General features: G+C 64.4%; 53 protein-coding genes, 2 tRNA genes, 2 pseudogenes and 1 riboswitch (1 of these 58 only partly in view). Of the genes and pseudogenes, 27 read left to right on the forward strand and 30 right to left on the reverse strand.

Annotation, left to right across the window (positions count from 1 at the left end; genetic code table 11):
* The 3 genes and pseudogenes from LB553_RS21235 to LB553_RS21245 all read left to right on the forward strand — a co-directional run.
* Window positions 1–270 (forward strand): annotated as a pseudogene (locus LB553_RS21235) (succinate--CoA ligase subunit alpha); the annotation flags it as partial.
* Window positions 267–440: a hypothetical protein gene (locus LB553_RS21240; protein WP_224516270.1), complete on the forward strand. Its 174-nt coding sequence runs from the start codon at window positions 267–269 to the stop codon at window positions 438–440. The pseudogene LB553_RS21235 and the gene LB553_RS21240, both read left to right, overlap by 4 nt.
* A gap of 40 nt (window positions 441–480) precedes the next feature.
* On the forward strand, window positions 481–3,165 hold the full coding sequence (locus LB553_RS21245) for a phosphoenolpyruvate carboxylase (protein WP_224516271.1): 2,685 nt from the start codon (window positions 481–483) through the stop codon (window positions 3,163–3,165).
* Between the two features lie 149 nt (window positions 3,166–3,314).
* Here the strand turns inward: LB553_RS21245 and LB553_RS21250 are convergent.
* Window positions 3,315–3,399, reverse strand: a tRNA-Leu gene (locus LB553_RS21250).
* A 238-nt stretch (window positions 3,400–3,637) separates the two neighbouring features.
* On the opposite strand from LB553_RS21250, the gene lipB reads away from it, so the two are divergent.
* Complete coding sequence (lipB, locus tag LB553_RS21255; RefSeq protein WP_224516272.1) at window positions 3,638–4,381, forward strand: lipoyl(octanoyl) transferase LipB; 744 nt, start codon at window positions 3,638–3,640, stop codon at window positions 4,379–4,381.
* A gap of 493 nt (window positions 4,382–4,874) precedes the next feature.
* Complete coding sequence (locus LB553_RS21260; protein WP_224516273.1) at window positions 4,875–5,018, forward strand: hypothetical protein; 144 nt, start codon at window positions 4,875–4,877, stop codon at window positions 5,016–5,018.
* A gap of 224 nt (window positions 5,019–5,242) precedes the next feature.
* Here LB553_RS21260 and LB553_RS21265 read toward each other — a convergent pair whose 3' ends face one another.
* From LB553_RS21265 to LB553_RS21370, 22 genes are all read right to left on the reverse strand, one after another.
* Complete coding sequence (locus LB553_RS21265; protein ID WP_224516274.1) at window positions 5,243–5,926, reverse strand: ABC transporter ATP-binding protein; 684 nt, start codon at window positions 5,924–5,926, stop codon at window positions 5,243–5,245.
* On the reverse strand, window positions 5,923–7,209 hold the full coding sequence (locus tag LB553_RS21270; protein WP_224516275.1) for a lipoprotein-releasing ABC transporter permease subunit: 1,287 nt from the start codon (window positions 7,207–7,209) through the stop codon (window positions 5,923–5,925). Before LB553_RS21270 ends, LB553_RS21265 begins: the two co-directional genes overlap by 4 nt.
* On the reverse strand, window positions 7,206–8,534 hold the full coding sequence (gene proS / locus LB553_RS21275; RefSeq protein WP_224516276.1) for a proline--tRNA ligase: 1,329 nt from the start codon (window positions 8,532–8,534) through the stop codon (window positions 7,206–7,208). The genes LB553_RS21270 and proS overlap by 4 nt, the downstream gene beginning before the upstream one ends.
* Window positions 8,535–9,107: 573 nt before the next feature.
* Entirely contained in the window at window positions 9,108–9,392 is a 285-nt protein-coding gene (locus tag LB553_RS21280) for a DUF1467 family protein (protein WP_224516277.1), read from the reverse strand.
* Window positions 9,389–9,793 carry a methylmalonyl-CoA epimerase gene (mce, locus tag LB553_RS21285; RefSeq protein ID WP_224516278.1) on the reverse strand — a complete coding sequence of 135 codons (405 nt, stop codon included), beginning with the start codon at window positions 9,791–9,793 and terminating at the stop codon, window positions 9,389–9,391. Before mce ends, LB553_RS21280 begins: the two co-directional genes overlap by 4 nt.
* A gap of 109 nt (window positions 9,794–9,902) precedes the next feature.
* Window positions 9,903–11,573, reverse strand: coding sequence for a ribonuclease J (locus tag LB553_RS21290; protein WP_224516279.1), 1,671 nt, complete (start codon window positions 11,571–11,573; stop codon window positions 9,903–9,905).
* Window positions 11,574–11,669: 96 nt separating this feature from the next.
* Window positions 11,670–12,491, reverse strand: coding sequence for a biotin--[acetyl-CoA-carboxylase] ligase (locus tag LB553_RS21295; RefSeq protein ID WP_224516280.1), 822 nt, complete (start codon window positions 12,489–12,491; stop codon window positions 11,670–11,672).
* Between the two features lie 4 nt (window positions 12,492–12,495).
* Window positions 12,496–13,932, reverse strand: coding sequence for an NADH-quinone oxidoreductase subunit NuoN (nuoN, locus tag LB553_RS21300; RefSeq protein ID WP_224516281.1), 1,437 nt, complete (start codon window positions 13,930–13,932; stop codon window positions 12,496–12,498).
* 13 nt (window positions 13,933–13,945) lie between these two features.
* Window positions 13,946–15,451 (reverse strand): NADH-quinone oxidoreductase subunit M, encoded by a 1,506-nt coding sequence (locus LB553_RS21305; protein ID WP_224516282.1) that lies wholly within the window; start codon window positions 15,449–15,451, stop codon window positions 13,946–13,948.
* Window positions 15,451–17,424, reverse strand: a complete 1,974-nt coding sequence (nuoL, locus tag LB553_RS21310; protein WP_224516283.1) for an NADH-quinone oxidoreductase subunit L — start codon at window positions 17,422–17,424, stop codon at window positions 15,451–15,453. The genes LB553_RS21305 and nuoL overlap by 1 nt, the downstream gene beginning before the upstream one ends.
* Before the next feature lie 11 nt (window positions 17,425–17,435).
* Window positions 17,436–17,744 (reverse strand): NADH-quinone oxidoreductase subunit NuoK, encoded by a 309-nt coding sequence (nuoK, locus tag LB553_RS21315; protein WP_224516284.1) that lies wholly within the window; start codon window positions 17,742–17,744, stop codon window positions 17,436–17,438.
* Between the two features lies 1 nt (window position 17,745).
* Entirely contained in the window at window positions 17,746–18,366 is a 621-nt protein-coding gene (locus LB553_RS21320) for an NADH-quinone oxidoreductase subunit J (RefSeq protein ID WP_140545674.1), read from the reverse strand.
* Between the two features lie 240 nt (window positions 18,367–18,606).
* Window positions 18,607–19,098 (reverse strand): NADH-quinone oxidoreductase subunit NuoI, encoded by a 492-nt coding sequence (nuoI, locus tag LB553_RS21325; protein ID WP_095764866.1) that lies wholly within the window; start codon window positions 19,096–19,098, stop codon window positions 18,607–18,609.
* Window positions 19,098–20,141, reverse strand: coding sequence for an NADH-quinone oxidoreductase subunit NuoH (nuoH, locus tag LB553_RS21330; protein ID WP_224516285.1), 1,044 nt, complete (start codon window positions 20,139–20,141; stop codon window positions 19,098–19,100). Before nuoH ends, nuoI begins: the two co-directional genes overlap by 1 nt.
* A gap of 2 nt (window positions 20,142–20,143) precedes the next feature.
* A complete protein-coding gene (gene nuoG, locus LB553_RS21335; RefSeq protein ID WP_224516286.1) occupies window positions 20,144–22,225 on the reverse strand; it encodes an NADH-quinone oxidoreductase subunit NuoG in 2,082 nt (693 codons plus the stop codon).
* 74 nt (window positions 22,226–22,299) lie between these two features.
* On the reverse strand, window positions 22,300–22,983 hold the full coding sequence (locus LB553_RS21340; RefSeq protein ID WP_224516287.1) for an NADH-ubiquinone dehydrogenase: 684 nt from the start codon (window positions 22,981–22,983) through the stop codon (window positions 22,300–22,302).
* Window positions 22,984–23,060: 77 nt separating this feature from the next.
* Window positions 23,061–24,365 (reverse strand): NADH-quinone oxidoreductase subunit NuoF, encoded by a 1,305-nt coding sequence (gene nuoF, locus LB553_RS21345; RefSeq protein WP_224516288.1) that lies wholly within the window; start codon window positions 24,363–24,365, stop codon window positions 23,061–23,063.
* A 10-nt stretch (window positions 24,366–24,375) separates the two neighbouring features.
* Entirely contained in the window at window positions 24,376–25,698 is a 1,323-nt protein-coding gene (locus tag LB553_RS21350) for an NADH-quinone oxidoreductase subunit E (protein ID WP_224516289.1), read from the reverse strand.
* A complete protein-coding gene (locus LB553_RS21355) occupies window positions 25,699–26,889 on the reverse strand; it encodes an NADH-quinone oxidoreductase subunit D (RefSeq protein ID WP_224516290.1) in 1,191 nt (396 codons plus the stop codon).
* Between the two features lie 8 nt (window positions 26,890–26,897).
* Complete coding sequence (locus LB553_RS21360) at window positions 26,898–27,500, reverse strand: NADH-quinone oxidoreductase subunit C (protein WP_224516291.1); 603 nt, start codon at window positions 27,498–27,500, stop codon at window positions 26,898–26,900.
* A gap of 4 nt (window positions 27,501–27,504) precedes the next feature.
* On the reverse strand, window positions 27,505–28,086 hold the full coding sequence (locus LB553_RS21365; RefSeq protein WP_015317338.1) for a NuoB/complex I 20 kDa subunit family protein: 582 nt from the start codon (window positions 28,084–28,086) through the stop codon (window positions 27,505–27,507).
* A complete protein-coding gene (locus LB553_RS21370; RefSeq protein WP_040982049.1) occupies window positions 28,077–28,442 on the reverse strand; it encodes an NADH-quinone oxidoreductase subunit A in 366 nt (121 codons plus the stop codon). Before LB553_RS21370 ends, LB553_RS21365 begins: the two co-directional genes overlap by 10 nt.
* Before the next feature lie 314 nt (window positions 28,443–28,756).
* Here LB553_RS21370 and LB553_RS21375 point away from each other — a divergent pair, with 314 nt between their 5' ends.
* The 8 genes from LB553_RS21375 (at window position 28,757) to LB553_RS21410 (ending at window position 38,930) form a co-directional block, all read left to right on the forward strand.
* The gene (locus LB553_RS21375; protein WP_224516292.1) at window positions 28,757–29,956 is read left to right on the forward strand and encodes a winged helix-turn-helix domain-containing protein; all 1,200 of its coding nucleotides are present in this window, start codon (window positions 28,757–28,759) and stop codon (window positions 29,954–29,956) included.
* A 30-nt stretch (window positions 29,957–29,986) separates the two neighbouring features.
* Window positions 29,987–30,190: riboswitch (cobalamin riboswitch) on the forward strand.
* 39 nt (window positions 30,191–30,229) lie between these two features.
* Window positions 30,230–30,655, forward strand: a complete 426-nt coding sequence (locus LB553_RS21380) for a DUF1636 family protein (RefSeq protein WP_224516370.1) — start codon at window positions 30,230–30,232, stop codon at window positions 30,653–30,655.
* 2 nt (window positions 30,656–30,657) lie between these two features.
* Window positions 30,658–31,695, forward strand: coding sequence for a cobalamin biosynthesis protein CobW (gene cobW, locus LB553_RS21385; protein WP_224516293.1), 1,038 nt, complete (start codon window positions 30,658–30,660; stop codon window positions 31,693–31,695).
* 17 nt (window positions 31,696–31,712) lie between these two features.
* Entirely contained in the window at window positions 31,713–35,321 is a 3,609-nt protein-coding gene (cobN, locus tag LB553_RS21390) for a cobaltochelatase subunit CobN (protein WP_224516294.1), read from the forward strand.
* Window positions 35,318–36,793 carry a precorrin-3B synthase gene (cobG, locus tag LB553_RS21395; RefSeq protein WP_224516295.1) on the forward strand — a complete coding sequence of 492 codons (1,476 nt, stop codon included), beginning with the start codon at window positions 35,318–35,320 and terminating at the stop codon, window positions 36,791–36,793. Before cobN ends, cobG begins: the two co-directional genes overlap by 4 nt.
* On the forward strand, window positions 36,794–37,426 hold the full coding sequence (locus LB553_RS21400) for a precorrin-8X methylmutase (RefSeq protein ID WP_224516296.1): 633 nt from the start codon (window positions 36,794–36,796) through the stop codon (window positions 37,424–37,426).
* Complete coding sequence (locus LB553_RS21405; protein WP_224516297.1) at window positions 37,423–38,172, forward strand: precorrin-2 C(20)-methyltransferase; 750 nt, start codon at window positions 37,423–37,425, stop codon at window positions 38,170–38,172. Before LB553_RS21400 ends, LB553_RS21405 begins: the two co-directional genes overlap by 4 nt.
* Complete coding sequence (locus tag LB553_RS21410) at window positions 38,169–38,930, forward strand: precorrin-3B C(17)-methyltransferase (RefSeq protein WP_224516298.1); 762 nt, start codon at window positions 38,169–38,171, stop codon at window positions 38,928–38,930. Before LB553_RS21405 ends, LB553_RS21410 begins: the two co-directional genes overlap by 4 nt.
* Here the strand turns inward: LB553_RS21410 and LB553_RS21415 are convergent.
* Window positions 38,897–39,664, reverse strand: a complete 768-nt coding sequence (locus LB553_RS21415) for a cobalt-precorrin-6A reductase (RefSeq protein WP_224516299.1) — start codon at window positions 39,662–39,664, stop codon at window positions 38,897–38,899. The two genes, LB553_RS21410 and LB553_RS21415, sit on opposite strands and share 34 nt — an antisense overlap.
* 1 nt (window position 39,665) lies before the next feature.
* Here LB553_RS21415 and cbiE point away from each other — a divergent pair, with 1 nt between their 5' ends.
* From cbiE to LB553_RS30825, 9 genes and pseudogenes are all read left to right on the forward strand, one after another.
* Entirely contained in the window at window positions 39,666–40,907 is a 1,242-nt protein-coding gene (cbiE, locus tag LB553_RS21420) for a precorrin-6y C5,15-methyltransferase (decarboxylating) subunit CbiE (protein WP_224516300.1), read from the forward strand.
* Window positions 40,904–41,290 carry a cobalamin biosynthesis protein gene (locus LB553_RS21425; protein WP_224516301.1) on the forward strand — a complete coding sequence of 129 codons (387 nt, stop codon included), beginning with the start codon at window positions 40,904–40,906 and terminating at the stop codon, window positions 41,288–41,290. Before cbiE ends, LB553_RS21425 begins: the two co-directional genes overlap by 4 nt.
* Window positions 41,287–42,051, forward strand: a complete 765-nt coding sequence (cobM, locus tag LB553_RS21430; protein ID WP_224516302.1) for a precorrin-4 C(11)-methyltransferase — start codon at window positions 41,287–41,289, stop codon at window positions 42,049–42,051. Before LB553_RS21425 ends, cobM begins: the two co-directional genes overlap by 4 nt.
* Window positions 42,048–42,863 (forward strand): uroporphyrinogen-III C-methyltransferase, encoded by an 816-nt coding sequence (gene cobA, locus LB553_RS21435; RefSeq protein ID WP_224516303.1) that lies wholly within the window; start codon window positions 42,048–42,050, stop codon window positions 42,861–42,863. The genes cobM and cobA overlap by 4 nt, the downstream gene beginning before the upstream one ends.
* Complete coding sequence (locus LB553_RS21440) at window positions 42,860–44,176, forward strand: cobyrinate a,c-diamide synthase (protein ID WP_224516304.1); 1,317 nt, start codon at window positions 42,860–42,862, stop codon at window positions 44,174–44,176. The genes cobA and LB553_RS21440 overlap by 4 nt, the downstream gene beginning before the upstream one ends.
* Window positions 44,173–44,940 (forward strand): adenosylcobinamide-GDP ribazoletransferase, encoded by a 768-nt coding sequence (cobS, locus tag LB553_RS21445; protein WP_224516305.1) that lies wholly within the window; start codon window positions 44,173–44,175, stop codon window positions 44,938–44,940. The genes LB553_RS21440 and cobS overlap by 4 nt, the downstream gene beginning before the upstream one ends.
* 25 nt (window positions 44,941–44,965) lie before the next feature.
* Window positions 44,966–45,991, forward strand: coding sequence for a nicotinate-nucleotide--dimethylbenzimidazole phosphoribosyltransferase (cobT, locus tag LB553_RS21450; RefSeq protein WP_224516306.1), 1,026 nt, complete (start codon window positions 44,966–44,968; stop codon window positions 45,989–45,991).
* Between the two features lie 24 nt (window positions 45,992–46,015).
* A complete protein-coding gene (locus LB553_RS21455; protein ID WP_224516307.1) occupies window positions 46,016–46,756 on the forward strand; it encodes a hypothetical protein in 741 nt (246 codons plus the stop codon).
* 11 nt (window positions 46,757–46,767) lie between these two features.
* Window positions 46,768–46,906, forward strand: a pseudogene (locus LB553_RS30825) (nicotinate-nucleotide--dimethylbenzimidazole phosphoribosyltransferase); the annotation flags it as partial.
* Window positions 46,907–47,073: 167 nt separating this feature from the next.
* Here LB553_RS30825 and LB553_RS21460 read toward each other — a convergent pair.
* From LB553_RS21460 to LB553_RS21470, 3 genes are all read right to left on the reverse strand, one after another.
* On the reverse strand, window positions 47,074–47,829 hold the full coding sequence (locus LB553_RS21460; protein WP_224516308.1) for a hypothetical protein: 756 nt from the start codon (window positions 47,827–47,829) through the stop codon (window positions 47,074–47,076).
* Window positions 47,830–47,996: 167 nt separating this feature from the next.
* Window positions 47,997–48,072 (reverse strand) — tRNA-Lys (locus LB553_RS21465).
* Between the two features lie 106 nt (window positions 48,073–48,178).
* A complete protein-coding gene (locus tag LB553_RS21470; protein ID WP_224516309.1) occupies window positions 48,179–49,081 on the reverse strand; it encodes a PhzF family phenazine biosynthesis protein in 903 nt (300 codons plus the stop codon).
* Between the two features lie 132 nt (window positions 49,082–49,213).
* On the opposite strand from LB553_RS21470, the gene LB553_RS21475 reads away from it, so the two are divergent.
* Genes LB553_RS21475 through LB553_RS21485 form a run of 3 tightly spaced genes read left to right on the forward strand, consistent with a single transcriptional unit; the run spans window position 49,214 to window position 52,426 of the window.
* Window positions 49,214–50,500: an efflux RND transporter periplasmic adaptor subunit gene (locus LB553_RS21475; RefSeq protein WP_224516310.1), complete on the forward strand. Its 1,287-nt coding sequence runs from the start codon at window positions 49,214–49,216 to the stop codon at window positions 50,498–50,500.
* A 4-nt stretch (window positions 50,501–50,504) separates the two neighbouring features.
* Complete coding sequence (locus LB553_RS21480) at window positions 50,505–51,212, forward strand: ABC transporter ATP-binding protein (protein ID WP_095764811.1); 708 nt, start codon at window positions 50,505–50,507, stop codon at window positions 51,210–51,212.
* On the forward strand, window positions 51,209–52,426 hold the full coding sequence (locus LB553_RS21485; RefSeq protein ID WP_095764810.1) for an ABC transporter permease: 1,218 nt from the start codon (window positions 51,209–51,211) through the stop codon (window positions 52,424–52,426). The genes LB553_RS21480 and LB553_RS21485 overlap by 4 nt, the downstream gene beginning before the upstream one ends.
* Before the next feature lie 71 nt (window positions 52,427–52,497).
* Here LB553_RS21485 and LB553_RS21490 read toward each other — a convergent pair whose 3' ends face one another.
* Window positions 52,498–53,214 carry a hypothetical protein gene (locus tag LB553_RS21490; RefSeq protein ID WP_224516371.1) on the reverse strand — a complete coding sequence of 239 codons (717 nt, stop codon included), beginning with the start codon at window positions 53,212–53,214 and terminating at the stop codon, window positions 52,498–52,500.
* A gap of 5 nt (window positions 53,215–53,219) precedes the next feature.
* Window positions 53,220–54,332 (reverse strand): endonuclease/exonuclease/phosphatase family protein, encoded by a 1,113-nt coding sequence (locus LB553_RS21495; protein ID WP_224516311.1) that lies wholly within the window; start codon window positions 54,330–54,332, stop codon window positions 53,220–53,222.
* 165 nt (window positions 54,333–54,497) lie between these two features.
* On the opposite strand from LB553_RS21495, the gene LB553_RS21500 reads away from it, so the two are divergent.
* A complete protein-coding gene (locus LB553_RS21500) occupies window positions 54,498–55,082 on the forward strand; it encodes a BA14K family protein (protein WP_224516312.1) in 585 nt (194 codons plus the stop codon).
* A 171-nt stretch (window positions 55,083–55,253) separates the two neighbouring features.
* Entirely contained in the window at window positions 55,254–55,538 is a 285-nt protein-coding gene (locus LB553_RS21505; RefSeq protein WP_224516372.1) for a PilZ domain-containing protein, read from the forward strand.
* Window positions 55,539–55,718: 180 nt separating this feature from the next.
* On the opposite strand, the gene ilvC is transcribed toward LB553_RS21505, so the two are convergent.
* Window positions 55,719–56,727 carry the 3' portion of a ketol-acid reductoisomerase gene (ilvC, locus tag LB553_RS21510; RefSeq protein ID WP_224516313.1) on the reverse strand. Its footprint extends 11 nt past the window's final position, so the window shows 1,009 of its 1,020 coding nt (coding positions 12–1,020); its start codon lies beyond the right edge, outside the window — the gene reads right to left on this strand; its stop codon occupies window positions 55,719–55,721.

A 56,727-nucleotide genomic window follows, 5' to 3' on the forward strand; every position in this document is an offset into this window, starting at 1 on the left:
ATCGGCGAGATCGGCGGCCCGCAGGAAGCCGAAGCCGCGATCTGGGCGCGCGACAATATGAGGAAGCCGCTGATCGCCTACATCGCCGGCCTCTCCGCCCCGAAAGGCCGCCGCATGGGCCATGCCGGCGCCATCATCTCCGCGTTCGGCGAGTCGGCGCAGGAAAAGGTCGAGATCCTCAAGGAAGCCGGCGTCGTCATCGTGCCGACCCCTGCGTCCTTCGGCGAAGTGGTGGCCGATACGCTGGCACGGACGAAGAAGGCGGCTTGACGGCCGACCAGGCGAAAGTCGGGGAAGCAGAAAGTGAAGCCAGTCTCGTGCCGGCGATCTTCGCGATCGCCGGCCCCCGATCGGCTCGCCTTGCGGTCGACGCCGCCCTGGCAAAAAAGCAATTCCAGGAAACTGCGCAGCAATTTTTGTCGGGAATTGCGAACACTTAGCGGCTACAGCGGCGATCGACGAACGTTCGGACCAGCGGCTTTGGAACAGAGCAAACCCATCAAGTTTCGTGAGGACGAGCGCAGCCTGCTGTTGCGCCTGCTGCTTCAGGTCGCAAGCGCGCGTGAGCCCGAGATCGCCGCGGTCCTGAACGGACGCAGGTCACTCGTCTCGCTGGCTCCCGAGCAGCGCATCCCGGCGCTCCAGGCGAGCGGCGTGTGGTTCCAGTTGCTGACCATTGTCGACGAGTTGCTTGCCATGCGGGCGCGGCGCGAGCTCGAGCAAGGCGCGGGCGCCGACGAAGTGCCTGGGTCGTTCGCCAGCGTGATTGCCGAGATGGCGGCGAGCGGCCACTCGGCGGACGATGTCCAGGCGATGCTCGACGAACTTTGCGTCGGCCCCACCATGACCGCGCATCCGACGGAAGCCAAACGCGTCACCGTGCTGGAGATCCACCGCCGCATCTATCGCAAGCTGACCGAGCTCGATCAGCCGCGCTGGGCGCCGCGCGAGCGCGATCTCCTGGTCGCCGATCTGGAGAGCGAGATCGAGCTTTTGTGGATGACGGGCGAGTTGCGGCTGGAGCGGCCGACGGTCGAGCGCGAGATCGCCTGGGGACTGCATTTCTTCCGCGAAGTCATCTTCGAGGCAACGCCACAGCTCTATGGCAAGCTTCAGAGCGCCTGCGAGCGCCACTATCCGGGCGAGCCGATCCGAATTCCTTCCTTCATGCGCTATGCCTCCTGGATCGGTGGCGACCGCGATGGTAATCCGAACGTGACGGTTGCGGTCACGGTCCATGCCATGGCCGAATACCGCAACACCGCCATAGGCTGGTATCTGGCGCAGCTGCAGCGGCTGGTGACGGTGCTCAGCGCCAGTTCGAACGTCATCGACCTGCCGGCCGGCTTCAGGCGGGTGCTGCAAACAGCGCTGGATAAGAGTGGAGAGGCGCAAGAGATAGCCGCCCGCAACCCTGACGAGCCGCTCCGCCAGTTCGCTTCGGCCCTGCTTGCCCGGCTGGTCGCCACGCGCGACGGCGGCAAGGCGGCGTACCTCTCGGCGGAGGCGTTTCGGGCCGACCTCAACGCGCTGTCTTCGGTTCTGGAAGCGATCGGCGGGCGCGCGGTGGCCAGGCGTTTCGTCCAGCCGCTGCTTTGGCACGTCGGAAGCTTCGGTTTCCGCACCGTCTCGCTCGACATCCGGCAGAACTCCACAGTCGTCAACCGGGTGGTGGCCGAACTGTTCGCGCTGACAGATCCGGCCGATCCCATCGCCCCCGGCACATCGCAATGGTCGGCGCGCATTCGCGCGGCCCTCAGCCAGGGCGAGCGGCTGGAGATCGACGAAGGATGGCTCTCGCCGGAAGCAGCCGAGCTGCTTTCGACATTCTCGGTTATCGCCAAGCAGATCTCGGGCTCCGATGCCGATGCGGTCGGCTCTTTCGTGCTCAGCATGACCCGCTCGGCCGACGATCTGCTCGCGGTCTACCTGCTGGCGCAATATTGCGGACTGTCGACCGCGCCCGGTGGCGGCGGCACGATCAGGCTGCGGATCGTGCCGTTGTTCGAGACCATCGCCGATCTGCAGGCAGCCCCTGCCATCCTGAACGGGTTGCTCGGCGTCTCGCTGGTGCGGCGGACGGTGCGCGATTTCGGCGCGCGCCAGGAAATCATGCTTGGCTATTCGGATTCCAACAAGGATGGCGGCTTCCTCGCTTCGAATTGGGAGTTGGCAAAAGCGCAAAAGCGCCTCGCCGCCATCGGCCGCAAGCACAACACCAGGATCAGCTTCTTTCACGGCCGCGGCGGCTCCGTCAGCCGCGGCGGCGCGCCGACCGGCCGGGCGATCGCGGCGCAGCCGCAGGGCACCGTCGCCGGATCCATGCGGGTGACCGAGCAGGGCGAGGTCGTGTCGTCGAAATTCGCCAATCGCGGCACCGGCCTCAACCAGCTCGAGGTTCTCGCCGCCGCCGTGCTGGCGCATGGTGTCCGATCCACCGGCGATGCTAGGCCTAAGGAGACGCCGGAGTTCGACGAAGCGCTGGAAGCGCTGGCGGGCATGTCGCAGGCGTCCTACGCCGGATTGATGGCCGAGCCGGGCTTCCTCGACTATTTCAACCAGGCGAGCCCGGTCGCGGAACTGGCGCTCTTGAAAATGGGCTCACGCCCGGATCGTCGCTTCGGCGCCAGCGGCATTGCCGACCTGCGCGCCATTCCATGGGTGTTCGCCTGGAGCCAGAACCGTCATCTGTTGACCGGCTGGTATGGCATCGGCAGCGCGTTGAACGCCTTCGTCACGGTGCGCGGCGAGGCCGGGCGCGAGCTTCTGGCCCGCATGTTCGAGCACTCGCGCTTCTTCCGCCTGATCGTCGACGAGGCCGAGAAGACGCTCTACCAATCCGACATGGAAATCGCCCGGCTCTATGCCGGCCTGGTGTCCGACGGCGATGCCGCGCGGCGAATCCACACCCGCATCGCCGCCGAATATGAGCTGACGCGACGCCTGATTGGCGACCTCACGGGGGGCGATCTTTCCGCGCGATTCCCGATGTTCAAGCGGCGTTTCGACAATCTGCGCCGGCAGATGGACGATATTCACCGGCTGCAGGTCAATCTGCTGCGCGAAGCTCGGGCAGGCACCGGGACAGCGGGTCAGAAGCGGGCGACCGACGCCCTGCTGGTGTCGATCAACTGCATCTCGGCTGGACTGGGGTGGACGGGGTAGGCACCGTTTGCCGAGTTGCCCGGATCGCCTCGCGTCAAAGCCTTCGGCGGTGTGGTCTCATCGCCCGCCGCCGCTTGACTTTGATCCAATGAACCGCAGGCAGCAACGAGAACGGTCGCGCCGATGCCAATCTACAGGGTCAGGGAGAATGGTGCGGTCGAGAAGACTCGAACTTCCACGGGTTGCCCCACAGCGACCTCAACGCTGCGCGTCTACCAATTCCGCCACGACCGCACGTGGTAGGAGCCGGAACCGTCCGGCCCGGGGCCTGTAGCAAATCGTTTCCGGCGAAACAAGTGTGCTGAGCGGAATATTCGCGAATGCGTATCACCCACAACTGCACAGCGGTTTTGGGAGGCCGACGTGCATCGGACACAGCGGCTGGCACAAGCCACCGTGGCCCGGCTCACGTTGGCGGAACTGGACGTTTTGGCCGATTGCCGCCATATGAGAGCAGCATCGAGAAAGTTCCATGACAGAACGCAGCCAGATCGCCACGTCGTTCCTTCCCCTGCCTGGTTCGGCGCCGGTGGAATGGGTGATCGAACCCGGCCTTACGTCCTATCCGGATGCGCTCGCCTTCATGGAGGCACGCGCGGAGGCGATCCGCAGCGGTGCCGCCGGCGAGATGGTCTGGTTGGTCGAGCATCCGCCGCTCTACACCGCCGGAACCAGCGCGCGAATTGAAGACCTGATCGATCCCGACCGCTTTCCCGTCTTTGCCGCGGGCCGCGGCGGCGAATACACCTATCACGGTCCCGGCCAGCGCGTGGCCTATGTGATGCTCGACCTGAAGCGCCGGCGCGAGGATGTGCGCGCCTTCGTCGCGGCGCTGGAGCAATGGATCATCGCCACGCTCGCCGCCTTCAACGTGCGCGGCGAGCGGCGCGAGGATCGTGTCGGCGTCTGGGTGGTACGGCCGGACCGGCCGGCCCTGCCCGACGGCTCACCCGCCGAAGACAAGATCGCGGCCATCGGTATCCGGCTGCGGCGCTGGGTGAGCTTTCACGGCATCGCCATCAATGTCGAGCCGGATCTCGGCCATTTCAGCGGCATCGTGCCCTGCGGCGTCTCGGACCATGGCGTGACCAGCCTCGTCGATCTTGGCATTCCCGTCACCATGGCCGATCTCGACCTGGCGCTGAAATCCGCTTTCGAGGATCTGTTCGGGCCTGCCGCTGTTCCGGCTGCGGAGCCTGCTCGCAAGGTCGGCTGAGGCAACCCGCTCGCCAGGACAATCTGACCAGTGCCGTCCCTTCGCCGTCCAAGGGCTCGGCGGAGAGGATTTCGCCGGACCATCCCGCATTGCCGCCGAATGGCGTCAACCTTTCCTTAACCCTGCCCAAACGGATCGCCCGAAATCAATCTGGCGCACCCAGGCGGTCGTTGACATTCGAACAAAATTAGAACAAATTACGAACATTCCAACAACGGAGGCAGTTATGTCTGATCTGGTTCAGGATGTCGTCTCGCTGGTTTGCATGAGCACCTTTCTCGTTTCCATGGCGATTTGGATCGGCGCCATGTGATCGGGCGGCTTCGCCGCTACCGGGACGGGCACGGCCCGCCCGTTGTTCGGGCGGGTAACAAGACCGCTCGTAGGACAGGCAAAGCCCGCCTGGGACGGGCAAGAGCCCGTCCATTATTGTTAAGTCTTTCTTGGCCGGGCTGACGCTAGGCTGCTCCTTCAAGACAGAGAGCCAAGGCAAGTGTCGGTCACCCTCGTGGCCGGCAATCTCGGACTGATCTTCCTTTTGATGACCGTGCCGCTCGGATTGCGCACGGTCACCGTCAGCCGCGTGATCAAGGCCGATCGCCAACGCCTCTGGCAGGCGCTGTGGCCGGCGGATTAGGCTCGTTGCGCAGAGCCAGGGCAAGCCGAGATTCGGATCAGGCTGAGCCGAGGACGGTAGGTTCCGAGAACCGGCCTACGCCGGCCGTAGCCTTCATAAAGCAAAGACGCTTATGAGGGCTTCGGCCGGCGAAGGCCGGAACGAAGCGTACTCAAAGTACGTGAGTACCGGAAGCGCAGGAACCTGCCGTCCGCAGGCCAGCCTTATCCGAACATCGGTTTGACCTATAGCGGCACGACCCTGCCCTCGGCCAACGTCACCCGCCGGTCCATCCGTCCGGCGAGCTCGTGGTTGTGGGTGGCGATCAGCGCCGCAAGGCCCGACTGCCTGACCAGCGCCTCCAGCGCATCGAAGACATAGGAAGCGGTGACCGGATCGAGATTGCCGGTCGGCTCGTCGGCCAGGAGCACCAGAGGCGCGTTGGCGACGGCGCGGGCAATGGCGACGCGCTGCTGCTCGCCGCCGGAAAGCTCGGCCGGCCGGTGCTGCGCGCGCTTGCCGATCTGCATATAGTCGAGGAGCTGCGCCGCCCGCTCGGATGCTTCCTTGCGGCCGAGCCCCTTGATCAGCTGCGGCATCATGATGTTTTCGAGCGCGGAGAACTCCGGCAGCAAATGATGGAACTGATAGACGAAGCCGACATCGTTGCGGCGGATCGCGGTGCGCTCCTCGTCCGACAGCCGTCCGCAGGCACGGCCGGCAAGGATCACGTCACCCGCGTCGGGGCGCTCCAGCAGGCCGGCCGTGTGCAAAAGGGTCGACTTGCCGGTGCCCGACGGCGCCACCAGAGCCACCATCTCGCCGCGCCTGAGCGAAAAGTCGGCGCCGTTCAGAATGGTGAGCTTGCGCGGCCCCTGGACATAGTGCCGCTCGACGCCCTTCAACTCGATAATGGCCTCGGCCATCATTCGTACCTCAAGGCTTCGACGGGATCGAGCCGGGCGGCACGCCAGGCCGGGAACACCGTCGCGAGGAACGACAGGCCAAGCGCCATGATGACGACATAGGTCGTCTCGCGCGGGTCCATCTTCGCCGGCAACTGGCTGAGGAAATAGAGCTCGGGATTGAACAGGATCCTGCCGGTCATCCACGAGAAGAACTGCCGGATCGACTCGATGTTGAGGCAGATGACGACGCCGAGCAGCACGCCGGCGATCGTGCCGGTGACGCCGATTGCCGCGCCCGTCATCAGGAAGATGCGCAGGATCGCGCCGCGCGAGGCGCCCATGGTGCGCAGGATGGCGATGTCGTGGCCCTTGTCCTTCACCAGCATGATGAGGCCGGAAATGATGTTGAGCGCCGCCACCAGGACGATCAGCGTGAGAATCATGAACATGACGTTGCGCTCGACCTGCAGCGCCGAGAAGAAGGTCTCGTTGCGCTGGCGCCAGTCGACGAGGTCGACCGGCCGCTGCGCCGCCTGCTCGACCAGCGGTTTCAGTGCATCGACATTGTCGGGATTGTCGACATAGATCTCGATGGTCTGCGCGCGCCCGTCCATGTTGAAATAGAGCTGCGCTTCAGAGAACGGCATGTAGACGATCGAGCTGTCATATTCCGACATGCCGACCTCGAAGATCGCCGCCACCTTATAGCCCTTCATGCGCGGCGTGGTGCCGAGCGGCGTCACGTCGCCGTCCGGCGAGATCAGCGTGATGGTGTCGCCGAGCACCAGCCCGAGGCTTTCGGCCATCCGCTTGCCGATCGCCACACCGTCGCCGGTGTCGAAACCATCGAGCGTGCCCTGCTTGATGTTGCTGGCGACGATCGAAATCTTCCCGAGATCCTCGCCGCGGATGCCGCGCACCAGGGCGCCCGTGCCGCCGCCGACATTGCCTTGCGCCAGCACCTGGCCGTCGATCAGCGGGATGGCGTATTTGACGCCCGCGACTCCGTTGATGCGGCTCGCCACCTGGGCGTAATCCTCCAGGGGCGAATCGAGCGGCTGCACGATGAGATGGCCGTTGACGCCGAGGATGCGGGTCAGCAATTCGGCGCGGAACCCGTTCATTACGGCCATGACGACGATCAGCGTCGCGACGCCGAGCATGATGCCGAGGAAAGAGATCGAGGCGATGACCGAGATCACCGTCTCCTTACGGCGCGAGCGCAGGTAACGCCACGCCACCATGCGCTCGAAGCCGGAGAAAGCGCCTGCCGCTGATCTGGCCGCTGCCGCCGGCTTACTCATGCGGCGATACCCAGACGCTTCTTGGCCTCGGCGATCGGCAGCGTCTCGCGCTCGCCCGATTTGCGGTTCTTGATCTCGACCTCGCCGGCGGCCACGCCGCGCGGGCCGACGATCACCTGCCAGGGCAGGCCGATCAGGTCGGCGGTGGCGAATTTGCCGCCGGGACGCTGGTCGGTGTCGTCATAAAGCACGTCCTTGCCCGCCGAAGTCAGAGCCGTATAGAGCTCGGCGCAGACGCGGTCGCATTCGCCGTCGCCGACCTTCATGTTGATCAGGCCGATATCGAAGGGCGCCACCGCTTCCGGCCAGATGATGCCGTTCTCGTCATGGCTCGCCTCGATGATCGCCGCGACCAGCCGCGACGGACCGATGCCGTAGGAGCCGCCAGAGGCGAAGTGATCCTTGCCGTCGGGTCCGGTCACCTTGGCGTTCATCGGCTTGGAGTATTTCTCGCCGAAATGGAAGATGTGGCCGACCTCGATGCCGCGCGCCGAGACCTGCTCGCTTGGCGGAACGTTCGCCCAGGCCGCCTCGTCATGCATCTCGTCGGTGGCGGCATAAGGCGTCGTCCACTTCTTCACGATATCGCCGATCTCGGCGTCGTTTGAGAAGTTCGTTCCGGCGCCCGGCACGTCGAGCGTGAGATAGGCGCGGTCGCAGAACACCTGGCTCTCGCCGGTTTCGGCCAGGATGATGAACTCATGGCTGAGATCGCCGCCGATCGGACCGGTATCGGCCCGCATTGGAATGGCCTGCAGGCCCATGCGCGTGAACGTCCTGAGATAGGAGACGAACATGCGGTTGTAGGCGGCCTTGGCGCCCTCGAAATCGAGGTCGAACGAATAGGCGTCCTTCATCAGGAATTCTCTGCTGCGCATGACGCCGAAACGCGGGCGCACCTCGTCGCGGAACTTCCACTGGATATGGTAGAGGTTGAGCGGCAGGTCCTTGTAGGACTTCACGTAGCCGCGAAAAATCTCGGTGACCATCTCTTCGTTGGTCGGCCCGTAGAGCATGTCGCGGTCCTGGCGATCCTTGATGCGCAGCATCTCCTTGCCGTAGTCGTTGTAACGGCCGCTCTCGCGCCAAAGATCAGCCGACTGGATGGTCGGCATCAGGATTTCCAGCGCGCCGGCGCGGTTCTGTTCCTCGCGGATGATCTGGCAGACCTTGTCCAGCACGCGCTTGCCCAACGGCAGCCACGAAAAGCTGCCCTGCCCCTGCTGGCGGATCATGCCGGCGCGCAGCATCAGCCGGTGCGAGACGATCTCGGCCTCGCGGGGATTTTCTTTGAGAATGGGCAGGAAGTAGCGCGACAAACGCATGGACTGGTCCGTGAATGAAATGGTGGCGCGGGGAATCGGCGCGCCTAAGGCTGCTTGCCCGGGCTTCATAGCCATTTCATGGCCGAATGGAAACCCGAGTGCCCCAAAGTATCGGGCCTTCTGCACCTTACCAAAAAGGCGATTTTGGCCGCGAAGTGCCGCAAATCGCTATTTGATCGATTCACAAGCAAGCCCTGCCGCACTATTGTGCAGTGCAGCACGATATTGCCCGTTTCGGGGCAAAATTCTTCGTGACATTTTCACCTGCCTTGGTCTAGTGTGCGCCGATAACCGAGAGGGCGGAGAAAAATCTGCTCTCCTACGCGGTCAAAGTCTTGGGAGGATGCGATCTAGGCGCGGTAACTCGCTGCCGCCGGACACCGGAAACGGATCGGACGCGTTTAAATTGCAAGGCCTCGTGCCTTGCATTTTTTTTGTGCAATCATCTGCTTAGCACGACCATCTGCCAAACAGCATCAGTCATTCGTTAGCCAGCGAATTCGGAAGCCGGCTTCCGATTCAACTTTGGCGCGCGCATGCTGCTTAATACTTGGGGAGACTGTATTCTCGGCGTCAGTGATGGGCATTCGGACTAAAGTCCGGCATGATCCGCATGATGTCGTCGAAGCTAAATCCCAGCCCTATCGTAAGACCGTAGAGAATGCCCATGACGACCACTGTCACGATCGTCGCGCGGATGAAAGCGCGCAGCATATGCGGGCCGCGCGGCGCGCTGGAAACGGTCCCAAGCGTAACATCCTGATCGTCGTCCTGCGTGCGCAGGCTGAACGGCAGAACAACGAACAGCACCAGCCACCAGGTGACGAAGAACAGCGCGGCCAACAGGATCCAGTTCATGCCTGCTCCAGTTCGACCAGCGTGCCGAAGAAATCCTTGGGATGCAGGAACAACACCGGCTTGCCGTGCGCGCCGATCTTCGGATTGCCGTCGCCCAGCACGCGCGCCCCGCTTGCCTTCAAATGATCGCGGGCAGCCAGGATATCGTCGACCTCATAGCAGACGTGATGCATGCCGCCCGAAGGGTTCTTCTCGAGGAACGCCGCGATGGGCGACGTCTCGCCCAGCGGCTCCAGCAACTCGATCTTGGTGTTGCCGACATCGACGAACACCACGGTCACGCCATGCTCCGGCAGCGCCTGCGGCTCGCCCACTCGCGCGCCCAGCGTATCGCGATAGGCGGCCACCGCCGCGGCCAGATCCGGCACGGCAAGCGCGACATGGTTCAGGCGTCCAAGCATAAAGCGCTCCGCTTTAGGGAGTAAGGGCAGTAAGGGAATAGGGGAAAAACAGGCAACTGCTCGTTCTTCCCTACTTCCCTACTGCCTTACTCCCCTATTCCCTCATTCGTCACCGCGTGACGAACACCGTCACCAGCGGCTTCTTGCCCCAGGCTTCGTTGGCGGCGCCGCGCACGGCGCGGCGCACCGCCTCCTGCACCAGGTCGAGGTCTTTTCGGCGCTGGCGCGGAATGGAATCCACCGCGCCGATTGCCGCATCGAGCATCAGGTCCTCCAGCGTCTCGCCGCTGGCATCCGCCTCGGCGACGCCGATCGCCACCAGATCAGGATCACCGGCAAGCTCATATTTATCGTCGAGCACGACATTGACCGCGACATGCCCGGCGAAGGACAGCTTGCGGCGGTCGCGTATGCCCATCGCCTGGTCGGTGCCGATCAACAGGCCGTCCTTGTATAGCCGGCCGAACGGCACCTGGTCGATGATCGTCGCCGGGCCGGGCCACAGTCTCAACATATCGCCGTCGCGCACCTGCGCCACCTGGCCGATGCCCGACATCGACATAAGCGAGCCCTGCGCCACCAGATGCGCCGCCTCGCCATGCACGGGAACGCCGATCTGCGGCCGGACCCATTCATACATCTTGCGCAATTCGCTGCGGCGCGGGTGGCCGGAGACATGCACCAGCGCGTCGCCGTCCTCGATGATCTTCATGCCGAGATCGATCAGCCGGTTCTTGATCTCGAGAATTCCTTTTTCGTTGCCGGGAATGGTGCGCGAGGAAAACACCACCGTGTCGCCGGCCGTCAGCGCCACCGACTTCATCTCGTCGCGTGAAAGCTTTGCCAGCGCCGCCAGCGGCTCGCCCTGGCTGCCGGTGCAGATGATCACCAGGTTCTCGCGCGGGATGTAGCCGTAATCTTCCTCGGCGATGAACTCCGGCAGGCCGTCCATGTAACCGAGCTCGCCCGCCACATCGATGACGCGCTTCAGTGAGCGGCCGAGCACCAGGCACTGCCGGCCGGCATCGCGCGCCGCCCTGGCAATCGAGACGATGCGCCCGACATTGGAGGAGAAGGTGGTGACCGCGACACGACCCTTCGCGCTCTCGATGACGCCCTTCAGACCTTCGCCGACAGCGACTTCCGACGGCGACTCCCCTTCCCTCAGCGCGTTGGTGGAATCGCAGATCAGCGCCAGCACGCCCTTGTCGCCATAGGCGCGGAAGCGTGCCTCGTCGGTCTTCGGGCCGACTGTCGGCGCCGGGTCTATTTTCCAGTCGCCGGTGTGGATGACGGTGCCGGCGGGCGTGGTGATCGCCAGTGACATCGGCTCGGGAATCGAATGCGCCACCGGAATGGCCTCGATCTCGAAAGGTCCGATGGTGAATTTCTCGCCGGCCCGATAGATCGACGCCGGGATCTTCGGCGCGCCCTGTTCGCCCTGCCGCTTGGCCTCGAGCAGGCCGGCGGTGAAAGGCGTCATCCAGACCGGCGACTTGAGCTTCGGCCAGATGTCGAGCAGCGCGCCGTAATGGTCTTCATGCGCGTGGGTGATGACGATGCCGCGCAGCCCGTCGATATTCTCCTCGATGAAGCGCGTATCGGGCAGGATCAGGTCGACGCCGGGATGCGCGCTGTCGGGGAAGGTCACGCCTACATCGACGATGATCCATTCGCGTGCGTCGGCAGGCCCATAGCCATAAAGGGCGAAGTTCATGCCGATCTCGCCGACGCCGCCCAGCGGCGCGAAGACGAGCTCGGCGTTTTCTCTATTCGCCATCAATTCTTTCCTTCCTGGCCGCTTTGGCCAAGCCGTTGGCGCAATTCCGGGAAAAGCGCGTCACGGCTTTCCGTCCGGAATTGCACAAAAACAAAATTATACCCGGGCCGAGGCGACCGCGCCGAAATGCACGTCGCCGGCCGCGATCGTCAAAACCGATCCATCATCGTCGCGGATCACAAAACGGCAGTCCTCGTCAATGGTTTCGAAGACGCCGCGCACCACATTGCCGTCAATTCTGACAGCAACCTCGCCGCCGAGCCCTGCCGCGCGGGCAAGCCAGCGCTTTCTGATGGCATCGAGCCCACGCCCGTCATCCCACAGCCTGGCATTCTCGCTCCAGGCATCCGAAAGCGCCAGGAACAGCGTTTCGGCATCGCAAGTGGCGCCGAGCGCCTGCAGCGATGTCGCCGGATAAGGCAAATCCTCAGGATAAGCCACGACATTGACGCCGATGCCGATAGCGACGGCAAAGCGCCCGCCATCGAGCATCGCCGACTCCAACAGGATGCCGGCAAGCTTGGCGCCAGAGGCCAGCACGTCGTTCGGCCATTTCAATTCGAAGCGGTTGCGGCCCTGGCCTGCGCCATCCAGGGCGACGGCGATCCGGCCTTTCGGCACGACGGCGTCGAGCGCGTCGGCCAGCGCAAGCCCCGCGACGAAGCCGAGCGTCGCGGCCAGCCGAAGCTCGCCGCCGGGAACCAGGAGCAGCGTCGCCGCGAGATTGCCTTCCGGCGTCGCCCAGGCACGGCCACGCCGGCCGCGACCGCTCTCCTGCTTCTTCGACACGACCCAGAGCTTGCCGGGATCGCCGGCGCGCGCGTGTTCCAGCGCCAGCGCGTTGGTGGAGCCGACGCTGCCATGCGCCTCGAGCCGGAACCCCTCCGACGCCGCGGTTGGAGCCAGTCGAAACGCCATCCCGTCAGAAGAAGGTCTTCGCGGCGGCTTCGGCATAATTGCCGATCGGCCCGCCGATCAGCACATAGAACAGCACGAAGGCGCCGCTGACGCCGAGCACCAGGCGCAGCTCGCTCGCCATCGGCACGAAGCCGCCGACCGGCTCGTCGAACCACATGATCTTGATGATGCGCAGGTAATAATAGGCGCCCACCACCGAGGCCAGCACGCCGATGATTGCCAGCGCGTAGAGATGCGCGTTGATGGCGGCCAGGAACACGTACCACTTCCCCCAGAAGCCGGCGAGCGGCGGGATGCCGGCCAGCGAGAACATCAGGATGGTGAGGATGGTGGCCATGATCGGGTTGGTCGATGCGAGACCGGAGAGATCGCTGATCTGCTCGACATTGCCTTCCTTGCGCCGCATGGCGAGGATGAAGGCGAAGGTGCCGAGCGTCATCACCAGATAGATCAGCATGTAGATGGCGACGCCGCGCACGCCGGCCTGGCTGTTGGCGGCAAGGCCGACCAGCGCGTAGCCCATATGGCCGATCGAGGAATAGGCCATCAGGCGCTTGATGTTGGTCTGGCCAATGGCCGCGAAAGCGCCAAGCGCCATGGAGGCGATCGAGATGAAGACGACGATCTGCTGCCAGTCCGACGCGATCGGCTTGAAGGCGCCCATGGTGACGCGCACGATCAGCGCCATCGCCGCCATTTTCGGCGCGGCGGCCAAGAAGGCGGTGATCGGCGTCGGCGCGCCCTCATAGACGTCCGGCGTCCACATATGGAACGGCACGGCCGAAATCTTGAAGGCGAGGCCGGCAAGCACGAAAACCAGGCCGAAGACCAGGCCGAGCTGACGCTCGCCGTTGCCAAGCGCCGTTGCGATCTCCTGGAAGCCGGTGTTGCCGGTGTAGCCATAAACGAGGCTGATGCCGTAAAGCAGCATGCCCGACGACAGCGCGCCGAGGACGAAATATTTCAGACCCGCCTCGGTCGAACGCAGATTGTCGCGGTTGATCGCCGCCAGCACATAGATCGCCAGCGACTGCAGCTCGAGCCCGAGATAGAGCCCGATCATGCCGTTGGCCGAGATCATCAGCATCATGCCGAGCGTGCACAAGAGCACCAGAACCGGAAATTCGAACTTGTCGAAATGTTCTTGGCGCGCAAAGCGCATCGACATGACCAGCGTCACCGCCGAGCCGATCAGCGCCAGCATCTTCATGAAGGCGCTGAAGGAATCCTGCACGAAGGCGCCGCCATAAGCAGCGCCCTGCGTGCCGGAGAAGGCGAGCCACAGGCCGGTCACCACCAGCACGATGACGGCCAGGCCGGTCACGGTCATGGTGCTGTTGGAGCGCGAATAGGCCCCGATCATCAGGAGCACCAGCGCACCGACGGCGAGGATCAGTTCCGGCGTCGAGAGCGAAAGGCTGGAGAGAAGGTCCGGCGTCATGTCTATTCCCCAGTCAGTTCGCCGCCGCGGTCTGCGCGGAATTGATGGATGCGGTGACGTTGGTGACGAGCGTCTTGACCGATTGGGCCGTCGCGTCGAACACCGGCGCCGGATAGACGCCGAAGAAGATGACCAGCACCACCAGCGGATAGACGATCGCCTTCTCGCGCGGCGAGAGATCCAGCAGGTTCTTCAAGCTGTCCTTGGTCAGCGCGCCGAAGATCACCCGGCGGTAAAGCCACAGCGCGTAGGCCGCCGACAGGATGACGCCGGTGGCGGCGAAGAACGCCACCCAGGTGTTGACCTTGAACACGCCGAGCATAGTCAGGAACTCGCCCACGAACCCGCTGGTGCCGGGAAGACCGACATTGGCCATGGTGAAGATCATGAACACCGTGGCATATTTCGGCATGTTGTTGACGAGGCCGCCATAGGCGTCGATCTCGCGCGTATGCATGCGGTCATAGATGACGCCGACGCACAGGAACAGCGCGCCCGAGACGAGGCCGTGGCTGAGCATCTGGAAGATCGCGCCCTGCACGCCTTCCTGGTTCATCGCGAAGATGCCCATGGTGACGAAGCCCATATGGGCGACCGACGAATACGCGATCAGCTTCTTCATGTCCTCCTGCATCAGCGCCACCAGCGAGGTGTAGATGATGGCAACGACCGAGAGCGTGAACACGAGCGGCGCAAACATCGCCGACGCTTCCGGGAACATCGGCAGCGAGAACCGTAGGAAACCGTACCCGCCCATCTTCAGGAGGATGCCGGCCAGGATGACGGAGCCCGCGGTCGGCGCCTCGACATGCGCGTCGGGCAGCCAGGTATGCACCGGCCACATCGGCATCTTCACCGCGAAGGAGGCGAAGAAGGCGAGCCACAACCAGGTCTGCATGTTGGCCGGGAAGTGATGCGTCAACAGCGTCGGTATATCGGTCGTACCCGACTGGAAGAACATCGCCATGATGGCGAGCAGCATCAGCACCGAGCCGGCGAGCGTATAGAGGAAGAACTTGAACGAGGCATAGACGCGCCGCTTGCCGCCCCAGACGCCGATGATGATGAACATCGGGATCAGGCCGGCCTCGAAGAAGACGTAGAACAGGACGATGTCGAGCGCGCAGAACACGCCGATCATCAGCGTCTCGAGGATCAGGAAGGCGATCATATAGGCCTTGACCCGCTTCTCGATCGCATCCCACGAGGCCAGGATGCAGAGCGGCATCAGGAAGGTGGTCAGGATGACGAACAGCATCGATATGCCGTCGACGCCCATATGGTAGGAAATGCCCGAATCCAGCCAGGCGTGCTTCTCGACGAACTGGAAGCCGGCCTGCGAATTGTCGAAGCCCGTCCAGATGAACAGCGAGACGACGAAGGTGAACGCTGTCGTGATGAAGGCGATGGCGCGGATGTTGCGGCGCGCGTTTTCGCTGTCGTCGCTGATGAACAGGATGAGCAGAACACCAACCAGCGGCAGGAAGGTGACCAGCGAGAGGATTGGCCAGTCGGTCATCAGAGCATCATCCAGGTGACGAGAGCGGCCACGCCTATCAGCATGGCGAAGGCATAGTGGTAGAGATAGCCGGTCTGCAGCTTGACGACGCGGTTGGTGACGTCGACGACGCGCGCCGAGATGCCGTCGGGGCCAAGACCGTCGATGACGGCACCGTCACCGGTCTTCCATAGGAACCTGCCGAGGCGTTTGGCCGGCCGCACGAAGAGGAAGTCGTAGAGCTCGTCGAAATACCACTTGTTGAGCAGGAAAGCATAAAGCAGCCGATGGTTGGCGGCGACGCTTCGGGGAAGTTCCGGCGAACGAATATAGAATTTCCAGGCCACCGCGAGGCCGATAAGCATGGCGACGAAGGGCGCCAGTTCCACCCAGAGCGGCAGCTCGTGGATCTCGTGCAGGATGTGATTGTCCGGCAGCATGAACAGCGACGCCTTCCAGAATTCGGCATAGCCCTCGCCGATGAAGGCACCGTGGAAGAGAACGCCCGCAAACAGCGCGCCGGCGGCCAGCACATAGAGCGGCACCAGCATCACCGGCGGCGATTCATGGACATGGTGCATGACCTCGTGGCTGGCGCGCGGCTCGCCGTGGAAGGTCATGAAGATCAGCCGCCAGGAATAGAAGCTGGTGAAGCAGGCGGCGACAACCAGCAGGATAAAGGCGAAGCCGGCGACCGCATTGTGGCTGGCGAAGGAGGTCGCGATGATGGCGTCCTTGGAGAAGAAGCCGGCGGTGCCGATCACCGTTGCCGGAATGCCGACGCCGGTCAGCGCCAGCGTGCCGACGATCATCATCCAATAGGTTGCCGGGATGAGCCTGCGCAGGCCACCCATCTTGCGCATGTCCTGCTCGTCGGACACGGCGTGGATGACCGAGCCGGAGCCGAGGAACAGCAGCGCCTTGAAGAAGGCATGCGTGAACAAATGGAAGATCGCCGCGCCATAAGCGCCGACGCCAAGCGCCACGAACATGTAGCCGAGCTGCGAGCAGGTCGAATAGGCAATGACGCGCTTGATGTCGTTCTGGACGAGGCCGACGGTCGCCGCGAAGAAGGCGGTGAAGGCGCCGATGAAGGTGACGACGGTCAGCGCCGTATGCGAAAGCTCGAACAGCGGCGACAGCCTCGCCAGCATGAAGACGCCGGCGGTCACCATAGTCGCCGCGTGGATGAGCGCGGAGACCGGTGTCGGGCCTTCCATGGCGTCGGGCAGCCAGGTGTGCAGCGGCACCTGCGCCGACTTGCCCATGGCGCCCATGAAGAGCAGCAGGCAGACCACCGTCAACGCCGTCTGCTTATCGAGCGCATGGCCAAGGAAGGTAAGCACGGCAGCACCCGCCGGCGCGCCTTCTGCGGGCACGAACGAGGCCGCATTGGCAAAGACGGTGCTCAGATTGACCGAGCCGAACAGCACGAACACGCCGAAGATGCCGAGCGCGAAGCCGAAGTCGCCGACACGGTTGACGACGAAAGCCTTGATCGCCGCGGCATTGGCCGACGGCTTCTTGTACCAGAAGCCGATCAGCAGATAGGAAGCGAGACCGACGCCTTCCCAGCCGAAGAACATCTGGATGAGGTTGTCGGCCGTCACCAGCATCAGCATGGCGAATGTGAAAAGCGACAGATAGGCGAAGAAGCGCGGCCGGTTCGGATCGTGGTGCATGTAGCCAATCGAATAGATGTGGACCAGCGCCGACACGGTATTGACGACGATCAGCATCACCACCGTCAGCGTGTCGATCCTGAGCGCCCAGGACGCGTCGATGCCGCCCGACTGGATCCAGCGCAGCACCGGCACGGTGAACACCTCGCCATGGCCGAAGCCGACGGTGAAGAAGGCAACCCACGACAGCACGGCCGCGATCACCAGGAAGCCGGAGGTGATGTATTCGGAAGCCTTGGCGCCGAGCGAATTGCCGAACAGACCGACGATCAGGAAGCCAAACAGCGGAAGGAAGACGATAGCCTGATACATGATGGTTCCCGTCAACCCTTCATCGCGCTCACGTCTTCGACCGCGATCGAGCCGCGGTTGCGGAAGAAGACGACAAGAATGGCAAGACCGATCGCGGCTTCAGCGGCCGCGACCGTCAGCACGAACAGGGCGAAGACCTGTCCGACGAGGTCATGCAGCGCCGCCGAGAACGCGACGAAATTGATGTTGACCGCAAGCAGGATGAGCTCGACCGACATCAGGATGACGATGATGTTGCGGCGGTTCAGGAAGATGCCGAACACGCCGAGCGTGAACAGGATCGCCGATACGGTCAGGTAATGTGAAATGCCGACGACCATCTCAGATGCCCTCGCCCGATTTGACTTTGCGGATTTCCATGCCCGTCGCCGGCGTGCGGGCGACCTGCGCGGCGATCGACTGCCGCTTGACGCCTTCCTTATGGCGCAGCGTCAAGACGATGGCGCCGATCATGGCGACCAGCAGCACAAGGCCGGAAATCTGGAAATAATAGAGGTAGTCCGTGTAGAGGATGTCGCCGAGCGCCGCCGTGTTGGAGCGCGTGGCGAGATCCGGCGTCGCCTTGGCGACCGTCGAGGCGAGCTGTGGTGCGAATGTGTAGCCGCCGAGCACGACGATCAGCTCGGCCGCCAGGATCAGCCCGACCAGCGCGCCGATCGGCGCGTATTGCAGCGCGCCCTCTTTCATCTCGGCGAAGTCGACGTCGAGCATCATGACGACGAACAGGAACAGCACCATAACCGCGCCGACATAGACGACCAGCAGGATCATCGCCAGGAACTCGGCGCCGGTCAGCATGAACAGCCCTGCGGCGTTGAAGAAGGTGAGGATCAGGAAGAGCACCGAATGCACGGGGTTGCGCGACGAAATGACCATGAAGGCCGACGCCACGGCGATAAAGGCGAAGAGGTAGAAAAAGGCCGCCTCTAGTCCACTCAGCATGGGTTCCCCCGGGGTTCCTGTCCGGACATTGGGCCCTGAGCCCCTTGTCCGATATTCGCCGCCGCCTCCGGCTGGCAAAGTTGCGTGTTCCTAGCGCATGTTCCGATCGGGTTGAAAGACCCGATCGGAAGAAACATGCGCCACTTTTTTCATTCCGGAGGATGATCTTGTCCGAAAAGTCTGCAACTTTTCGGGATCATCCTCTGGACGAAGCCCCTCGCCTCGTCCATGTGTCAAATGTCAGCGATAGGGCGCATCCAGCGCGATGTTGCGCGCCAACTCACGCTCCCAGCGATCGCCGTTCGCGAGCAGCTTTTCCTTATTGTAGTAAAGCTCCTCGCGCGTCTCGGTCGCGAATTCGAAATTCGGCCCTTCGACGATGGCGTCGACCGGGCAGGCTTCCTGGCAGAAGCCGCAATAGATGCACTTCACCATGTCAATGTCGTAGCGCACGGTGCGGCGGGTGCCGTCATTGCGACGCGGGCCAGCCTCGATGGTAATCGCCTGCGCCGGGCAGATCGCCTCGCAGAGCTTGCAGGCGATGCAGCGTTCCTCGCCGTTCGGATAGCGGCGCAGCGCATGCTCGCCGCGGAAACGCGGGCTGATCGGCCCCTTCTCATGCGGATAGTTGATCGTTTCCTTCGGCGCGAAGAATTGGCGCATCGACAGGAAGAAGGCGCTGACGAAATCCTTCAGCAGCAGCGATTTTGCGGCCTGGGCCAGAGCGGACATCACGCAAACCCCGTGATCTTGAGGAAGGCCGCGGTGGCCACGACCATGAACAGCGAGATCGGCAGGAACACCTTCCAGCCCAGCCGCATCAGCTGGTCGTAGCGGTAGCGCGGCACAAAAGCCTTCACCATCGAGAACATGAAGAACATCAGGCAGATCTTCAGCACGAACCAGATCACGTGCGGCACCAAGGTGAAGGGCGCGAAGTTGAACGGCGGCAGCCAGCCGCCGAGGAACAGGATGGTCGCCAGCGCGCACATCAAGACGACGGCGACATACTCGCCGAGGAAGAAGAGCAGGAACGGCGTCGACGAATATTCGACCATGTGGCCGGCGACGAGTTCCGATTCCGCTTCCACCAGGTCGAAGGGCGGACGGTTCGTCTCGGCAAGCGCGGAAATGAAGAACACCACGAACATCGGCAACAGCGACAGCCAGTGCCAGTCGAGGAAGGTGTTGGGCAGGCCAAGCCGCGTGCCGAGACCGTCCTGCTGCGACATGACGATGTCGGAGAGGTTGAGCGAGCCGACGGTGAGCAGCACGGTGACGATGACGAAGCCGATCGAGACTTCGTAGGACACCATCTGCGCCGCCGAGCGCAGCGCGCCGAGGAACGGGTATTTCGAGTTCGACGCCCAGCCGCCCATGATCACGCCATAGACCTCGAGCGAGGAGATGGCGAAGACATAGAGGATGCCGACATTGATGTTGGCGATCGCCCAGCCCTCATTGACCGGAATGACCGCCCAGGCCGAAATCGCCAGCACCGCCGACACCAGCGGCGCCAGAAGGAACACGCCCTTGTTGGCGCCCGACGGGATCACCGGCTCCTTGAAGACGAATTTCAAAAGGTCGGCAAAGGCCTGCAGCGTTCCCCACGGACCGACGACGTTCGGCCCGCGCCGCAATTGCACCGCCGCCCAGATCTTGCGGTCGGCATAGAGCAGGTAGGCGACGCCGATCAGCAGCACGACGATCAGCACGACCGACTTCAGAAGGATCAGCAGCGCCGGCAGCACATAGATTGAGAGGAAGGTGTCCATGCTTATTCCGCCGCCTGCTTGAAGCCGCTCTTGGCCAGCGCCGAGCATTCGGCCATCACGGCCGACGCCCGCGCGATCGGGTTGGTGAGATAGAAGTCCTTCACCGGCGAGGTGAAGGTGCCCTTGTTAAGCCGGCCGCCAAGCTTCGCCACCTTGGCGATGTCTTCGCCGCTGCCGGCCTGCACCTGGTCGATGCGGGCGAGATGCGGGAATTCGCCATAGAGCTTGGCGCGCAGCTGCGCCAGCGAATCGAAGGGCAGCTTCTTCCCGAGCACATCCGAAAGTGCCCGCAGGATCGCCCAGTCCTCGCGCGCCTCGCCGGGGGCGAAGCCGGCGCGATTGGTCTGCTGCACGCGGCCTTCCGTGTTGACATAGGTGCCCGACTTCTCGGTGTAGGCCGCGGCCGGCAGGATGACATTGGCGCGGTGCGCGCCGGCATCGCCATGCGTGCCGATATAGACGACGAAGGCGCCGCCGGTCTTGGCCATGTCGATCTCGTCGGCGCCGAGCAGAAAGAGCACATCGGTGTCGCCCAGCATGCCGGCGACGTCCTTGCCGCCCTCACCCGGCACGAAGCCGACATCGAGGCCGCCAACTCTTGCCGCGGCGTTGTGCAGCACCGCAAAGCCGTTCCATTCGGCCGTGATCGCGTTGACGGCAGCCGCGAGCTTCGCCGCCAGACCGAGCACGGCCGCGCCATCGGAGCGCGCCAGCGCGCCCTGGCCGACGATGATCAGCGGATGCGTGGCCTTGCTCAGCACCTCGAAGAACTTGCCGTTGCCGTCGGCAATGTCCTTCAGCGATTCCGGGCCGGCGCCGATGAGCTCATAGTCGTAGCGAGTGTCGCCGATCTCGCCGATGACGCCGACCGGCAGATTGCCGACGCGCCAGCGCTTGCGGATGCGGGCGTTGAGCACCGAGGCCTCGAAGCGCGGATTGGCGCCGATGATCAGCACCGCATCGGCCTGCTCGATGCCTTCGATGGTCGGGTTGAAGATGTAGCTGGCGCGGCCGAGCGACGGATCGAGCGCAGCGCCATCCTGGCGGCAGTCGATGTTCTTGGAGCCGAGCGCGGCCATCAGCAGCTTGAGCGCGTAGATTTCCTCGACCGCGGCGAGATCGCCAGCGATCGCGCCGATCCGCTCGGGCGCGGTCTTTGCCACCTCGTCCTTGATCGCGGCGAAGGCTTCCGCCCAGCTTGCCGAAACGAGCCTGCCGTTCTTGCGCACATAGGGGCGGTCGAGGCGCTGCGTACGCAGGCCATCCCAGATGAAGCGGGTTTTGTCGGAGATCCACTCCTCGTTCACCGCCTCGTTGACGCGCGGCAGGATGCGCATCACTTCGCGGCCTCTGGAGTCGACGCGGATCGCCGAGCCGACGGCATCCATGACGTCGATCGATTCCGTCTTCGTCAGCTCCCATGGCCGTGCCTGGAAGGCGAACGGCTTGGAGGTCAGCGCGCCGACCGGGCACAGATCGATGACATTGCCCTGCAGCTCCGACGTCATTGCCTGTTCGAGATAGGTGGTGATCTCGGCATCCTCGCCGCGGCCGATCAGGCCGAGCTCGGAAATACCGGCAACCTCGGTGGTGAAGCGGACGCAGCGCGTGCAATGGATGCAGCGGTTCATCACCGTCTTGACCAGCGGGCCGATATACTTGTCTTCGACCGCGCGCTTGTTCTCGTGATAGCGCGAGGAATCGACGCCGAAGGCCATCGCCTGGTCCTGCAGGTCGCATTCGCCGCCCTGATCGCAGATCGGGCAATCGAGCGGATGGTTGATCAGCAGGAATTCCATCACGCCTTCGCGGGCCTTCTTGACCATCGGCGTGTTGGTGAAGATTTCCGGCGGCTCGCCATTCGGGCCCGGACGCAGGTCGCGTACGCCCATGGCGCAGGAGGCCTGCGGTTTCGGCGGACCGCCCTTCACCTCGATCAGGCACATGCGGCAATTGCCGGCGATGGACAGCCGCTCATGGAAGCAGAAGCGCGGCACTTCCGCGCCGGCGTCCTCGGCCGCCTGCAGCAGCGTGTAATGGTCGGGTACCGTGATCTCTTTCCCGTCGACCTTCAGCTTTGCCATTCGCCTCAAACCTCTGCGGATGTCCCGCAATCTATCCTTCCGGGCGCGAACTGAGCCGCGCCCGGCATCTCAATTCACTTCTTCGCGGCGAGCGCCGCGGCCTGAGCAGTCCAATCGTCGCGGCCGATGCGGCCGGCGAGCGACAGGTAGTCTTCCACCCAGGCGATCTCTTCCGACGTCCAGGCAGCGATCTGGTCATAGGTCCAGATGCCGAGACCGTTAAGCACCTTCTCCAGCTTCGGTCCGATACCCGAGATCGCCTTCAGGTCCGACGGCTTAACCGGCTTGTCGATTGCCTTCGGCTGCCTGAAATCTTCGGGCATCAGCCCGGTCGCGGCCGGCTGGGCGACAAGACCTGTCCCGGTCGCGTCGAGCGCCTTCTCGGTCGCGTTCGCCGCTATATCGGTCACGTCCCTGGCGAAGGTCTGCGCCCTGGCGATCAGCGTATCGGTCGCCTTGCGCGCCTTGGAAGCGTTGGCGGCCGCTTCGTTCTGCGCCTCGAGATCGTCGAGGAAAGGCTGGAACATGCGCTGCGAGGCTTCCAGCGCGCCGGTGAACGCGCCCATCCACATGCCGACGGCGTGGTTGGCAAGACCGATGCTGAGCGCCGACATCGCGGCGGCGCCGGCGACCGGATGCGCCAGAAGGTTGACGGCGCTGGCCATCTCCTTCGGCATCATCTTGGTCAGGTCCTGGTTCATTTTCTCGAGTTGGTCCAAATCAGGCATGAACGGGTAAGGTATCGAATACAGCGCCATAGAGATCTCCTGGTCGTTTCTTCGTATGCCCCGCCCCTGCTTTTTAGTCTTCGGGCCAAGCCCGTATTTCGAAATTCTTATTCCGCCGCCACCATCACCGGCTCGACCCGGTGCGCGTTGCGCGAAAACTCGTCGATGCGACGTTCCACCTCGCCGCGGAAATGCCGCATCAGGCCTTGGATCGGCCAGGCCGCCGCGTCGCCCAGAGCGCAGATCGTGTGACCCTCGACCTGCTTGGTGACGTCGAGCAGCATGTCGATCTCGCGCTTCTGCGCCTCACCGCGCACCAGCCGCTCCATCACCCGCCACATCCAGCCGGTGCCTTCGCGGCACGGCGTGCACTGGCCGCAGCTCTCATGCTTGTAGAAGTAGGACAGCCTGGCGATGGCCTTCACTATATCCGTCGACTTGTCCATGACGATGACGGCGGCCGTGCCGAGGCCGGATTTCAGGTCGCGCAGCGCGTCGAAATCCATCGGCGCATCGATGATCTGCTCGGCCGGCACCAGCGGCACCGAAGCGCCGCCCGGAATGACCGCGAGCAGATTGTCCCAGCCGCCGCGAATGCCGCCGCAATGCGTCTCGATCAGCTCGCGGAACGGGATCGACATCGCTTCTTCGAAAGTGCACGGATTGTTGACGTGGCCGGACACGCAGAACAGCTTGGTGCCGGCATTGTTCGGGCGGCCGAAGGACGAGAACCAGGCGGCGCCCCGGCGCAGGATGGTCGGCGCCACCGCGATCGATTCGACGTTGTTGACGGTGGTCGGGCAGCCATAGAGGCCGACATTGGCCGGGAATGGCGGCTTCAGCCGCGGCTGGCCCTTCTTGCCTTCGAGGCTTTCGAGCAGCGCAGTCTCCTCGCCGCAGATATAGGCGCCGGCGCCATGATGCATGTAGATGTCGAAATCGTAGCCGGACGTGTTGTTCTTGCCGATCAGCTTGGCTGCATAAGCCTCGTCGATGGCGCGCTGCAGCGCCTCGCGCTCGCGGATGAACTCGCCGCGCACATAGATGTAGGCGGCGATCGCGCCCATGGCGAAGCCGGCGACCAGCGCGCCTTCGACCAGCGTGTGCGGATCGTTGCGCAGGATATCGCGGTCCTTGCAGGTGCCGGGCTCGGATTCGTCGGCATTGATGACCAGATAGCTCGGGCGCCCGTCGCTCTGCTTCGGCATGAACGACCATTTCAATCCGGTCGGGAAGCCGGCGCCGCCGCGCCCGCGCAGGCCCGACGCCTTCATCTCGTTGACGATCCAGTCGCGGCCCTTGGCGATGAGGCCCGGCGTATCGTCCCAAATGCCGCGCGACTGCGCGCCGGCCAACGACTTGTCGAAGAGGCCGTAGATGTTGGTGAAGATGCGGTCTTTGTCCTGAAGCATTTATCGTCCCTCAGACCGGCTTCTTGCCGAAGACACGGATGTATTCGGCGACGCCGCCCTTGGCGAGCGCCTTGGCCTGCTTCACCCAGTCGTCGCGCTCGATGCCGCCGCGGAAATTGAGATAGCCGTCGACCCATTCGCGCTCGGCCTTCTTCCAGGAGGCGACCTGCGCGAAGGTGTAGATGCCCAGCGAATGCAGGGTTCCTTCGATCTTCGGGCCGACGCCGGAGATCAGCTTGAGATCGTCGACGGTGGCAGGTCGCTCGATGCCGGCCGGCCGGTTCTTGTCGTCCAGCGAAGGCTTCGCCGTCTTGGCGACGGGCTGCTTGGTTTCCGGCGCCTTGAAAGCAGTGGCCGGTTCGGCCTTCGTCTTCGGCCCGCTGCGCGGCTTGGAAACGGCCTCGACTTCCGGAGCAGCCTGATTGGCGTTGGCGGCCGAATGACGCGGCGCCCTGACGCTGGCGCCGTTCTCGGTGGCCGGGGCGACCTTGACCGGCGACGGCGTGTTGAGCGCCGGGTTGGTTTCAGCCGCGTGCGTCTTCGGCTTGCTGGATTTTGACGGTCCAACCGGGCTCGGGGCGGCGAGAGCCGGCGCCGAACTTCCCGGCGCAGCGGGTGCGGGAGATGCGGCGGAAGCTGCAGCCGGCGCCGACGCGAGAGCTTCCTTGGCCGCTTTCGCCGCCGCCTTGGCTTCCTTCTCGCGCGTCGACTTCAAGATCGCCTTTTCGCTGGTCAGCGTCGTCAGGCCGGTAGCCGGCTCGGACCCGTGGCGGCCGTTCTGCGGGCCCGGCTTGACCTCGGCGCCCTTGCCGGCGTCGTAGAGATCGATGATCTCGGCCAGCCGCTCAGGCGTCAGGTCCTCGAAAGTGTCCTTGAAGATCATGACCATCGGCGCGTTGACGCAGGCGCCGAGGCATTCGACCTCCTCCCACGACAGCGTGCCCTTGTCGTTGGTATGGAACTGGTCGTGATGGATTTTCGAACGGCACACATCCATCAGCGCTTCGGAGCCGCGCAGCATGCAGGGTGTGGTGCCGCAGACCTGGATATGGGCGCGTGTGCCGACCGGGTTGAGCTGGTACTGCGTGTAGAAGGTCGCGACTTCGAGGCCACGGATGCGCGGCATGCCGAGCATGTCCGAGATCGTCTCGATCGCCGCCTTGGTGACCCAGCCTTCCTGCTCCTGCGCGATCATCAGCAGCGGGATGATGGCCGACTGCTCGCGCCCCTTCGGGTATTTGGCGATCCACTGCTGGGCGGCTGCCGCGTTCGCCTCGTTGAAGGCGAACGAGGCTGGCTGGAGGCTGGCTTCTGCAAGACGGCGGACTGACATTTAGCGATCGACCTCACCAAACACGATGTCGAGGGAGCCAAGCACGGCGGTGACGTCGGCCAGCATGTGGCCGCGGCACAGGAAATCCATGGCTTGCAGATGCGCGAACCCAGGCGCGCGCAGCTTGCAGCGATAGGGCTTGTTGGTGCCATCGGAGACGAGATAGACGCCGAACTCGCCTTTCGGCGCCTCGACGGCCGCATAGACCTCGCCGGCCGGCACGCGATAGCCCTCGGTATAGAGCTTGAAGTGATGGATCAGCGCTTCCATCGAGCGCTTCATCGCGGCGCGCTTCGGTGGCACCACCTTGCCGTCGAGATTCGACACCGGGCCGGCGCTTTCCTTGCCGAGCAAGAGATCGACGCACTGGCGCATGATCTTGGCCGACTGACGCATCTCTTCCATGCGCACAAGGTAACGGTCGAAGCAGTCGCCGTTCTTGCCGATCGGAATGTCGAAATCCATCTCGGAATAGCATTCATAGGGCTGCGATTTGCGCAGGTCCCAGGCGGCGCCCGAGCCGCGCACCATCACGCCCGAAAAGCCCCAGGCCCAGGCGTCGGCCAGCGACACCGTGCCGATATCGACATTGCGCTGCTTGAAGATGCGGTTGCCGGTAAGCAGCGCGTCGAGATCGTCGATCGACTTCAGGAACGGATCGATCCACTTGCCGATATCCTCGACCAGCTTCTGCGGCAGGTCCTGGTGCACGCCGCCCGGCCGGAAATAGGCCGCATGCATGCGCGAGCCTGAGGCGCGCTCGTAGAACACCATCAGCTTTTCGCGCTCGACGAAGCCCCAAAGCGGCGGCGTCAGCGCGCCGACATCCATCGCCTGCGTCGTCACATTCAAGATGTGCGACATGATGCGGCCCATCTCGGAATAGAGCACGCGGATCAATTGGCCCCGCTTCGGCACCTCGACGCCGAGCAGGCGCTCGGCCGCGAGCGCGAAGGCATGCTCCTGGTTCATCGGCGCGCAATAATCGAGCCGGTCGAGATAGGGCACGGCCTGCAGATAGGTCTTGGCCTCCATCAGCTTCTCGGTGCCGCGATGCAGCAGGCCGATATGCGGATCGACGCGGTCGACCACCTCGCCATCCAGCTCCAGCACCAGGCGCAAAACGCCATGCGCCGCAGGATGCTGCGGACCGAAGTTGATGTTGAAGTTGCGGACGGAGGTTTCAGCCATGGGTCGCCCTACTGCTTCGCCTTCTCATCCCCGGGAAGGACGTAATCCGTTCCTTCCCACGGGCTCAAGAAGTCGAAGTTTCTGAATTCCTGCTTCAATTCCACCGGCTCATAGATGACCCGCTTGGCCTCGTCGTCGTAGCGAACCTCGACGAAACCGGTCAGCGGGAAATCCTTGCGCAGCGGATGGCCTTCGAAACCATAGTCGGTGAGAATGCGGCGCAGGTCCGGATGGCCCGAAAACAACACGCCGTAAAGGTCGTAAGTCTCGCGCTCGAACCAGTCGGCACCGGGATAGACGCCGGTCAGCGACGGCACCAGCGTCTCCTCGTCGGCCTGGACCTTGAGCCGGATGCGCACATTCTGCTTCGGCGACAGAAGGTGATAGACGACATCGAAGCGCTTGGCGCGCGAGGGATAGTCGGCGCCGCAAATGTCGATGATCGAGATGAACTGGCAGCGCGGATCGTCGCGCAGGAAGGTGGCCACCTCGATAAGATTGCCCGGCTCGACCGGCACCGTCAGCTCGCCATAGGCAAGCACGGCTTCGCCGATGCGGCCGGAGAGCTTCTCGCCGAGATAGGTGGAGAGTTCGTTCAACGCCAGGGTCATCGGCTCACCGCTCGATCGTGCCGGTGCGGCGGATCTTCTTCTGCAGAAGGAGAATGCCGTAGAGCAGCGCTTCCGCGCTCGGCGGGCAGCCGGGCACATAGATGTCGACCGGCACGACGCGGTCGCAGCCGCGCACCACCGAATACGAATAGTGGTAGTAGCCGCCGCCATTGGCGCAGGAGCCCATCGAGATGACGTAGCGTGGCTCCGGCATCTGGTCATAAACCTTGCGCAGCGCCGGCGCCATCTTGTTGGTCAGCGTGCCGGCGACGATCATGATGTCGGACTGGCGCGGCGACGCGCGCGGCGCGACGCCGAAACGCTCCGAGTCATAGCGCGGCATCGAGGTGTGGATCATTTCGACCGCGCAGCAGGCGAGGCCGAAGGTCATGAACATCAGCGAGCCGCTGCGCGCCCAGGTGATCAGCGCTTCGGTCGAGGTGACAAGAAAACCCTTGTCGGCCAGCTCATTGTTGATTTCGAGGAAGAAGGGATCGTCTTCCCCTACCGGCCTGCCGGTGTTGGGGTCGATGATGCCCTTGGGCTTCGGCGCGACGAGGGTGCCTGAACTGTCGTTCAATCCCATTCCAGCGCTCCTTTTTTCCATTCATAGGCAAAACCGATGGTCAGCACCGCCAGGAAGACCATCATCGACCAGAAGCCGAGCATGCCGAGCTTCGAGAAGGACACCGCCCACGGGAACAGGAAGGCGACCTCGAGATCGAAGATGATGAACAGGATCGACACCAAGTAGAAGCGGATGTCGAACTTCATGCGGGCGTCGTCGAACGAGTTGAACCCGCATTCATAGGCGGAAAGCTTTTCCGGGTCGGGATTGCGGTAGGCCACCAGGAACGGAGCAACGATGAGTGCCAGACCGACGATCATCGCCACGGCGATGAACAGCACGATAGGCAGGTACGAACTTAGGAGTGCGCTCATGCGGCGACTTTCCTTCGGTGGGGGCAGTTCATTTTGATTACAGCAACGAACTCTAATGCGGAAGCGTGACAGATTAACCGCTGAACCGTTTTAACGGGCCCATGCTGCAACGCGGCGAGGGTTAGCGCAGCGGTTTCGGTGACGCAAGTCAAACCTTGTTCAAATCGCGGCCCTGGACGGCTTATCGGAAGAAACTGGTCCGATCCGCTCCTGTTTGATTTCCTTCGCTCTCCTGACATATCTCCCGCCATTTGCCTGCTAGCATGGCCGGAATCACCGGCTAAAAATCCAAGGGACGATCGGGGCGACACCTGATGAAAGACAAGATTTCGCTGGCCATGGCGAGGCGCATTGCGCTGGGCGCGCAAGGGTTCAACGACCCTCGCCCCGCAGGAGTTCCGGATCGCCGGCACCTCGCCCGGGTGCTTTCGCGAACCGGCCTTCTGCAGATCGATTCCGTAAGCGCGGTGGTGCGCGCGCATTATATGCCGCTCTATTCGCGCCTCGGCCCCTACCCGCTTACGCTGCTCGACAATGCCGCGGTCACCCGCAAGCGCGCCGTGTTCGAATACTGGGCGCATGAGGCGTCGTTCCTGCCCGTCGAGACCTATCCTCTGATGCGCTGGCGCATGCAGCGCGCCGAGCAGGGCGACGAGATGTATCTCGGCCTGGCGAAATGGGGCCGTGAACGCAAGGAAATGATCGACGAGATATATAGAGAGGTCGCTGATCGCGGTCCGATCGCCGCCTCCGATATCGATGGCCACAAGGGCAATGGCGGCTGGTGGGGCTGGAGCGAGGCCAAACACGCGTTCGAATGGCTGTTCTGGGCCGGACGCATTACGACCGCCTACCGCCGCGGCTTCGAACGCTATTACGACCTGCCCGAGCGCGTTTTGCCGCAGGCGGTGCTCGACCTTCCCGTACCCTCGGTCGAGGACGCGCATCGCGAATTGCTGCGCATCTCAGCCCGCGCCCACGGTATCGCCACCTATGGCGACCTGCGCGACTATTTTCGACTCGCGCCGGGCGACACGAAGGACCGCATCGAGGATTTGGTCGATGCCGGCGAATTGCTGCCGGTGAAGGTCGAAGGCTGGGACAAGACCGCCTATCTCCACAAGGACGCCCGTTCCCCGCGCCGGATAGAGGCGCGCGCCCTGCTCGCCCCCTTCGATCCCGTCGTCTTCGAACGCACCAGGACGGAGAAACTCTTCAATTTCCGCTACCGCATCGAGATCTACACGCCGGCCGAAAAACGCCAATATGGCTACTACGTTCTGCCTTTCCTGCTCGGCGATCGGATCGTCGCCCGCGTCGATCTGAGAGCTGACCGCCCGGCCAGCATCTTGCGCGTCCACGCCGCCTATGCCGAGGCCGGCGCCCCGCCCGAAACGGCCGCCCAGCTTTTCGATGAGCTGAAGCAGATGCAGGGCTGGCTCGGCCTGGAGTCGATCGAAGTGACGCCGGCCGGCGACCTCGGACCGGCGCTGGCCGACATCAAGGTGTCGTAGCTGCGCGTTGACAGGGACCTAACCGTAAGCCTAAATCCTGACCCAGACGGTCTTCTCCCGGCAAAGGGAGGAGCCAAGAGGGAATGCGGTGCGGGCCAACACCCAAATCCGCGGCTGTCCCCGCAACTGTAAGCGACGAGCCTCTGCCGAAAACCACTGGGATGTTCCCGGGAAGGCGGCATTCAGGGCGACGACCCGCGAGCCAGGAGACCTGCCGTCTGAGACTTTAAGTATCCGAATACCCGGCGGGTTTTCCGGGCAAGGAGCATGGTTTTGGATCGCAACGGCAGTTTCCCGGCAAACAGTGCGGATAATCCGTCCGAGCCCGACGCTTTGGCCGGTGTGACCGTCATCGTCTGCTCATCCTGCCGCGACGAGACGGGTTCGGATGCGCATCCGCGCGCCGGTGCACTGCTTGCCGAAGACACGCGTCGGGCTGCCTCCGGCGAAAAGATCAGCATCCGTACCGTCGAATGCCTCGGCAACTGCAAACGCCGGCTGAGCGCCGTGCTGCTGCGCGACGGCTGCTGGAGCTACGTCTTCGGCGATCTGAACACGACCAGCGGCGCTGATCTCGTCGCCGGCGCAAAGCTCTTCGCCACCTCGACCGATGGCCTCATCCCCTGGCGCGGCCGGCCCGATTCCCTCAAGCGCGGCCTGGTTGCCCGCATCCCCCCTCTCGACATGCTGAAGGACTGACCATGACCGCATCCGTTTCCCGTGTTCCCTGCACCGTCGTCACCGGCTTCCTCGGCGCCGGCAAGACGACGCTGATCCGCAATCTGCTCGAGAACGCCAAGGGCAAGCGGCTGGCGATCATCGTCAACGAGTTCGGCGATGTCGGCATCGACGGCGAGATCCTGAAAGGCTGCGGCGTCGACTCTTGTCCGGAAGAAAACATCGTCGAGCTCGCCAATGGCTGCATCTGCTGCACGGTTGCCGACGATTTCGTGCCGGCGCTCGACCAGATCCTGTCGCTCAACCCCAAGGTAGACCATATCCTGATCGAGACCTCGGGCCTCGCTCTGCCGAAGCCGCTGGTGCAGGCATTCCAGTGGCCGACGGTGAAGAGCCGCGTGACGGTCGACGGCGTCATCGCCGTGGTCGACGGCCCGGCGCTCGCCGACGGCCGCGTCGCCTCCGATATGGATGCGTTGCAGGCGCAGCGTGCAGCGGACGATTCCCTCGACCATGACGATCCGGTCGAGGAGGTGTTCGAGGACCAGATCGCCTGCGCCGACCTGATCATCCTGTCGAAGAGCGACCTGATGGATGCGGCGGGCTCCGCCCGCGCCAACGCCGTCATCGGCGAGCATGTCGCGCGCGCCGTCAAGGTCGTGCCGACAGCGCAGGGCAAGGTTGACCCGTCCGTGCTGCTCGGCCTCGGCCTTGCGGTGGAGGACGACATCGAGAACCGCAAGACCCATCACGACGACGAGCTCGACCATGAGCATGATGATTTCGATTCCTTCGTCCTCGACATTCCGTCGATCGCCAATCCCGACGAGCTGGCCAAGCGCGTCGCCATTGCCGCCGAGCAGGAAAACGTGCTGCGCGTTAAAGGCTTCGTCGAGGTCGGCGGCAAGCCGATGCGGCTTCTGCTGCAGGCCGTCGGCCCACGCGTGAACCACTATTACGACCGCGCCTGGACAGCCGATGACGACCGCCGCTCGCGGCTCGTCGTCATCGGCCTCAAGGGGCTGAACCGCCCGGCGATCGAGCGTATCCTCGCCGGCTGAGGCAAATCCGGACTCCGATGCACATCCTCGCCACCACATCCGCTTCGCTCGACGATCTCGCCGAGCCGATCGACCTCAGGCAGACGCCTGCGGATGTCGTGGCATTGTCTTTCACCGACAGCGATCTCGCCGGCCTTGCCACGGCCTGGAAGGCGGATGCGGCGCGGCTGCCTTCGATGCGGTTGGCGGCGCTGCGCGACCTTCGCCACCCGATGTCGGTGGACCTGTGGATCGACAGCGTCGCCCGCCACGCCCGGGTCATCCTCGTCCGCATCCTCGGCGGCTATGACTGGTGGCGCTATGGCTGCGACCAACTCGCCGCGGTGGCGCGCGAACGCGGCATCAAGCTGGCATTGCTGCCCGGCGAAAGCCATGACGAGGACCTGCGGCTGATCGAAGGCTCAACCCTACCGCGCGCCGAGCTCGACGCCCTGCTCGGCTATTTCCGCGAAGGCGGCCTGCCCAATATGCGCGCGCTGGTGCAAAGGCTGGCAAGGTTGGCGGGGTCGGATGCGGCCGTGGCCGAACCGGTCAGCGTGCCGAAGGCGGGGCATTATGAGCCGGGATTGGGAGTTGTCGAAAAGCCTACACTTTCAAAGGTCGGCGATCCTTCGCACCCCCCTCTGTCCTGCCGGCCCCCGCAAGGGGGAAGATCAGCCGTCATCGACCGTGGCGCCTCTTCTGCTAACTCAACAATAGAACACATTGCAGCATCCGCGATTGGCGAAACCATCGACGGCAGCTCAATCTCCCCCCTTGGGGGGGAGATGTCCGGCAGGACAGAGGGGGGGGCGACAGAACTCGACGCTGACAACCTCAGCACCCCGGTCATCCCCATCCTCTTCTACCGCTCGATGCTGCTTGCCGCCGACGTAGGGCCCATCGACGCACTCGTTGACGCCCTGTGTTCGCAAGGCCTGGCCCCCATACCGATCTTCGTCTCCAGCCTCAAAGATCCGGCATCGCTGGCCTTCGTCGAGAATGCCGTCGCAACATTGAACCCCGCCGCCATCGTCACCGCCACCGCTTTCGCCTCCGGCGCGGAACCCGGCGCCGAGACCCTGTTCGACCGCGCCGGCGTGCCCGTCTTCCAGGTCATCGTCGCCACCACCAGGCGCGAGGTCTGGGAAAAGAACCAGCGCGGCCTGGCGCCCGCCGACCTCGCCATGCATGTCGTGCTGCCCGAGCTCGACGGCCGCATCCTCGCCGGCGCGATCTCCTTTAAGGGCGAGGTCGAGACCGATCCGGCGCTGGCCTTCCGCGCCTTCGCCAACCGGCCCGAGGCGGACCGCGTGGCGCAGGTGGCCAAGCGGATCGCCGCGTTTATCCGCCTGCAGCGGACGAAGCGGGCGGAGCGCAAGCTCGCGATCCTGATCCCTGATTATCCGAGCGCGCCCGGACGTACAGGTTATGCCGTCGGGCTGGATGTGCCCTCCAGCGTGCTTGCGATGCTGCATGACCTGAAGGAACAGGGCTATGCGGTTAAGGGGATTCCGCAATCGCCACGCACGTTGCTGGATGCGCTGCAGGTGGGTGGGCACTGCCTCTCGGGAGGGGACTACTCCGCCTTTTCAGCCGAACTGCCGGAAGCAGCGCGAGCTTCTGTTGAGGCCGCGTGGGGCAAGGCAGACGGGATCGGTTCGCGCGAGGCACCCCCCTCTGGGCCAGAGGGGGGTGTTCAAGCGCCGACCTCGGTAACCTTCCCCTTCCGCGCCGCGACATTCGGCAACGTCACCGTGGCGCTGGCCCCCGACCGCGGCCGCTCGGCCGACCGCCGCGCCGACTATCACGACCCGACGCTGCCGCCGCGCCACGAGCTGATCGCTTTCGGCCTCTGGCTGCAGAAATCGCTCGGCGTGCATGCCATCATCCATGTCGGCGCGCATGGCACGCTGGAATGGCTGCCGGGCAAGACGGTGGCCCTCTCCGGAACCTGCTTCCCGGAGATCGTCACCGGATCGCTGCCCGTCATCTATCCATTCATCGTCTCCAATCCGGGCGAGGCGGCGCAGGCCAAGCGCCGCATTTCGGCCGTCACCCTCGGCCATCTGCCGCCGCCGCTGACCGGCGCCGGCCTCGACGAGGCGCAACAGAAACTCGAGCGGTTGGTCGACGAATATGCGCAGGCCGACGGCCTCGACCGCCGCCGTCGCGACCGTCTGGCCAAATTGATTGTCGAGACGGCGCAAAAGACTGGCCTTGCGTCCGAAGCCGGCGTTGCCGGCACAGACGCTCCTGACGAAGCGCTGCGCCGCATCGACGCCTGGCTCTGCGACCTCAAGGATTTCGCCGTCAAGGACGGGCTGCATGTCTATGGCCGCGCGCCGGAAGACGAAGCCGACCCGCTGCGCCGGCAAAGCGCGGCGGCCGAAAAATCCAACCTGCTCGCCGCGCTCGATGGCCGCCATATCAAGGCCGGCCCTGCCGGCGCCCCGGCGCGCGGTCGCTCCGATGTGCTCCCCACCGGCCGCAACCTCTTCACCTCCGATCCGCGCACAATGCCGACGCCAACCGCCTATGACCTCGGCCAGGCGGCGGCGGAGGAAGTGGTGCGCAGCTATATGCAAAGCCATGGCGACTGGCCGCGCTCGCTGGTCATCGACCTCTGGGGTTCCGCCTCGTTGCGCACCGGCGGCGAGGAGATCGCGCAAGGTCTGGCGCTGATGGGCTGCCGGCCGCAATGGGATGCCGCCACCGGCCGCGTCACCGGCATCGAGGTGCTGCCGCCGGCCACGCTCGGCCGCCCGCGCGTCGACGTCACCTGGCGCATCTCCGGCCTGTTCCGCGACATGTTCCCGACCCAGATCGCGTTGATCGACGCCGCTGCCAACGCGGTCGCCAGCCGCGACGAGGACGATACCGAGAACCCGCTCGCCGCAGCGACGCGCGCTCAGGGGAAGATCAGCCCGCGCATTTTCGGCACCTCGCCCGGCACCTATGGCGCCGGCGTCGAGGACCTGCTGTCGCGCGGCGAATGGGGCGCGCGCGAAGAGATCGGCCGCGCCTATCTCGACGCCACCTCGCACGCCTATGGCGGCGCCGATGGCGAAGCGATCTCGGCGCCCGGCGCTTTCGAAGGCCGCATCGCCGAAGCCGATCTCCTCGTCCACACCGGCGATGACCCTGGCCGCGACATCCTTGAAGGTTCGGCCGACGTCGCCTTCATCGGCGGCTTTTCGGCCGCCCTTGCAGCACTTGGCAGGAATGCCGACGTCATCGTGCTCGACACGACCGACCCGAAAAAGCCGAAGCCGCGTTCGGTCGGCGAAGCGGTATCGCGCGTGGTTCGCGCCCGCGCGGTCAACCCGCGCTTCATCGCCGGCCAGATGCGCCACGGCCCGCGCGGCGCCTCCGAATTCGCCGAGACGGTCGACCGTCTGGTCGGCTTCGCGGAGACTACCCATGCCATTTCGGGCGCGCTGATCGAGGCCGTTCACGACGCCTATGTTGGCGATCCGGACGTCCGTGCCTTCCTGCTGCGCGAGAATCCGGCGGCTGCCAAGGTCATCGCCGAACGGTTCCTCGCCGCCCGTCGGCGCGGCCTGTGGCACCCGCTGCGCAACTCCATCGACGACGACCTCGCGGCCTTGATTGCCGAGGCCCAGGCAGGTGGAGTGGCGGCATGAACGCGTTTTCGCGCCGTGGCGCTTGCCCTGCTCTAAGCGCGCCGATGCAGACCGGCGACGGGCTGCTGGTGCGGCTCAACCCAGTCGCTGGAGGAATTTCGCCCAAGTCGCTGATCGGTCTCGGCGAACCCGCCTTGCGCCACGGCAACGGCATCATGGAGGTGACGGCGCGCGGCAGCCTGCAGATTCGTGGTTTGACGGCCGAAAGCGCCCGGTTGCTGGCGGACGAAGTGGATGCGCTGGGCATCGCGGTGCGCACCGGAGTGCCGGTCGAGACGGGGCCGCTGGCTGGGATCGATCCGGAAGAGAACGCCGATCCGCGGCCGGTGGCGGAGCGGATCAGGGCGGCGATTGAAGAGGCCGGGTTGACGCCGCGGCTGGGGCCGAAGGTGTCGGTGGTTGTCGATGGCGGCGGACAGCTGACGATGGATGCCGTGACGGCCGATGTGCGGCTGAAGGCGATGCAGGCTGCGGCGAGCATCCGGTGGAGCGTGTCGATTGCCGGCGACGGGCGGAGTGCGAAGCCGCTCGCGGCGGTCGATGCTGATGGCGCACGCGACATTGCAGTCGCGGCTCTTCGGATGGTCGCCGAAAAAGGTCGCGAGGCGCACACCCGGGATTTTTCGGAGAGACAGTTGGCTTCTCTCGCAGGCTGGCATTCCGTCGCGCCCCCCTCTGTCCTGCCGGACATCTCCCCCTCTAGGGGGGAGATTGGCAGTTCCCGCACCGGCTCTCCACTTTCAGCGTTGGAGATTGGCGAAAGCCGCGGTGACAAGGCAATCTCCCCCCTTGAGGGGGAGATGTCCGGCAGGACAGAGAGGGGGGCGCAGGAACGCCAGCCCGCGAGAAGTCCCATTGGCCTATTCAATCTAGGCAACAACACCGCCCTAGGCATCGCCCTGCCCTACGGCAGCATGCCGGCGCAAAACCTCATCGATCTCGCCACCCAAGCCGCGAACCTCGGCGCCTCCGAAATCCGCCTCGCCCCAGGCCGAGCCCTGCTCTTCCTCGGTCTCTCCGCCCCCTCCACGCTCCAATCCTCCGCCGCCGCGCTCGGCTTTGTCACCGACCCCGCCGATCCGCGCACCCGCATCGCCGCCTGCCCAGGCGCGCCGGCCTGCGCGTCCGGCCGCATCGCCACCCGTGCCATCGCCGAAACGATCGCAAAAGAAAGCGCGGACGTTCTCGACGCCTCGCTGTCTCTCCACATCTCCGGCTGCGCCAAGGGCTGCGCGCATCCCGGCACCGCTGCGCTCACCCTGGTCGGCGACGAAAACGGAGCCGGACTTGTCGTGGACGGGACGGCAAAGGCCCTTCCTGCCGCGTACAGGCCGGGCTATGACGCCGCGCGCGGGGTCGCCGGCATCCTTGCCGCGATCCGCGACGGAAGACATCAGGGCGAAACCGCCGCCGCCTGCCTGAAAAGACTTGGCGCTGCCGGCATCGCCGAACTCTATCGACGGAACCAGTGAATGGCCGCCTACGACTATATCCATGACGGTACGGCGATCTACGAGCGGTCTTTCGCCATCATCCGCGCCGAGGCGGATCTGTCGCGCTTCTCGGAGGCGGAAGCCGATGTCGCGATTCGCATGATCCATGCCTGCGGCCAGGTTGAAGCCGCCAGCCATTTCGTCTTCTCGAATAATTTCGTTGCCGCCGCCCGGACCGCGCTCGCCGCCGGCGCGCCGATCTTCTGCGATGCCGAGATGGTGGCGCACGGCGTCACCCGCGCCCGTCTGCCGGCCGGCAACGAGGTGATATGCACGCTGCGCGACCTGCGCACGCACGACATCGCCAGGCAAATCGGCAACACCCGCTCGGCCGCGGCGATCGACCTCTGGGGCGAGCGCATGGCCGGCTCTGTCGTCGCCATCGGCAACGCGCCGACCGCGCTCTTCTATCTGCTTGAGAAGCTGCGCGACGGCGCGCCGAGGCCGGCCGCGATCATCGGCATGCCTGTGGGCTTCGTGGGTGCTGCCGAATCCAAGGATGCGCTGGCCGAAAATTCCTACGGCGTGCCTTATGCCATCGTGCGCGGCAGGCTGGGCGGCAGCGCCATGACCGCCGCCGCGCTCAACTCTCTGGCGAGGCCCGGCCTGTGAACGCGATCGTGAAAGGCCGTCTGGTCGGCGTCGGCACCGGCCCCGGAGATCCGGAGCTTCTGACACTGAAGGCGGCGCGCGCGTTGGCAGAGGCGGACGTCGTCGCCTATTTCGCCAAGCGCGGCAACAACAGCAATGCGCGTGCGATCGTCGAGGCGCGCTTCCGGCCGGACATGATCGAGCTGCCGCTGCTCTATCCGGTGACGACGGAGATCGACAAGGATCACGACGACTACCGCGCGCAGATCGCCGATTTCTACGAGCAATCGGCCGAACAGGTGGCCGAGCATCTCGGCGCCGGCAGGATGGTGGCGGTGCTGTCGGAGGGCGATCCGCTCTTCTACGGCTCCTACATGCATCTGCATATGCGGCTTGCGCACCGCTTCTCTACGGAAGTCATCCCCGGCATCACCGCCATGTCCGGCTGCTGGTCCGCCACTGGCCTGCCGATCGTCCAGGGCGACGACGTGCTGAGTGTGCTGCCCGGCACGATGAGCGAATTCGAGCTGACCCGCCGCCTCGCCGACACCGATGCGGCCGTCATCATGAAGGTCGGCCGCAACCTGCCAAAAATCCGCCGCGCGCTGGAAGCGACCGGCAAGCTGGCGAAGGCCGTCTATGTCGAGCGCGGCACCATGCCGGGCAGCGTCTCGATGCGGCTTGCCGAAAAGCCGGACGACAAGGCGCCCTATTTCGCCATCGTGCTGGTTGCCGGCTGGTCGGCTCGCCCAGGGACCAAGCCGTGAGCGGCCGCCTTACCGTCATCGGTCTCGGACCCGGCAATGCCGACCAGGTCACGCCGCAAGCTGCCACTGCCGTCGCCGAGGCTTCCTTCTTCTATGGCTACAAGCCCTATCTCGACCGGCTGGAGCTGCGGCCGGACCAAACCCGCATCGCCTCCGACAACCGCGAGGAACTCGCCCGCTCCAACGAAGCGCTGGCCAAGGCCGCAGGAGGCCACAATGTCGCCGTCGTTTCCGGCGGCGATCCCGGCGTCTTCGCCATGGCCGCTGCCGTCTGCGAGGCGATCGAAGCCGGCCCTGAAGAATGGCGTGCCATCGACATCTCGGTTGTCCCGGGCGTGACTGCGATGCTGGCCGTAGCCGCCCGCATCGGCGCGCCGCTCGGCCATGATTTCTGCGCCATCTCGCTCTCCGACAATCTGAAGCCGTGGGAGCTGATCGAGCTGCGCTTGTTGGCGGCGGCCGGGGCCGGCTTGGTCATCGCGCTCTACAATCCCATCAGCAAGGCTCGCCCCTGGCAGCTTGGCCGCGCCTTCCAATGCCTGAAGGCGGTGCTGCCCGGCACCACGCCGGTGATCTTCGGCCGCGCCGCCGGCCGGCCCGACGAGCGTATCGAAGTCTCTCTGCTGGCGGATGCCGATGCGGCAAAAGCCGACATGGCGACCTGCATCATCATCGGCTCGCCGGAAACCCGCATCATCAAGCGCGGCGAAAAACCAGCGCTGGTCTACACCCCGCGTTCTGCAACGGGGTCGAAATGATGATCGACCTTTGCCGCCAGCGCATCGACGGTCTCAGTCGAAGGAACGTCCGGCAAAGACGGTCGGCGGATCATGATCACCTCGATACCAAGCGCCCGCGCAGCGGCGACCTTGCCATAGGTCGCCTCGCCGCCGCTGTTCTTCGAAACGACGGCATCGATGCCGTATCTCTCGAGCAATGCCCTTTCGTCCGCTTCCGGAAACGGTCCGCGCGCCAGCAAGTAGAGCGCATCGGGCACGCCAAGCTCCGGCTCGACCGGATCGACGCTGCGGATCAGGTAGCGGTGCTGCGGAGCGGCCTCGAACGCGCCCGCCTCCTGCCGGCCGATCGCCAGGAAGACGCGACGCGGCGCCGTGCCGAGCGCACGTGCCGCCTCGGTGACATTGTCAACCAGCGTCCAGCGATCACCCGTCACGGGTTCCCAGCCGGGACGGCGCAGCGCCAGGATCGGCACGTCCGTCTGCCTGGCCGCTTCGGCGGCATTGGTCGAAATACGCGCGGCGTATGGATGCGTGGCGTCGATCAGCAGATCGATATGTTCCTCGCGAAGATGGGCAGCCAGCCCATCTGCGCCGCCAAAGCCGCCGACACGCACCGGCACGCCTTGCGCGACCGGGCTTTCAGTGCGGCCGGCCAGCGACAGCCTGACCGAAAAATCGTCGCGACGGGCGAGCTTCCCGGCCAATTGCCGGGCTTCCGTCGTTCCGCCGAGGATCAGAATATGGTGGGTCATCATGCCTGCTAAGGGTCCGCGCGCCGCCAAGCCAGCCTCAAAATGGCTCACCATCGTCGGCATCGGCGAGGACGGTGTAGCGGGTCTCGGCGACGAGGCCAAGCAGCGGATTGCCGAGGCCGAGATCGTCTTCGGCGGCAAGCGGCATCTCAGCCTTGTCGCGTCGCTGGCCAAGGGCGAAGCGCGCCCGTGGCCGACGCCCTTCGATGCCGAAATGCGCGACGTGCTGGCGATCGCGGGCAAAAAGGTCTGCGTGCTGGCGTCCGGCGACCCGTTTTTCCATGGTGTCGGCGCCACGCTGGCCCGCAAGGTCAAGCCGGAGCAAATGCTCGTCCTGCCGGCGCCCTCGTCTCTGTCGCTGGCCGCGTCCCGTCTCGGCTGGGCATTGCATGACGTGGAGACAATCTCGCTGCACGGCCATTCGATCGACCTGATCCGGCCTCTGCTCCATTCCGGCGCGCGTATCCTGGCGCTCACCTCCGACGCCGACGCGCCGGCGGCCATCGCCGCACTGCTCGACGAGCTCGGTTTCGGCCCTTCGCGACTGACGGTCCTCGAAGCACTCGGTGGGCAGGATGAGGCACGCCGCACCGCTCGCGCCGAAGCCTTCGATCTCGAAAACGTCAATCCGCTCAACGTGCTGGCGATTGAAATTGAATCAACACCGGATGCCCGCGTCCTGCCTCTGACCGTCGGCCTTGCCGATCATCTGTTCGAGCATGACGGCCAGATCACCAAGCGCGAGATCCGCGCTATCACGCTGTCGGCACTGGCGCCGCGGCGCGGCGAATTGCTCTGGGATATCGGCGCCGGCTCGGGCTCGATCGGTATTGAATGGATGCTGGCGCATTCCTCGCTGCGCGCCATCGCCATCGAGGCTAACGCAGAACGCGCCGCCCGCATCGCCCGCAACGCCGCGCATTGCGGCGTGCCCGGCCTCGTCGTGATCGAGGGCGCCGCGCCTAAGGCGCTGGCAAAATTGGAGACGCCCGATGCCATCTTCATCGGCGGCGGCGGCAGCGATGCCGGCGTGCTGGAGAAGGCAATCAAGGCGCTCCGTCCCGGCGGCCGGCTCGTCGCCAATGCGGTGACGCTGGAGATGGAGGCGCTGCTGCTCGACCAGCACAACAGACGCGGCGGCGACCTGACCCGCATCGCCCTGTCGCGCGCGGCGCCTGTCGGCTCGATGCAGGCGTGGCGACCGGCCATGCCGGTCACGCAGTGGAGCTGGGTCAAGCCATGATGGTCGCAGGTATCGGCAGCCGCAAAGGTGTGACGGCGGGCGACGTTCGCGCCGCGATCGAGACCGCGCTTGAGGCGCATGGGCTTACGATGACGGCGCTTTCTGCATTGGCGACGGGTGAAATCAAGCGCGATGAGCCGGCGATCTTCCTTGCCGCCCGAGACCTCGACCTCCCCGTGCTCGTCATCTCCGACGCCGCACTGCAATCCGTCTCGTCCGGCACAGTCAGTCGCTCCGACGCGTCGCAGGCCGAGGCCGGCACGCCTTCGGTTTCGGAAGCCTCGGCCCTGGCCGCGGCCGGAAAAGGTGCGAAACTGTTTGGACCGCGCATCGTGCTCGGTCCGGTCACCTGCGCCATCGCCATCAGCGGAGATGCGCCATGACGGTCCATTTCATCGGCGCCGGTCCAGGTGCGGCCGATCTCATCACGCTGCGCGGCGCCCGGCTCCTGGCCAGTTGCCCGGTCTGCCTCTATGCCGGCTCGATCGTGGCTCCGGAGCTGCTCGAACATTGCGCGCCCGGCACCAGATTGATCGACACCGCACCGATGTCGCTTGACGAGATCGAGGCCGAATATGTCGCCGCGCACAAGGCCGGGCACGACGTCTCGCGCGTGCATTCCGGCGACCTTTCGGTGTGGAGCGCGGTGGCCGAACAGATCAGGCGGCTGGAAAAGCACGGCATCCCCTACACATTGACACCTGGCGTTCCCTCCTTCGCGGCGGCAGCGGCCGCACTTCGCCGCGAGCTCACCATTCCGGAACTCGCGCAAAGCCTGGTGCTGACCCGTGTCTCCGGCCGCGCCTCGAAAATGCCGCCGGGCGAGACGCTGGCCGGCTTCGGCCGCACCGGCGCCACGCTTGCCATCCATCTCGCAATCCATGCCATCGACCGCATCGTCGCGGATCTGACGCCGCTTTACGGCGCCGAGTGTCCGGTCGCGGTCGTCTTCCGCGCCTCCTGGCCGGACGAGCGCATCGTGACCGGCACGCTGGGCACCATCGAAGCACAGCTGGCGGAAGACCCGATGGAGCGCACGGCGATCATCTTCGTCGGCAGCGCGCTCACAGCGCAGGATTTCGGCGAAAGCTCATTGTACGACGCACACTACCAGCGGCGTTTTCGCGGACGGGACGGATTGTGAACGGCAGCGCCAATACGAACGGACGGGCAAATGTGGAGCAGGCGCTGGCGCGGCTGAACTTCAAACCGCGCGAACTGGAGCCTGGTCATGTCTGGCTGGCCGGCGCCGGTCCCGGGAACCCCGGCTGCCTGACCCTGGAAGTGCTGGCGGCACTCGGGCAATGCGATGCGCTGGTCTATGACGCGCTGGTCTCGCCCGACGTCGTGGCTGTCGCTCAGAGTGCAGAGCTTTTCTACGCCGGAAAACGCGGCGGCCAGCCCTCGATGAAGCAGGCCGACATCAACGCCCTTCTCGTGCGGCTGGCGCGCGAAGGTCGCCGTGTCGTGCGCCTGAAGGGCGGCGACCCCTATATTTTCGGACGCGGTGGCGAAGAGGCTCTGGCGCTCGCCGGCGAAGAAATTCCGTTCCGGGTGCTCTCCGGCCTGACCTCGGGCCTCAGCGCGCTGGCCGCCACCGGCATTCCCGCCACCATGCGCGGCATCAACAAGGCGGTCATCCTCGCCACCGGCCATGCAGCAGGCACCGAGGACGACATCGACTGGGCCGCGATCGCCCGCACCGGACAGCCGGTCGTCGTCTATATGGGCATGGCCAATTTGCCGGCGATCGCGGCAAAGCTGCTCAAGGGCGGCCTCGCGCCTTCGACCCCGGCCGCCGTGATCGTCGCGGCGACCACGCCGCAGGAGCGCATCGTCGTCGCCACGCTCGCCACCATCGCTGACGAGGCCGCGGCCGCCGGGCTCGCTTCGCCGGCGCTGATCGTGGTCGGCGGCATCGTCGCCATGCGCGCGGCATTGGCTGGCGGCGCATGACGGCGCGCGCGATCATCATCGGCGCGCCGCGCTCCGGCTCGGGCAAGACCAGCGTCACCATAGGCCTGTTGCGCGCGCTTGCCAGGCGCGGCCTGAAAGTGCGCGGCGCAAAGTCCGGACCGGACTATATCGACCCGGGCTTCCACGCCGCCGCGACCGGACTCTCGGGCGTCAACCTCGACAGCTGGGCGATGTCGCCTTCCCTGCTCAACGCGCTGGCCGCGGAGGCTGCGGACGACGCCGAATACATTATCCTTGAAAGCGCGATGGGCCTGTTCGACGGCATCCCCGCCCCGCAAGGCCGCTCAGGCTCGGCCGCCGATCTGGCGCGGCTCTATGGCCTCCCGGTGCTTCTGGTGCTCGACGTTTCCGGCCAGTCGACCACGGCGGCAGCGGTGGCCAAGGGTTTCGCGACCTACGATCCGGATGTCTGTATGGCCGGCGTCGTGCTCAACCGGCTCGGCAGCGAACGCCATCGCCGCCTGTCCGGCGATGCCATCGAGGCGATCGGCCTGCCCGTGGTCGGCGCTATCCTGCGCGATCCGACGCTCAACCTGCCGGAACGGCATCTCGGCCTTGTCCAGGCGGGCGAGTACGAGAACCTGATGGCGCATCTCGACCGGCTGGCGGACATGGTCGAGAAGTCGCTCGACATCGACGCCATCCTGGCGCTGGCATCCCCGCTGGAACCGGCGGCTGGCGACTTCGGCGATGCCTTGCGGCCGCCCGGGCAGCGCATCGCGCTGGCCGAGGACGCGGCCTTCACCTTCCTCTATCCGCATGTCGCCACGCATTGGCGCAAAGCCGGCGCCGAGATCCTGCCCTTCTCGCCGCTCGCCGACGAGGCGCCCGCGCAGGACTGCGACGTCTGCTGGCTGCCCGGCGGCTATCCCGAACTGCATGCCGGCAAGCTGGCGGCCGCGACGAACTTCCAGACCGGAATGGCGCGGTTTGCGGCGACGAAGCCGGTTCACGGCGAGTGCGGCGGCTTCATGGTGCTGGGCGAAATGCTGGAAGACGCGGACGGCGAGAGCCATAAGATGCTCGGCCTGCTAGGCCATTCGACCAGCTTTGCCAGACGCAAGATGAATCTCGGCTACCGCGAGGCGCGGCTGCGTGCCGCCTGCCCGTTGGGACCGGAGGGCACGTTGATCCGGGGGCACGAATTCCACTATGCGCAGATGACTGGCACCGGCAACGACGACCCCTTGGCCGACCTTGCCGATGGCCAGGGCAACCCGCTCGGCGCCTCCGGCTACCGGCGCGGTCATGTCAGCGGCACCTTCTTCCATGCAATTGCGAGGGGCGCATGAGCGGTCCTTCCGCACCCCGGCAAGTGCTTGACGATATCGGCCTCAGCCTTGTCTTTTTCACCCGGCTGAGATTGCCCTCGAGCGATTTCGGCGGCCGCAGCCTGGCGGATGCGATCTGGGCGGCGCCCTTCGCCGGTCTCGCGGTGGCGATCATCGGCGCGCTCGTCTATGCGATCGCCGCCGTCTTCGGCCTCGCCACTGCACCGGCCGCGGCGCTCACGCTCGCCGCGACGATGCTCGTTACAGGCTGCCTGCACGAGGACGGGCTTTCCGATATCGCCGATGGCTTTTGGGGCGGCAGGACGCGCGACAGGAAACTGGAGATCATGCGCGACAGCCGCATCGGCGCCTATGGCGCCGCAGCGCTTGGGCTTTCGCTGCTCATCCGCTGGAGCGCCCTGTCCGAACTCGCCGGTCCGGGCCACGTGTTCCTGGCGCTGCTCGCCGCGCATGCCGGCTCGCGCGGCCTGTTCGGCGCCTTCATGCATCTTCTGCCGCCGGCCCGCAGCGACGGCCTGTCGGCGGGCGCCGGCACCGTCACCACCGAGACCGCCATCATCGGCGCCGCGATCGGCGCGGTGGCGCTGCTGGCGCTCGGCCTTGGCGGCGCGATCGCGGCGCTCATTCTGCTCGCCCTGGTCTTTATGGCGTTCCGCGCGCTTTGCCTAAGCCAGATCGGCGGCCAGACCGGCGACACGATCGGCGCGCTGCAGCAGCTCGGCGAGATCGCCGTGCTGCTCGTCGCTTCCATTTGCCTTTCCTGATTCACTTTCGGAGACCTTGCCCCCTATGTCCCCCCAATCAACCTCCTTCAGATCCCTTGATGAACTGCGTGCCGCCTGCCTCGACCTCCCGTCCGGCAGCGATGCGGCCGCCAGCGCCGTCGCGAGGCGCCAGGACACGCTGACCAAGCCGCAGGGCAGTCTCGGCCGGCTGGAAGCGATCGCCGCCTGGCTCGGCCGCTGGCAGGCCCGCGACATGCCGAAGCTCGACCATGTGAAGGTCGTCGTCTTCGCCGGCAATCACGGCGTCACCGCGCAGGGCGTGTCGGCCTATCCTTCGGAAGTCACGGTACAGATGGTGGCGAATTTCGCCGGCGGCGGCGCGGCCATCAACCAGCTTGCCCGCATTGCCGGCGCCAAGCTCGACGTCATCCCGCTCGACCTCGACCATCCGACCGGCGATTTCACGCAAGTGCCGGCGATGGACGAAAAGGCGTTCCTCGCCGCCGTCTCGGCCGGCTACGACACGGTAACCAAGGATCTCGACCTCGTCTGCTTCGGCGAGATGGGCATCGGCAACACCACGCCGGCGGCGGCGATCTCGACGGCGCTTTTCGGCGGCGGCGCGGAAAAATGGACCGGCCGCGGCACCGGCGTCGACGATGCCGGGCTGCTGCGCAAGGTCGTGGCCATCGAGGCCGGCCTCAAGCGCCATGCCGATGCGCTCTCCGACCCGCTGAAGATCGCTGCCGCCCTTGGCGGGCGCGAGCTGGCAGCAATCCTCGGCGCCACACTCGCCGCGCGCAAGAATAACGTGCCGGTGCTGCTTGACGGCTTCGTCTGCACCGCAGCCGCAGCACCTCTGGCGAGGCTGCATCCGACCGGGCTGGCCCACACCATCGCCGCCCATGTCTCGGCCGAAGCCGGCCACCGCCGCCTGCTCGAGGCGCTCGGCCTGCCGCCGCTGCTCGATCTCGGCATGCGGCTCGGCGAAGGCTCCGGCGCCTGCCTTGCCGTCAACATCGTTCGTTCGGCGCTGGAATGTCATTCGAAGATGGCGAGCTTCGCCGAGGCGGGCGTATCGGAGAAGTAAACTGGCCTGACACCGAGGGCGCTGATGAACGAACCCTCACAAATTTTTGGTGACCCCAAACAAGGGCTTCGTGACTGTCTTGCTCGGATAATCCGAGATTTCGACAGCAAACGCGGAGCCTTTGCCGCGCTGAAATACAACTCGCCGTGGATATTAGCCACCGAGGATTGGGCAGAACGCTCGGGCCATACGATCGAAGAAATTCGTGAGGTTGTTTCTCAGTGGCGGATCTCACGTTGCTCGGGCGAGCCGATGGATTCGAAAATCGTCGAGATTTTCGAAGATTTTCACGGTGCTGCGGAGGAATGGAGAGCCGAGACAGGCTACATCGACCCACCCCTCGCTTTTGATCCTGAAAAATCAAGATTTCCGAACCGTAAGGAGCTGAAGGCTCATACGCTTAACAGATGGAGTTCTCTGGGGTTAGCGGGGCAATGGCACGACTACGATGCCAGGGACCTTACTTTTGGGGGAGCTTTTGAAGACAGGTTTGGCCACCGGGTAGCAGTTAGCATGACCTTCAAGCTTGGATACGGCGGCCCAATAAGGCAGTTTTTCCAATTTCCTTACTATTCGAGCGGCGAACCGCGCTCACTTGATCTCTTCACGCTTTCGGGTTGGGTCGCACGTGACGCGCTCCGGCTACCACAAGCCCCCGAACTCGAATGGATCGTCGGCAAAAGCAAGACGAACTTCGATGCCGTTGACGGTGTCCTGGCCATAACGCGGGCGATTCTCACCTATCTCCGGCCAACCATCCAATAGGCCGCCGCTGCCTCGATCTCGGCACGCGACTCAGCGAAGGCTCCGGCGCCTGCCTTGCCGTGAACATCGTGCGCTCGGAGCTGGAATGCCATGGAGATGGCGAACTTCTCCGGGGCCGGTGTTTCGGAGAAGGTATCTCCTGCAGAATGACGCCGGCCGCTGCGAATCACCTCCCCGCCTCGGTTCTATTGGGACGAAACCTGATCCTGATCACTACGTTTTCGGTAGCGTCATCAAGGATCATCGCCATGGGCGGCGCTTCAGCCAAGTCGTCGTCACATCGTGATGGTCAACGTGGCTTGTGGAGACCGCCCTGCTCACCTAAGCGTCCGGGGGCGGCCCTCAATGGGCTCCAGTTGATTGGGCCTGTTGAAAAGGTCCATGCGTTCCAGCGGCCCATGAAAGTGTATCTTGGCAACAAAGTCAGGATACGCTGCCTTCACATCCGCCGCGCTCACTTCAGCCCTCGCAAATCTGATAAGTAAGTCTGCTGCGTCTTTGCCAATGAAATTAGCTTTTTTATTTATATCTTGCTCTATCTCGGCCATCGCCTCATCGCTAGAAATCAGGTATTCATTCATTTTTCTGTGTAATACTGCAAATCGTCCTAGAAGATACTGGAACAAAGCCACAATTCCCCCAAGAGAAATAATTGAAATAGAAGTTACAGTCCTCTGAGCAAAAGATATAGATTCTTTATCCGGTAAGTTAAACGAAAACCCTATCAAAAATACAGACAGCATCGCTGCATATATACCACATCTTACCATAACAAATCCAAAATAATTTATCCTTGCTTGATAGTATGGAGTTGCACCAAGGTATCTTGCTTCACTTATCCACGCAGCCCTGGAAAATAAACTTTTAAAAGTTCTCTTTTTACTCCAAATCATACCTGATATCTTTGGCGTCAGAATATTAGCTACAACCGCCAAAACGAAACCTATCGCCAGCGTTGTTATTGGATTTGCCAGCCAATGCAAAATCATGTCCACTGGTGTCCGCTCCCCGGTTTGCCTGCTATCCCAATCAATTTTATCATCATGTGCAATCTCTACAACCTCACCAGCCAAGACGCAGTCCGCGAGTGGGCGCGCGCGTCGCTGTGAGTGGGTTTTGCGAGACTGCTTGGTCCTGCCTGCGCTTCGGAGCCAGCGGAGATCGCCAAGTCAAGCCTGTGACGTAAGCGGAAAACGTCGCCAGCCAACCAGCGGAAATCTTCTTAAGCGGTTGAAAGATTTGGTGGGTGTGCACAGGATCGAACTGTGGACCCGCTGATTAAGAGTCAGCTGCTCTACCAACTGAGCTACACACCCACACCGCCGGGAAAACCAGCGTCGGCGGCGCATATAGCCGCCGCTTTCGGTGATGTCTAGGCCCTGCCGGATCATTTCCCGACAAATCGCTGAATTACCGCAGGTGTCACACGAATAGCTTGCCTTCAGCCACCTTGATCGCATGGCCGCCAATGCGTGCGGAGGCCAGTTTCCCGCCATCGACATTGAGCTCGAGCCGGATGCGCGAGGGCCGGCCCATTTCCAGGCCCTGCTCGATCCAGAGCTGCGAGATGCCGTCGGTCGGGGCGTCGAAATGCATGATGGCGCCCGCAAAGGCGGCCGCGGCCGAACCGGTCGCGGGGTCCTCATAGGAAGGCGTGCCGGGCACGATCATGCGCACATGGAACGCGCTGTCGTGATGTACCGTCTCGCGGCAATAGACATAGGGGCTGGCGAAGGCCCATTCGCTCTTGCGGGGTGCCAATTCCGACCATGCCTGGTTGTCGAGCCTGATCTTGGCCGCCTCCTCCAACCCGGCAACCGGAATCGTCACATAAGGCACGCCGGCCGACCAGAAGGCGACACGGTGATTCTCGAAGCCGATCTCGTGCGGGGCAAGGCCGAGCGCCGCGCCGATCGCTTCCGGGTCAGCCTTGAGCTCCAAGGGTTCCGGCAGTTTCGCCAGGTCGAACTCGGCGAAGGTCGAGCCGTCATGCTTGCTCACCGCGCAGCGCACCGGTCCGATATTCTCCTCCAGCACGAAAATGCCGGCGGCCTCCCCGGCGAGTTCGGCCAGCGCGATTGCCGAGCCGACCGTCGGATGGCCCGCGAAAGGCATCTCATAGTCGGGCGTGAAGATGCGGATGCGGTTGCGGTGCTTGGGATTGTCGGGGGGCAGCACGAACACCGTCTCGGACAGATTGAATTCGCGCGCGACCGCCTGCATGCCGGCAGTGTCGAGCCCGTCGCTATCCAGCACCACCGCAAGCGGATTTCCGGCCAGCCTTTCGGTGGTAAACACATCGTAAAGCAAGTAATTGCGCGCCATGGAGAAAACCTTTCGCCTCGCCCCGAATTTCTGCCTCAATCCAAACATGAGGGAAATTTAATTTGAAATTCGAACCTCAAGGCCTGATTTGTGGACGGATAGGGACATCCATTTTCAGCATAGGGGTCCGGCGTGGACCAGCTTGTCAATCCGCCAAACGCGGAATCCGGTACTTCCATAGAGGCAGCGCTCGGGCTCGACCGCAAGGGCGTAAGCCGCAAACGTCGCCGCTTCTGGCTCTACGCGCTGCTGGCGATAGCGATCATCGCCGCCGGCATTGCCCTCTATCGATGGTATGCCGCAGCACCTCCCAGGATCGAATACACCGCCGTGCCCGCGGCGATCGCCGACCTCACCGTCGCGGTATCGGCCACCGGCACGCTGCAGCCGCTGACCCAGGTCGACATCTCCAGCGAGCTTTCCGGCATCGTCCGCTCGGTCGCGGTCAATGAGAATCAGCAGGTCAAGAAGGGCGACGTGCTGGCGAGGCTCGACACCGCCAAGCTCGAAGTCCAGATCGAACGCGCCACCGCCTCCGCCAAGGCGGCGGCAGCAAGCGTCGAGAACGCCAAGGTTACCCTGCAGGAGAACGAGAACGCGGTCGTGCGCGCAAGCGCGCTGACCAAGCGCGGCATGGCGACGGACCAATCGCTCGAAGCGGCGACGGCGACGCGCGATCGCTCGAAGGCGGCGCTCGACAGCGCCGAAGCCAATCTCGCCATCGCCCAGGCCGATCTCAAGGCGCAGCAGACCGATCTCGCCAAGAGCACCATCTATGCGCCGATCGATGGCATCGTGCTGACGCGCTCGGTCGATCCCGGCCAGACCGTCGCGTCCTCGCTTCAGGCGCCGGTGCTCTTCGTCATCGCCGCCGACCTGAGGAACATGGAATTGCAGGCCGCCGTCGACGAGGCCGATATCGGCCAGGTCAAGCCCGGCCAGCACGCGCGCTTCACCGTCGACGCTTTCCCGGACCGACCCTTCGACGCCGAGATCCGCGACATCTCCTACGCCTCGGTCACCACCGACGGCGTCGTCACCTACAAAGCGCGGCTCGAAGTCGATAATGGCGAGCTTCTCTTGCGGCCCGGCATGACGGCAACGGTGTCGGTCGTCACCCGGCAGGCCAAGGGCGTGCTTACCGTCCCGTCGACCGCCTTCCGCTATCGCCCGATGCAACAGACCGCCCGCGGCTGGAGCTTGCGCGACCTCTTCACCGGCCGAATGGGCCGCCCGAACCGCCAAGCCGAGGCAACGAAGGCGCCGACCGACGGCTCGCGCACGCTTTATGTGCTGGAGAACGGCCGACCGCACCCGGTCAACGTCAGGATCGGCTCCACCGACGGCGAGTTGACCGAGATCACGTCCGGCCTCGATGAGGGCGCTGAGGTCATCACCGGCGCACAGCAGCGGAGCTGACGAAATGTCGGCTCCCCTGCTCATCACCTTCGACAAGGTCTGGAAGAGCTATGGCGAGGGCGAGGCTCGCGTGCACGCGCTGGCCGGCGTCGATCTCGCCATTCGGCGCGGCGAATTCGTCGCCATCATGGGTCCCTCCGGCTCGGGCAAATCGACGGCGATGAATATCATCGGCTGCCTCGATACGCCGACAGCCGGAACCTACTCTTTCACGGGCATCGATGCGGGACGGCTCGACCGCAACCGCCGCGCGCTTTTGCGCAACCTCTATGTCGGCTTCGTCTTCCAGGGCTACAATCTCCTGCCGCGCACCACCGCGGCAGAAAATGTCGAGCTGCCGCTGATCTATCGCGGCGTCGCCGCGCGCGAGCGCCGCGATCTCGCCATGCAGGCGCTGGCCGAGGTCGGGCTTGTCGGGCGCGAGCATCACACGCCGGCCGAGCTTTCGGGCGGCCAGCAGCAGCGCGTGGCGATCGCCCGCGCCATCGTCACCAGGCCGACGCTGCTGGTCGCCGACGAACCGACCGGCAATCTCGACACCGCGCGTACGCATGAAATCATGGAGTTGATGACCAGGCTCAATGCCGAGCTCGGTCTCTCCATTGTCATGGTCACCCATGAGGCCGACGTCGCCGGCTATGCCGGCCGCACAATCCGCTTCCTCGACGGCCATGTCGCCTCCGATACTTTGAAAGCGGAGGAAGCAGCATGATCTGGGAAACTGTCCGCCTCTCGCTGCGCTCGATCCGCCGCAATGTGTTGCGCTCCTTCCTGACATTGCTTGGCATCGTCATCGGCGTCGCCGCCGTCATCGCCATGCTCACCATCGGCTCCGGCACGACGGAGAAGGTCAAGGCCGATATTTCCAAGCTCGGCAGCAACCTGCTCGTCGTCCGCGCCGGCCGGCCGGCAGGACCCGGCGGACCGGGAGGGCTCGACCAGGCGGTGCGGCCGCTGGCCGAAAAGGATGTCATGGCGCTCGTCGCGCATCTGAGCGGCGCCCGCGCGATTTCACCGGCCTCGCAAAAGCAGGTCCGCGTCATCTTCGGCACCGAAAGCCTGACTTCGGGCGTGACCGGCACCGACAGCGCCTATCTCGACGCCCGCGACTGGAAACTGGTCTCCGGGCGGCCGTTCAGCGATTCCGAAACGCGCGCCGGCGCCGGTGTGTGCCTGATCGGCGAAACCGTGCGACAGCAATTCTTCGGCGCCGGCGATCCGGAGGGCGAGATCATCCGTGTCAACCGCACCTCCTGCAAGATCATCGGCCTGCTCGAGCCCAAGGGCTATACCGGCTTCGGCCAGGACCAGGACAATGTCGTGCTGATGCCGCTGCACGCCTATCAGCGACGCATCGCCGGCAACCGCGACATCGACAACATCTATATCGCCGCCGACGACCGCACGCCGACCGGTGAGCTGCAGCCGCGCGTGGAGGACATTTTGCGCGACACGCGCCGTATCACGCCGGATCGCGATCCCGATTTCGCCATCCGCGACATGACCCAGATCGCCGATGCGATGACCAGCGCCACCACCACCATGACCGGCATGCTGGGCGCCGTCGCCGGCGTCAGCCTCCTGGTCGGCGGCATCGGCATCATGAACATCATGCTGGTCTCGGTCACCGAGCGCACGCGCGAGATCGGCATCAGGCTGGCCATCGGCGCGCACGAAAAGCACATCCTCATCCAGTTCCTGGTCGAGGCGACGGTGCTGTCGCTCTTTGGCGGCATCATCGGCATCCTGATCGGCCTGTCGCTGGCCGGCATGGCCTCGATGGCGCTGACGATACCCTTCGCGCCAAGCCCCGCCGTCATCCTGCTCGCCGTCGGCTTCTCGGCGCTGATCGGCATGGTGTTCGGCTTCTTCCCGGCGCTGCGCGGCGCAAGGCTCGACCCGATCGACGCGCTGCGGCACGAATAATCAGAGGCAGCGTTCTGCGCCTGTGCGCCGATCTTGCGGTGACGCAGCGCGGAGAGAGCGGCTGGGTGCTGCTAACGGCCGCCGCCGAAATGCCACTCGACCAGCGGCTTCATGTGCGGCATCAAGCCATCGGGCAGATCGCCGGCGTGGCGGATGATCACCGGCCCCTCGATCTCCGGCTCGGTCTCGGCGGCGACGAAGGCGGTGATGCGCCGCGCCAGCTCGTCGGCCGGTTCGGCCACGTGGTAGCGGCGGAAGATCACCGTGCCGCTTGCCGTCGATAGCGCGTGATAGCGCTGTCCGCGCTCGGCCGTCGAAAGGTCCAGCCCGGTCTCCTCCCTCACCTCGCGGATCATGTTGAAGTCGACATCGACGAGCCCGTCGCGGAAATCGATCGGCTCGAAGGAGCCGGCAGCGAAATAGACGCGGCCGGCATTGACCGTGTGCGGCCCCATGCGGATCGCCACCAGCGCATTGTCGCCGGCAACCAGCACGGCATGCGCGTAGGCGTGCTCGGCGCCGGAATTCTCGCGCCGCCTGCGCCACAGCAGGAACGTCGAATAGTTCACCGCATGGCAGCGGCCGACGAGGCGGCCGTCGCGGTAGGCAAGCTGGGAAAGCAGCACCACGGCGCCGTCGAACAATGCCGGATTGGCGGCGATCTCCTGCCGCCAGTTCTCGGCGATGGCTGCCGCATTGCTGCGCGCAAAGGGATGCGGGCCGGGATCGAGGCGGACGTCGACCGCATCGAGCGGCAGGATGACATTGCGTGGCAGATCGAAACTCAAGAGGGTCACGCCATGTCCAGGGTGATCGCAATCGGACAATGGTCCGACGCTTTCGGCCTGTCCCACCCGACGCGCGGGAAACGCTCGACCTCTTGTCCGGGCGGGAAGATGGTGCGCCAGGGCTGGCCGTTGCGGATGATGTCGGGAACGGCAGTGGCATTCTTCGCCGCCAGCGCCTTCGACAGCAGGATATAATCGAGCTGGCAAAGATGCCGCTCCTCCGGGCCGCGCGTGTGGTAGAAGCTCCAGCGATCCATCTCCGGCCGCCGCTCGACGACATTCTCGCAAAAGCCGCCGGCGGTAAGCACATCGATCGAGGACCGGGTTTCGTCGACAACCTTGAAACGGTAGCCGTCGATGGCATCGCCCTCGATCTTCACGCGCTGCCGGTAGTCGTTGAGGTCGCCGCAGATCGCCCAGCGCTTGTCGGCGGCGTGGTCCTTGCCGAAACGCTCCTCGATGATGCGGCGCACTGCCTGCGCCTCGGCGATGCGCAGCGGCATCGACGCCTCGCGGCCATTCAGCCCGTTGCGCGGCGGACCCATGGATTTGAAATGCACGAGATAGAGGGTCAGCGGCGCGCCGCCGACCCTCAGGTCGATCTCCACGCAATCGCGGCGAAAGATACGTTCATTGGCAAGATAGCCGAACGTGGCGAGTTCCGGCGTGAACAGCCCGAACTCCTCGAAGGTGACATAGGCGTGGCTGGTCATGCGCACGAATTCGATCGGCTGCCCTTGCGCGGTCTCGTTGCGCATCATCACGGCGACATCGATGCCGCGCGTGTCGTTGCCGGCGGTGGTGTATTTCTGCCGGTAGCCCTGCCCGACCATCTTGAACAGATAGCCATATTCGAAGGCCTTCAGCGCCTCGATATTGTCGACCTCCTGCATGCAGATGATATCGGCGCGGGTGGCCGCGATGGCGAGCGCCGTCAGCTGACGGGTGTCGTCGGATTGGGCGATCGTACGGGCCTGTTCGAGGATGCGGTATTCGGCCTCGCTCTGGATGTCGAACAGGGCCAGCGTGCGGTCTTCATTGAGTTGGTTGCGATAGCCCGAGAAATCGAACCTGTTCATCAGGTTCTCGACATTGAAGGTGGCGAGGCGCAGCGACATGGCCGTGACCTTTGCCCGCAAGCGCGAGCGAAAACAAGAGCCAGGCCGATGCTCGTTATGGTTGATGGAACCTTTCTGTTCATCCTCCGTTCAGACGGAAAGTTCCAACAATAGGCCTCTTCCCGGGGGTGCTGGGCGTGGGGCCTTTACTCCTTGGAGAGTGAAATGAAACCGCTTTTCTCTTCCCTTCGATCCGGGCTCCTGGCCCTGGGTTTCGTTGCCGGCGTGACGGCACCGTCGGTGGCCGGCCCGATCTTGCAACCCGATCTGTCGACCGCAACCAGCACGGCGGCAACCATCATACCCATCCGCGACAGCTGGGCCGGCGGCAACGACCGGGGGGGGATGTATGATTGGCGCTGGCGGCGCGGTGGCGACTGGCGGGGCCGGGATTTCAGATGGCGCGGCGACGACTTCCGCTCTCGTCATTTCTCCCGCAACTGGGATGGCGGCGACTGGCGCTGGCGGCATCATCGCCACCATCGGGGTTTCGATAGTGGCGACGCCGCCCTTCTGGGGCTGGGGCTAGGCCTGGGCCTGGGTAGCCTCGCCTACAACAACTACTACGATCCATACTATTACGATCCTTACCCGCGCTACGTTCAGCCGCGGCGCATCTACCGGACCGAGCGGCTTTCCAGGGCCCATGTCCAATGGTGCTACGACCGCTACCGGTCCTATCGGGCTTGGGACAACACGTTCCAGCCCAACTACGGCCCGCGCCGGCAGTGCATCTCGCCCTATATCTGAGCCCGTCGGCAGGAAGGATGAGACGGCGCCCATCGCGGGCGCCGTTTTATTTGCCGCAACCTGTGCCCGCCATCGGCCGATAACCCTAAATTCATCGGCGGCGGCTATTCATCCATGCCGATGTCTCTCAATATGACGATTCGCGCGAACGGGGTGCGAGACGTGCTCGCCATGGCCGAAAACGAACACAGAAATCAACACAGGCAACGCGTGCTCAAAGGCGCGGCGATCCTGACCGGCATCAACAATTCCGAGGTCAGATGCACGGTGCGCAACATGCATGCGAACGGCGCGGAGCTGAAAGTGCCGATCGATGCGCGCGTGCCCGACGAATTCCTGCTCTACGTGCCGGTCGACGGCATCGGCTACAAGGCGGTGGTGCGCTGGCGCCGCGAGGATCGCATCGGCGTCGAGTTCACCGGCACCGAGCCCAAGCCACACTGGCACTACGGTTGAGCAGCGGCAACGCTGCGCACCCCGCAACGAAAAAGCCGGCGGATCGATCCGCCGGCTTTGATAATTTGACACGAAACTTCGCCTTAGTTCTTGGCCTTGTCGACCAGCTTGTTGTTGGCGATCGCCCGCGCAACCGCAGGGCAAAGCCCGAGGACGCGCAGGCAAAAGATGTGAGTCGCCTTAGTTCTTCGCCTTGTCGACCAGCTTGTTTTTGGCGATCCACGGCATCATCGCGCGCAGCTTGGCGCCGACTTCCTCGATCTGGTGGCTGTCGTTGTTGCGGCGGATGCCCTTGAAGCGCGACAGGCCGGCCCGATATTCCTGCATCCATTCCGAGGTGAACTTGCCGGTCTGGATGTCCTTCAGGATGCGCTTCATCTCAGCTTTGGTTTCGGCGGTGATGATGCGCGGACCCGAGACATATTCGCCCCATTCGGCGGTGTTCGAGATCGAGTAGTTCATGTTGGCGATGCCGCCTTCATAGATCAGGTCGACGATCAGCTTCACCTCGTGCAGGCACTCGAAATAGGCCATCTCCGGCGCATAGCCGGCTTCCACCAGCGTCTCGAAGCCGGCGCGGATCAGTTCGACCAGGCCGCCGCACAGCACGACCTGCTCGCCGAACAGATCGGTCTCGCACTCCTCGCGGAAGTTGGTCTCGATGATGCCCGAACGGCCGCCGCCGACGCCGCAGGCATAGGAGAGCGCGAGGTCGAGCGCGTTGCCCGAAGCGTCCTGATTAACGGCGACCAGGCACGGCACGCCGCCGCCCTTCTGGTATTCGCCGCGCACCGTGTGGCCCGGGCCCTTCGGCGCGATCATGACGACGTCGACCGAGGCCTTCGGCTCGATCAGGCCGAAATGCACGTTGAGGCCGTGCGCGAAGGCGATCGCCGCACCATCGCGGATGTTCGCCGCGATCTCGTTTTTGTAGATGTCGGCCTGCAATTCGTCGGGCGTCGCCATCATCATCAGGTCGGCCCATTTGGCGGCGTCCGCCACGCTCATCACCTTGAGCCCGTCGGCCTCGACCTTCTTTGCGGTCGCCGAGCCGGCCTTGAGACCGATGGCGATCTCCTTGACGCCGGAATCCTTGAGGTTGAGCGCATGCGCCCGGCCCTGGCTGCCATAGCCGATGATGGCGACCTTCTTGCCCTTGATCAGATTGAGATCGGCGTCACGATCGTAA

The sequence above is a fragment of the Mesorhizobium sp. CA8 genome (genome assembly GCF_020164955.1).
In the GTDB taxonomy this organism is placed as follows: domain Bacteria; phylum Pseudomonadota; class Alphaproteobacteria; order Rhizobiales; family Rhizobiaceae; genus Mesorhizobium.

Excerpts from the sequence above, each read along its gene's own strand:
- LB553_RS21400 (WP_224516296.1), top strand. The coding sequence starts at position 36,794 with ATGGCCGCCTACGACTATATCCATGACGGTACGGCGATCTACGAGCGG.
- cobW (WP_224516293.1), top strand. The coding sequence starts at position 30,658 with ATGACCGCATCCGTTTCCCGTGTTCCCTGCACCGTCGTCACCGGCTTC.
- cobS (WP_224516305.1), top strand. The coding sequence starts at position 44,173 with ATGAGCGGTCCTTCCGCACCCCGGCAAGTGCTTGACGATATCGGCCTC.
- nuoK (WP_224516284.1), bottom strand. The coding sequence starts at position 17,744 with ATGGTCGTCGGCATTTCACATTACCTGACCGTATCGGCGATCCTGTTC.
- lipB (WP_224516272.1), top strand. The coding sequence starts at position 3,638 with ATGACAGAACGCAGCCAGATCGCCACGTCGTTCCTTCCCCTGCCTGGT.
- nuoN (WP_224516281.1), bottom strand. The coding sequence starts at position 13,932 with ATGACGCCGGACCTTCTCTCCAGCCTTTCGCTCTCGACGCCGGAACTG.
- LB553_RS21485 (WP_095764810.1), top strand. The coding sequence starts at position 51,209 with ATGATCTGGGAAACTGTCCGCCTCTCGCTGCGCTCGATCCGCCGCAAT.
- cobM (WP_224516302.1), top strand. The coding sequence starts at position 41,287 with ATGACGGTCCATTTCATCGGCGCCGGTCCAGGTGCGGCCGATCTCATC.
- nuoI (WP_095764866.1), bottom strand. The coding sequence starts at position 19,098 with ATGTCCGCTCTGGCCCAGGCCGCAAAATCGCTGCTGCTGAAGGATTTC.
- LB553_RS21360 (WP_224516291.1), bottom strand. The coding sequence starts at position 27,500 with ATGACCCTGGCGTTGAACGAACTCTCCACCTATCTCGGCGAGAAGCTC.
- nuoF (WP_224516288.1), bottom strand. The coding sequence starts at position 24,365 with ATGCTTCAGGACAAAGACCGCATCTTCACCAACATCTACGGCCTCTTC.
- LB553_RS21320 (WP_140545674.1), bottom strand. The coding sequence starts at position 18,366 with ATGCTGAGTGGACTAGAGGCGGCCTTTTTCTACCTCTTCGCCTTTATC.
- mce (WP_224516278.1), bottom strand. The coding sequence starts at position 9,793 with ATGCTTGGACGCCTGAACCATGTCGCGCTTGCCGTGCCGGATCTGGCC.
- LB553_RS21375 (WP_224516292.1), top strand. The coding sequence starts at position 28,757 with ATGAAAGACAAGATTTCGCTGGCCATGGCGAGGCGCATTGCGCTGGGC.
- nuoL (WP_224516283.1), bottom strand. The coding sequence starts at position 17,424 with ATGTATCAGGCTATCGTCTTCCTTCCGCTGTTTGGCTTCCTGATCGTC.
- LB553_RS21365 (WP_015317338.1), bottom strand. The coding sequence starts at position 28,086 with ATGGGATTGAACGACAGTTCAGGCACCCTCGTCGCGCCGAAGCCCAAG.
- LB553_RS21370 (WP_040982049.1), bottom strand. The coding sequence starts at position 28,442 with ATGAGCGCACTCCTAAGTTCGTACCTGCCTATCGTGCTGTTCATCGCC.
- LB553_RS21350 (WP_224516289.1), bottom strand. The coding sequence starts at position 25,698 with ATGTCAGTCCGCCGTCTTGCAGAAGCCAGCCTCCAGCCAGCCTCGTTC.
- LB553_RS21280 (WP_224516277.1), bottom strand. The coding sequence starts at position 9,392 with ATGAACTGGATCCTGTTGGCCGCGCTGTTCTTCGTCACCTGGTGGCTG.
- nuoH (WP_224516285.1), bottom strand. The coding sequence starts at position 20,141 with ATGGACACCTTCCTCTCAATCTATGTGCTGCCGGCGCTGCTGATCCTT.
- cobG (WP_224516295.1), top strand. The coding sequence starts at position 35,318 with ATGAACGCGTTTTCGCGCCGTGGCGCTTGCCCTGCTCTAAGCGCGCCG.
- LB553_RS21440 (WP_224516304.1), top strand. The coding sequence starts at position 42,860 with ATGACGGCGCGCGCGATCATCATCGGCGCGCCGCGCTCCGGCTCGGGC.
- nuoG (WP_224516286.1), bottom strand. The coding sequence starts at position 22,225 with ATGGCAAAGCTGAAGGTCGACGGGAAAGAGATCACGGTACCCGACCAT.
- proS (WP_224516276.1), bottom strand. The coding sequence starts at position 8,534 with ATGCGTTTGTCGCGCTACTTCCTGCCCATTCTCAAAGAAAATCCCCGC.
- LB553_RS21470 (WP_224516309.1), bottom strand. The coding sequence starts at position 49,081 with ATGGCGCGCAATTACTTGCTTTACGATGTGTTTACCACCGAAAGGCTG.
- LB553_RS21305 (WP_224516282.1), bottom strand. The coding sequence starts at position 15,451 with ATGACCGACTGGCCAATCCTCTCGCTGGTCACCTTCCTGCCGCTGGTT.
- LB553_RS21505 (WP_224516372.1), top strand. The coding sequence starts at position 55,254 with ATGGCCGAAAACGAACACAGAAATCAACACAGGCAACGCGTGCTCAAA.
- LB553_RS21340 (WP_224516287.1), bottom strand. The coding sequence starts at position 22,983 with ATGGCGCTGTATTCGATACCTTACCCGTTCATGCCTGATTTGGACCAA.
- LB553_RS21270 (WP_224516275.1), bottom strand. The coding sequence starts at position 7,209 with ATGAGTAAGCCGGCGGCAGCGGCCAGATCAGCGGCAGGCGCTTTCTCC.
- cobT (WP_224516306.1), top strand. The coding sequence starts at position 44,966 with ATGTCCCCCCAATCAACCTCCTTCAGATCCCTTGATGAACTGCGTGCC.
- LB553_RS21495 (WP_224516311.1), bottom strand. The coding sequence starts at position 54,332 with ATGTCGCTGCGCCTCGCCACCTTCAATGTCGAGAACCTGATGAACAGG.
- LB553_RS21265 (WP_224516274.1), bottom strand. The coding sequence starts at position 5,926 with ATGATGGCCGAGGCCATTATCGAGTTGAAGGGCGTCGAGCGGCACTAT.
- LB553_RS21295 (WP_224516280.1), bottom strand. The coding sequence starts at position 12,491 with ATGGCGTTTCGACTGGCTCCAACCGCGGCGTCGGAGGGGTTCCGGCTC.
- LB553_RS21355 (WP_224516290.1), bottom strand. The coding sequence starts at position 26,889 with ATGGCTGAAACCTCCGTCCGCAACTTCAACATCAACTTCGGTCCGCAG.
- LB553_RS21425 (WP_224516301.1), top strand. The coding sequence starts at position 40,904 with ATGATGGTCGCAGGTATCGGCAGCCGCAAAGGTGTGACGGCGGGCGAC.
- LB553_RS21480 (WP_095764811.1), top strand. The coding sequence starts at position 50,505 with ATGTCGGCTCCCCTGCTCATCACCTTCGACAAGGTCTGGAAGAGCTAT.
- LB553_RS21290 (WP_224516279.1), bottom strand. The coding sequence starts at position 11,573 with ATGGCGAATAGAGAAAACGCCGAGCTCGTCTTCGCGCCGCTGGGCGGC.
- LB553_RS21500 (WP_224516312.1), top strand. The coding sequence starts at position 54,498 with ATGAAACCGCTTTTCTCTTCCCTTCGATCCGGGCTCCTGGCCCTGGGT.
- cbiE (WP_224516300.1), top strand. The coding sequence starts at position 39,666 with ATGCCTGCTAAGGGTCCGCGCGCCGCCAAGCCAGCCTCAAAATGGCTC.
- LB553_RS21415 (WP_224516299.1), bottom strand. The coding sequence starts at position 39,664 with ATGACCCACCATATTCTGATCCTCGGCGGAACGACGGAAGCCCGGCAA.
- LB553_RS21455 (WP_224516307.1), top strand. The coding sequence starts at position 46,016 with ATGAACGAACCCTCACAAATTTTTGGTGACCCCAAACAAGGGCTTCGT.
- cobN (WP_224516294.1), top strand. The coding sequence starts at position 31,713 with ATGCACATCCTCGCCACCACATCCGCTTCGCTCGACGATCTCGCCGAG.